The organism is Fibrella musci (genome assembly GCF_041321105.1).
Lineage (GTDB): Bacteria > Bacteroidota > Bacteroidia > Cytophagales > Spirosomataceae > Fibrella > Fibrella musci.
Map to the genome: position 1 here is coordinate 346,030 of NZ_JBGGWD010000006.1, position 57,166 is coordinate 403,195.

At 55.2% G+C, this 57,166-nt stretch carries 52 protein-coding genes (1 of these 52 cut by a window edge); 29 read left to right on the forward strand and 23 right to left on the reverse strand.

Annotated features, from left to right (window positions below):
- Positions 1–30 precede the first annotated feature (30 nt).
- Positions 31–318 carry a YciI family protein gene (locus tag ACAW74_RS20775; RefSeq protein WP_370700152.1) on the reverse strand — a complete coding sequence of 96 codons (288 nt, stop codon included), beginning with the start codon at positions 316–318 and terminating at the stop codon, positions 31–33.
- 321 nt (positions 319–639) lie between these two features.
- On the opposite strand from ACAW74_RS20775, the gene ACAW74_RS20780 reads away from it, so the two are divergent.
- Positions 640–3,129: a T9SS type B sorting domain-containing protein gene (locus ACAW74_RS20780; protein ID WP_370700153.1), complete on the forward strand. Its 2,490-nt coding sequence runs from the start codon at positions 640–642 to the stop codon at positions 3,127–3,129.
- Here the strand turns inward: ACAW74_RS20780 and ACAW74_RS20785 are convergent.
- Positions 3,112–4,593, reverse strand: a complete 1,482-nt coding sequence (locus ACAW74_RS20785) for a pyridoxal phosphate-dependent decarboxylase family protein (protein ID WP_370700154.1) — start codon at positions 4,591–4,593, stop codon at positions 3,112–3,114. The genes ACAW74_RS20780 and ACAW74_RS20785 overlap by 18 nt on opposite strands.
- A 269-nt stretch (positions 4,594–4,862) precedes the next feature.
- Between ACAW74_RS20785 and ACAW74_RS20790 the strand changes: the two genes are divergently transcribed.
- Complete coding sequence (locus ACAW74_RS20790; RefSeq protein WP_370700155.1) at positions 4,863–6,209, forward strand: T9SS type B sorting domain-containing protein; 1,347 nt, start codon at positions 4,863–4,865, stop codon at positions 6,207–6,209.
- A 90-nt stretch (positions 6,210–6,299) separates the two neighbouring features.
- On the opposite strand, the gene ACAW74_RS20795 is transcribed toward ACAW74_RS20790, so the two are convergent.
- The 3 genes from ACAW74_RS20795 to ACAW74_RS20805 form a co-directional block, all read right to left on the reverse strand.
- Entirely contained in the window at positions 6,300–6,809 is a 510-nt protein-coding gene (locus ACAW74_RS20795; protein ID WP_370700156.1) for a hypothetical protein, read from the reverse strand.
- A 14-nt stretch (positions 6,810–6,823) separates the two neighbouring features.
- On the reverse strand, positions 6,824–9,784 hold the full coding sequence (locus ACAW74_RS20800) for a TonB-dependent receptor (protein WP_370700157.1): 2,961 nt from the start codon (positions 9,782–9,784) through the stop codon (positions 6,824–6,826).
- 578 nt (positions 9,785–10,362) lie between these two features.
- Positions 10,363–10,722 (reverse strand): MerR family transcriptional regulator, encoded by a 360-nt coding sequence (locus tag ACAW74_RS20805; protein WP_370700158.1) that lies wholly within the window; start codon positions 10,720–10,722, stop codon positions 10,363–10,365.
- A gap of 194 nt (positions 10,723–10,916) precedes the next feature.
- Here ACAW74_RS20805 and alaS point away from each other — a divergent pair, with 194 nt between their 5' ends.
- On the forward strand, positions 10,917–13,577 hold the full coding sequence (gene alaS, locus ACAW74_RS20810; RefSeq protein ID WP_370700159.1) for an alanine--tRNA ligase: 2,661 nt from the start codon (positions 10,917–10,919) through the stop codon (positions 13,575–13,577).
- 196 nt (positions 13,578–13,773) lie between these two features.
- Positions 13,774–14,634 carry a hypothetical protein gene (locus ACAW74_RS20815; RefSeq protein ID WP_370700160.1) on the forward strand — a complete coding sequence of 287 codons (861 nt, stop codon included), beginning with the start codon at positions 13,774–13,776 and terminating at the stop codon, positions 14,632–14,634.
- A 54-nt stretch (positions 14,635–14,688) separates the two neighbouring features.
- Here ACAW74_RS20815 and ACAW74_RS20820 read toward each other — a convergent pair whose 3' ends face one another.
- Positions 14,689–15,294, reverse strand: coding sequence for a 2,3-bisphosphoglycerate-dependent phosphoglycerate mutase (locus tag ACAW74_RS20820; RefSeq protein ID WP_370700161.1), 606 nt, complete (start codon positions 15,292–15,294; stop codon positions 14,689–14,691).
- A gap of 13 nt (positions 15,295–15,307) precedes the next feature.
- Complete coding sequence (locus ACAW74_RS20825; RefSeq protein ID WP_370700162.1) at positions 15,308–16,642, reverse strand: PQQ-dependent sugar dehydrogenase; 1,335 nt, start codon at positions 16,640–16,642, stop codon at positions 15,308–15,310.
- A gap of 236 nt (positions 16,643–16,878) precedes the next feature.
- Here ACAW74_RS20825 and ACAW74_RS20830 point away from each other — a divergent pair, with 236 nt between their 5' ends.
- The 3 genes from ACAW74_RS20830 to ACAW74_RS20840 all read left to right on the forward strand — a co-directional run bounded on the left by ACAW74_RS20830 (position 16,879) and on the right by ACAW74_RS20840 (position 20,495).
- Positions 16,879–17,571, forward strand: a complete 693-nt coding sequence (locus tag ACAW74_RS20830; protein ID WP_370700163.1) for a lysoplasmalogenase — start codon at positions 16,879–16,881, stop codon at positions 17,569–17,571.
- Positions 17,572–17,908: 337 nt separating this feature from the next.
- The gene (locus ACAW74_RS20835) at positions 17,909–19,357 is read left to right on the forward strand and encodes an MBOAT family O-acyltransferase (RefSeq protein ID WP_370700164.1); all 1,449 of its coding nucleotides are present in this window, start codon (positions 17,909–17,911) and stop codon (positions 19,355–19,357) included.
- A 49-nt stretch (positions 19,358–19,406) separates the two neighbouring features.
- The gene (locus ACAW74_RS20840; RefSeq protein WP_370700165.1) at positions 19,407–20,495 is read left to right on the forward strand and encodes a hypothetical protein; all 1,089 of its coding nucleotides are present in this window, start codon (positions 19,407–19,409) and stop codon (positions 20,493–20,495) included.
- On the opposite strand, the gene ACAW74_RS20845 is transcribed toward ACAW74_RS20840, so the two are convergent.
- Positions 20,440–21,273 (reverse strand): Rossmann-fold NAD(P)-binding domain-containing protein, encoded by an 834-nt coding sequence (locus ACAW74_RS20845; RefSeq protein WP_370700166.1) that lies wholly within the window; start codon positions 21,271–21,273, stop codon positions 20,440–20,442. The two genes, ACAW74_RS20840 and ACAW74_RS20845, sit on opposite strands and share 56 nt — an antisense overlap.
- 160 nt (positions 21,274–21,433) lie before the next feature.
- On the opposite strand from ACAW74_RS20845, the gene ACAW74_RS20850 reads away from it, so the two are divergent.
- From ACAW74_RS20850 to ACAW74_RS20865, 4 genes are all read left to right on the forward strand, one after another.
- Positions 21,434–22,573, forward strand: coding sequence for a sensor histidine kinase (locus tag ACAW74_RS20850; RefSeq protein WP_370700167.1), 1,140 nt, complete (start codon positions 21,434–21,436; stop codon positions 22,571–22,573).
- Entirely contained in the window at positions 22,570–23,292 is a 723-nt protein-coding gene (locus tag ACAW74_RS20855) for a LytR/AlgR family response regulator transcription factor (RefSeq protein WP_370700168.1), read from the forward strand. Before ACAW74_RS20850 ends, ACAW74_RS20855 begins: the two co-directional genes overlap by 4 nt.
- Before the next feature lie 120 nt (positions 23,293–23,412).
- The gene (tatA, locus tag ACAW74_RS20860; protein ID WP_370700169.1) at positions 23,413–23,583 is read left to right on the forward strand and encodes a twin-arginine translocase TatA/TatE family subunit; all 171 of its coding nucleotides are present in this window, start codon (positions 23,413–23,415) and stop codon (positions 23,581–23,583) included.
- A 33-nt stretch (positions 23,584–23,616) separates the two neighbouring features.
- The gene (locus ACAW74_RS20865; protein WP_370700171.1) at positions 23,617–24,369 is read left to right on the forward strand and encodes a dioxygenase family protein; all 753 of its coding nucleotides are present in this window, start codon (positions 23,617–23,619) and stop codon (positions 24,367–24,369) included.
- Positions 24,370–24,372: 3 nt separating this feature from the next.
- Here the strand turns inward: ACAW74_RS20865 and ACAW74_RS20870 are convergent, their stop codons facing one another.
- The gene (locus tag ACAW74_RS20870; protein WP_370700172.1) at positions 24,373–25,161 is read right to left on the reverse strand and encodes a transglutaminase-like domain-containing protein; all 789 of its coding nucleotides are present in this window, start codon (positions 25,159–25,161) and stop codon (positions 24,373–24,375) included.
- A 135-nt stretch (positions 25,162–25,296) separates the two neighbouring features.
- Between ACAW74_RS20870 and ACAW74_RS20875 the strand changes: the two genes are divergently transcribed.
- Positions 25,297–26,757, forward strand: coding sequence for a TonB family protein (locus tag ACAW74_RS20875; protein WP_370700173.1), 1,461 nt, complete (start codon positions 25,297–25,299; stop codon positions 26,755–26,757).
- 37 nt (positions 26,758–26,794) lie between these two features.
- Here the strand turns inward: ACAW74_RS20875 and ACAW74_RS20880 are convergent, their stop codons facing one another.
- On the reverse strand, positions 26,795–27,667 hold the full coding sequence (locus tag ACAW74_RS20880; RefSeq protein ID WP_370700174.1) for a hypothetical protein: 873 nt from the start codon (positions 27,665–27,667) through the stop codon (positions 26,795–26,797).
- On the opposite strand from ACAW74_RS20880, the gene gcvT reads away from it, so the two are divergent.
- The 8 genes from gcvT (at position 27,632) to ACAW74_RS20920 (ending at position 35,526) form a co-directional block, all read left to right on the forward strand.
- Entirely contained in the window at positions 27,632–28,753 is a 1,122-nt protein-coding gene (gene gcvT / locus ACAW74_RS20885; protein WP_370700175.1) for a glycine cleavage system aminomethyltransferase GcvT, read from the forward strand. The genes ACAW74_RS20880 and gcvT overlap by 36 nt on opposite strands.
- 109 nt (positions 28,754–28,862) lie before the next feature.
- The gene (locus ACAW74_RS20890) at positions 28,863–29,573 is read left to right on the forward strand and encodes a 2-phosphosulfolactate phosphatase (RefSeq protein WP_370700176.1); all 711 of its coding nucleotides are present in this window, start codon (positions 28,863–28,865) and stop codon (positions 29,571–29,573) included.
- Between the two features lie 90 nt (positions 29,574–29,663).
- A complete protein-coding gene (locus ACAW74_RS20895) occupies positions 29,664–30,155 on the forward strand; it encodes an NADH-quinone oxidoreductase subunit C (RefSeq protein WP_370700177.1) in 492 nt (163 codons plus the stop codon).
- An 18-nt stretch (positions 30,156–30,173) separates the two neighbouring features.
- Positions 30,174–30,641, forward strand: a complete 468-nt coding sequence (locus ACAW74_RS20900; protein WP_370700178.1) for a GNAT family N-acetyltransferase — start codon at positions 30,174–30,176, stop codon at positions 30,639–30,641.
- A gap of 99 nt (positions 30,642–30,740) precedes the next feature.
- Positions 30,741–31,559 (forward strand): enoyl-CoA hydratase-related protein, encoded by an 819-nt coding sequence (locus ACAW74_RS20905; RefSeq protein WP_370700179.1) that lies wholly within the window; start codon positions 30,741–30,743, stop codon positions 31,557–31,559.
- A 138-nt stretch (positions 31,560–31,697) separates the two neighbouring features.
- Positions 31,698–33,728, forward strand: coding sequence for a DNA mismatch repair endonuclease MutL (gene mutL, locus ACAW74_RS20910; RefSeq protein ID WP_370700180.1), 2,031 nt, complete (start codon positions 31,698–31,700; stop codon positions 33,726–33,728).
- 86 nt (positions 33,729–33,814) lie between these two features.
- Positions 33,815–34,603, forward strand: coding sequence for a rhomboid family intramembrane serine protease (locus tag ACAW74_RS20915; RefSeq protein ID WP_370700181.1), 789 nt, complete (start codon positions 33,815–33,817; stop codon positions 34,601–34,603).
- Between the two features lie 2 nt (positions 34,604–34,605).
- Positions 34,606–35,526 carry a rhomboid family intramembrane serine protease gene (locus ACAW74_RS20920; protein WP_370700182.1) on the forward strand — a complete coding sequence of 307 codons (921 nt, stop codon included), beginning with the start codon at positions 34,606–34,608 and terminating at the stop codon, positions 35,524–35,526.
- 99 nt (positions 35,527–35,625) lie between these two features.
- On the opposite strand, the gene arfB is transcribed toward ACAW74_RS20920, so the two are convergent.
- The 3 genes from arfB to ACAW74_RS20935 form a co-directional block, all read right to left on the reverse strand.
- Positions 35,626–36,033, reverse strand: coding sequence for an alternative ribosome rescue aminoacyl-tRNA hydrolase ArfB (gene arfB / locus ACAW74_RS20925; protein WP_370700183.1), 408 nt, complete (start codon positions 36,031–36,033; stop codon positions 35,626–35,628).
- Positions 36,034–36,176: 143 nt separating this feature from the next.
- On the reverse strand, positions 36,177–37,115 hold the full coding sequence (locus ACAW74_RS20930; protein WP_370700184.1) for a 3-oxoacyl-ACP synthase III family protein: 939 nt from the start codon (positions 37,113–37,115) through the stop codon (positions 36,177–36,179).
- Positions 37,116–37,259: 144 nt separating this feature from the next.
- Complete coding sequence (locus ACAW74_RS20935) at positions 37,260–38,732, reverse strand: thioredoxin-like domain-containing protein (protein ID WP_370700185.1); 1,473 nt, start codon at positions 38,730–38,732, stop codon at positions 37,260–37,262.
- A 78-nt stretch (positions 38,733–38,810) separates the two neighbouring features.
- Between ACAW74_RS20935 and ACAW74_RS20940 the strand changes: the two genes are divergently transcribed.
- Positions 38,811–39,596 carry a YdcF family protein gene (locus ACAW74_RS20940; RefSeq protein ID WP_370700186.1) on the forward strand — a complete coding sequence of 262 codons (786 nt, stop codon included), beginning with the start codon at positions 38,811–38,813 and terminating at the stop codon, positions 39,594–39,596.
- A gap of 117 nt (positions 39,597–39,713) precedes the next feature.
- On the forward strand, positions 39,714–40,256 hold the full coding sequence (locus ACAW74_RS20945; RefSeq protein ID WP_370700187.1) for a hypothetical protein: 543 nt from the start codon (positions 39,714–39,716) through the stop codon (positions 40,254–40,256).
- 98 nt (positions 40,257–40,354) lie between these two features.
- Here ACAW74_RS20945 and ACAW74_RS20950 read toward each other — a convergent pair whose 3' ends face one another.
- Complete coding sequence (locus ACAW74_RS20950; protein ID WP_370700188.1) at positions 40,355–41,683, reverse strand: alpha-L-fucosidase; 1,329 nt, start codon at positions 41,681–41,683, stop codon at positions 40,355–40,357.
- A 128-nt stretch (positions 41,684–41,811) separates the two neighbouring features.
- On the opposite strand from ACAW74_RS20950, the gene ACAW74_RS20955 reads away from it, so the two are divergent.
- Complete coding sequence (locus ACAW74_RS20955; RefSeq protein WP_370700189.1) at positions 41,812–42,348, forward strand: hypothetical protein; 537 nt, start codon at positions 41,812–41,814, stop codon at positions 42,346–42,348.
- A gap of 6 nt (positions 42,349–42,354) precedes the next feature.
- Here ACAW74_RS20955 and ACAW74_RS20960 read toward each other — a convergent pair whose 3' ends face one another.
- Both ACAW74_RS20960 and ACAW74_RS20965 read right to left on the reverse strand, forming a co-directional pair.
- Entirely contained in the window at positions 42,355–43,299 is a 945-nt protein-coding gene (locus ACAW74_RS20960) for a fructosamine kinase family protein (protein ID WP_370700190.1), read from the reverse strand.
- A gap of 44 nt (positions 43,300–43,343) precedes the next feature.
- Positions 43,344–44,441, reverse strand: coding sequence for a mechanosensitive ion channel family protein (locus tag ACAW74_RS20965; RefSeq protein WP_370700191.1), 1,098 nt, complete (start codon positions 44,439–44,441; stop codon positions 43,344–43,346).
- A gap of 182 nt (positions 44,442–44,623) precedes the next feature.
- Here ACAW74_RS20965 and ACAW74_RS20970 point away from each other — a divergent pair, with 182 nt between their 5' ends.
- From ACAW74_RS20970 to ACAW74_RS20980, 3 genes are all read left to right on the forward strand, one after another.
- Positions 44,624–45,352, forward strand: a complete 729-nt coding sequence (locus ACAW74_RS20970) for a MotA/TolQ/ExbB proton channel family protein (RefSeq protein ID WP_370700192.1) — start codon at positions 44,624–44,626, stop codon at positions 45,350–45,352.
- Between the two features lie 83 nt (positions 45,353–45,435).
- The gene (locus ACAW74_RS20975) at positions 45,436–46,389 is read left to right on the forward strand and encodes a nitrilase family protein (protein WP_370700193.1); all 954 of its coding nucleotides are present in this window, start codon (positions 45,436–45,438) and stop codon (positions 46,387–46,389) included.
- A 51-nt stretch (positions 46,390–46,440) separates the two neighbouring features.
- Positions 46,441–46,833, forward strand: coding sequence for an ExbD/TolR family protein (locus ACAW74_RS20980; RefSeq protein WP_370700194.1), 393 nt, complete (start codon positions 46,441–46,443; stop codon positions 46,831–46,833).
- Between the two features lie 76 nt (positions 46,834–46,909).
- Here ACAW74_RS20980 and ACAW74_RS20985 read toward each other — a convergent pair whose 3' ends face one another.
- The 3 genes from ACAW74_RS20985 to ACAW74_RS20995 form a co-directional block, all read right to left on the reverse strand.
- Positions 46,910–48,244, reverse strand: a complete 1,335-nt coding sequence (locus ACAW74_RS20985; protein ID WP_370700195.1) for a putative porin — start codon at positions 48,242–48,244, stop codon at positions 46,910–46,912.
- Between the two features lie 72 nt (positions 48,245–48,316).
- On the reverse strand, positions 48,317–49,735 hold the full coding sequence (locus ACAW74_RS20990; protein ID WP_370700196.1) for an inorganic phosphate transporter: 1,419 nt from the start codon (positions 49,733–49,735) through the stop codon (positions 48,317–48,319).
- 246 nt (positions 49,736–49,981) lie between these two features.
- The gene (locus ACAW74_RS20995) at positions 49,982–50,269 is read right to left on the reverse strand and encodes a YtxH domain-containing protein (protein ID WP_370700197.1); all 288 of its coding nucleotides are present in this window, start codon (positions 50,267–50,269) and stop codon (positions 49,982–49,984) included.
- Positions 50,270–50,441: 172 nt separating this feature from the next.
- Between ACAW74_RS20995 and ACAW74_RS21000 the strand changes: the two genes are divergently transcribed.
- Both ACAW74_RS21000 and ACAW74_RS21005 read left to right on the forward strand, forming a co-directional pair.
- Positions 50,442–51,491, forward strand: coding sequence for an aminopeptidase (locus ACAW74_RS21000; RefSeq protein WP_370700198.1), 1,050 nt, complete (start codon positions 50,442–50,444; stop codon positions 51,489–51,491).
- 13 nt (positions 51,492–51,504) lie between these two features.
- The gene (locus ACAW74_RS21005; RefSeq protein WP_370700199.1) at positions 51,505–52,299 is read left to right on the forward strand and encodes a DUF3108 domain-containing protein; all 795 of its coding nucleotides are present in this window, start codon (positions 51,505–51,507) and stop codon (positions 52,297–52,299) included.
- Between the two features lie 29 nt (positions 52,300–52,328).
- Here ACAW74_RS21005 and ACAW74_RS21010 read toward each other — a convergent pair whose 3' ends face one another.
- The 4 genes from ACAW74_RS21010 to dnaA all read right to left on the reverse strand — a co-directional run bounded on the left by ACAW74_RS21010 (position 52,329) and on the right by dnaA (position 56,570).
- Positions 52,329–53,309 carry a GNAT family N-acetyltransferase gene (locus tag ACAW74_RS21010; protein WP_370700200.1) on the reverse strand — a complete coding sequence of 327 codons (981 nt, stop codon included), beginning with the start codon at positions 53,307–53,309 and terminating at the stop codon, positions 52,329–52,331.
- 4 nt (positions 53,310–53,313) lie between these two features.
- On the reverse strand, positions 53,314–53,898 hold the full coding sequence (locus ACAW74_RS21015) for a hypothetical protein (RefSeq protein ID WP_370700201.1): 585 nt from the start codon (positions 53,896–53,898) through the stop codon (positions 53,314–53,316).
- Complete coding sequence (locus ACAW74_RS21020; protein WP_370700202.1) at positions 53,895–55,031, reverse strand: AAA family ATPase; 1,137 nt, start codon at positions 55,029–55,031, stop codon at positions 53,895–53,897. The genes ACAW74_RS21015 and ACAW74_RS21020 overlap by 4 nt, the downstream gene beginning before the upstream one ends.
- A gap of 129 nt (positions 55,032–55,160) precedes the next feature.
- Positions 55,161–56,570: a chromosomal replication initiator protein DnaA gene (dnaA, locus tag ACAW74_RS21025; RefSeq protein ID WP_370700203.1), complete on the reverse strand. Its 1,410-nt coding sequence runs from the start codon at positions 56,568–56,570 to the stop codon at positions 55,161–55,163.
- Positions 56,571–56,811: 241 nt separating this feature from the next.
- Here dnaA and ACAW74_RS21030 point away from each other — a divergent pair, with 241 nt between their 5' ends.
- Positions 56,812–57,166: the 5' portion of a methylmalonyl-CoA mutase family protein gene (locus tag ACAW74_RS21030; RefSeq protein ID WP_370700204.1), read on the forward strand. 974 nt of this gene lie beyond the right edge of the window; 355 of the gene's 1,329 nt are visible here — the first part of the coding sequence; its start codon is at positions 56,812–56,814; its stop codon lies beyond the right edge, outside the window.

The window sequence follows — 57,166 nt, forward strand, 5'->3', positions numbered from 1 at the left end:
GCAAAATGGCAAGCGGGATGGGAGATGCGGTCAGACGGTGGCCTGCCGAAAAGGCTTGATGTCGATGGTCTCCCAGACTCCCTTTTGGACGTAGGGTTCCCAAGAAAGCCACTCCTGCAACTGCGTTTCGTCGGCAAAATCGAGGAGCATCATGGAGCCGATCATCTGGCCCTCGGGGTTGAGCAGCGCCCCACCCAGAATAAAATGGCCCGCCTCTTTCAGACGCTGGGCGCCGTCGAAGTGCGACGGCCGCGCGGCCATGCGGCGGTTGAGTGCCTCGGCATCAGAATGATCGTAGGCATGAACGACGTAGAGCACAAGGGTACGATTTAGGGATATCGCAATATAAGCGTTTCGGCAACCAGATGCAGTAATGGATTGAACTTTGCAGCAGGCTACTTATCCTGCCAACGGGCTGCCCTTTTGTATCGCTGGCTAGTTATAGGCGGTACTACACACGAATTTGATAGGGCTGTCCGTATCTTATGGTGGGCCACCCTTCCCAAGAAGCTACCACCAATGCGTGTCAGTTGCGCTTATGAACGCATGAATCGTCATCCACACAAGGCCAGTCGTCAGGCTGTTTTCGTGCGTCTTTGTTGCGGATGGCCCTGCTGGTTTTGGGTAGGTTTATGGCTAGTGAGCACAACGTGCAGCGCCAATGGGCAACCCCCGCGCCCGACAGCTCAACTGGCCCGCGTCGCGAGCACGACGCTGGTGATTACGCCGGCACGCCCACTGACCCTCTGCCGGGGCAGCTTTACGCAGATTCAGGCCAGCATTCCCGCTGATTTTACGCCCAACTGGTACTGGACCAAAGACGGCGCCAAATTCAGTCAGGATCGGGAGGTATCAGTTACCGTCAACGAACCCGGTACGTATACGCTCGGTGGCGATTGGGAAAGCGATCCCAACGTGACGGTGAACGGTGTGTTTACGTTGACGATCATTGATTTGCCCGTTACGGCCGTCAAGGCGTCGGCTACGTCGGTATGCGCGGGGCAGTCGTTTACCTTGACTGCTTCGCCCAGTTCGGCCACGAATCAGTACAATTGGGTCGATAGTCAGCATCGGTTCATCGTGGCGGGTCCGGAACTGGCGACCAACAGCCCCGACGCCTATTCGCTAGTGGTCGTGAGCCCGTCGGCCTGTACCTACGTGGCGGCGGCACCCCTCGTGACAGCCTACGCCAGCCAGACAATCACCTTGAAGGCCGACGGACCAACGGCGTTCTGCGAAGGCAACTCAGTGCGGCTAACGCAGGGGGGAGGCGACCTCATCAACCCGGTCTGGACCCGCAACGGGCAGATACTGACCGACCCTTTCTCGCCTACCCTGACGGTGTCCGACGAAGGGACCTATGCCGTGCGGGGCGATGGCGCGGGCTGCATTCAGTTTCCGCCGCCCATCTCCGTAACGGTGGGTGCCCGGCCGTCGGCTCAACTGATGGCCAGTCAGCCGGTCGTGTGCCAGGGGAGTACGTATGAACTGGCTGTGCAGCCTGCCGACCCGGCCAATACCTATGTGTGGCTGAATCAGGCGGGGAAGGTGGTCAACTCGCTCAACGTACCCCGGATTACCGTTGCCGACGAAGCGATCTACAGCCTGCGCATCAGCACGCCAGCAGGGTGTACACTGCTCATCACCAGTGAGCGTCTGGTGCAGTTTGTTCCCTCAACGACGTTGCACATCAACCCTGCGGGATCGCTGAGTATCTGCCAGGGTAATTCAACCACATTGACCGCATCGGGCGGCGACGTGTCGGCCTACTACTGGACCCGGAATGGCACACGGATACCCGGCTCTGATGGGCTAGGGTCGTTTTCGGCAAGCCAATCGGGGGTTTACGCGCTCGATGGGCCCTTCCCGACCTGTGTGACGGCACCCGACAAACCTACCATAGCGGTGACGCCCATCCCCACTACGACGCTGATACCCAGCCAGACCCTGGTGTGCGAGGGCGATGCGTTTCAACTGCTGCCCACGCCCAACCGCCCCGACTACCAGTACCGCTGGACCGACGAAACCGGCAAAGCGGTGTTCGACGGACCCGTACTGTCGACGACCCGGCCGGGCATCTATCGATTGGCCGTCACGACGAGTACACCCTGCACCTTTACCACGACGTCGACGGGGCTGGCGCAGTTCAGACCGACGACGTTGCTGCGAATCAGCCCCGACGCGGTTGTGCAGCTTTGCCAGGGACAAACGGCCAGCCTGACGGCGGCAGTAGGTACGTTGACGGGCTATACCTGGACACGCGACGGCGGCAACGTACCCAACTCGCTGAACGTACCTACGCTGGTTGTGCGTGAAGCCGGGGTGTATTCGCTCACGGGTACGTTCCCGGCCTGTACCCGCTCGCCGGATCTGGTGCAGGTACGTATGACGCCGCCCCCAACGGTAAGTCTGGTCGCTGGTAGTCTCACCCTGTGCGCTGGTCAGCAAACGACCATTACGGCGCAGACCGACGGGGCCAACACGCTCCACTGGCTGCGCGATGGGGTCGATGCCGGCACGGCACAGAGCCAGACGGCCAACGCCAGCACTGCCTTCAGCCTGACGGTCACTGCTCCCACGGGTTGCCAGCAAACAGCCACCTATGCCTTCAATCCACCGGTGTTTTCAATACCCGATTTCAACCTTGGCCAGTCGGAGCCGGTCTGGCAAAACGCGCTGGTACAACCCGGCAACGTACCTGAAAACCCCGGTTACCGCTACCAGTGGCTACCGCCCGCCGGGGTGTCGGACCCAACGGTGGCCCGCCCGCTGCTGAACCCGGCGGTGGCGACCAGCTACACACTGACCATCACCGATGAGCACGGGTGCCAGTTCAGCGATCAGCTGACCCTGACCTTGTTTACGCAACTGCTGACGCCCACAGCCTTTTCGCCCAACGGCGACGGGCAAAACGACACCTGGGCCCCCGTGAATCTCGACCGCTACCCCAATGCGGAGCTGTACGTGTATGACCGCTGGGGCGCGCTGGTTTACGCGGGCCGGTCGGGCGAGGCTCCCTTTGACGGCACCCTACGCGGTGAACCGTTGCCCAATGGCATCTATACGTACCGTATCCGGCTGAATATTCAGCAGATTGAATCAAGGGGTACGTTACGCCTGCTGCGTTAACGGGCCACTTCCGGCCAGGATGGCGGTTGCCCGGCTTTCCAGCCAATCGAGCAGTTCGGTCAGATCGGCTTCTGTCGTGAAGGGATTCATGAGCGACACGCGCAGGTACGTCTGGTTGCGCAGGGTGGTTTGCACGATGTAGAACCGGCCATCGGTGAGCAGATCGGCCCGCAGGCGCTGATTCAGCGTGTTTATCAGTTCACCGGAAAAACTGGTCCCGCCAACGTACCGGAAACAGACGAGGTTGCAGTCGGGCTCGACGGGCAGCTCGAATACGGGCCGCAGTCGAATCAGCCAGGCAAAGGTTTTTCCGAGACTATATAGCGTATCGACGTTGGCCCGAAACAGCTCGTCGCCGTAGAGGCGCATCAGCGTGTAGACCTTCACCGCCGCCATAAATTTGGTGCATTCAAAGGTGCGTTTGCCCGTGTTGAACCAGTCGGCGGTTTCGGTGGTGTGGCTGTCCCAGAGGTATTGCGCCCGTTGCTGAAAGGTGCGGTGGCTGTCGGCGGCGCGTTTGTACACCACCACCGTGGCCAGGGCGGGCACCATCAGCATTTTGTGGTAATCTATCACGACCGAATCGGCTTGTTCGCTGCCCGCCAGCAGGTGCCGGTAAGTCGGCGAAAAAAAGGCCCCGCCACCATGCGCCGCATCGACATGAAACCATAGGTTATGTTGGCGGGCGAAAGTGCCAATCGCTGCCAGATCGTCGTGCGAGCCAGTCGAGGTGGTGCAGCCGCTGCCCACGATGGCAAAGACCGTGAGGCCCGCCGCCGTGGCGTTCAGGTACGTTGTTTCCAGTAAATCGGTGCGGAGTTTGAACTGCTCGTCGACCGGGATTTTCAGGATGCCCATATCGCCTAACCCCATGATTCGCGCCGCCCGATCGATGCAGTAATGGGCCTCGGCCGATACCATGATCGCCAGTTTCTGGCTGCCGTTGCCTTCGTGCCAAACGTCCTGCGGCAGGTTGGCACGCGCCGTCAGCAGGGCCGTGAGGTTTCCCAGCGTACCGCCCGACGTGATGATGCCGCCCGGCCGTTCGTTAGGTACGTACCCAATGTGCCGGGCCGTGTGCTCGATCACGACGCGTTCGATGGCATTGCCCGCCATCCCCATTTCATACACCGCCGAGCCGTTGTTGAGCAACTCGGTTAGCAGGCCGCTCAACGCGGCAGCGGGGGCCACCGGGCTGACCTGATGACCCATATAACGCGGGTGATGCAGCCGGGTAGATCGGGCCATGATGTCGGCAAACAGCGGCGTCGGGTCGTCCAGCAGTGGCTGCTGACTGTCGGCCTGCCAGTGCGCAAACGCGGTATCGGGGTCGTGGTACGGAATCGCCTGCTCGGGTTGGCGCGACAGGGAAGCTTCCAGCTGATCGGCCAGTTGATCGATCAGTGCGTGGCCCATCCGCCGAAAAGCATCGGGCGAATAGGCCTGGGCAAGCGTTGGGTTCATAGCAGGCAGGGCGACAAAGCAGCCTGCTAAGCTACCATTTCTTGAAGCTGAAAAAGAAAACCATCCAGGAAGCCGTTTCGCTGAAGCCGATGCGGTTGGAGTCAGCTAGAGTTCATCTGAATCTCAAATTAATTGCTGTTTACCTGCCTGAGCCACCTACCTGTTGCTGGAGTAAAGGCCATGCGATAAGTTAAGTTAGTCAACTGGCGGATTGGTAACGTTTATTGGCCGTCGCTGGGGCAAATGACCCCATTCGGGCAATGCACGTTATGACTCAACGAATACGGTATGGGCTGTTAGGGCTGGTAGTAAGCGGGTTATTGCTCGTGGCGAATCTGGGACGAGCCGAAACGCCGGTTGTGCCCAAAGCGGCTACCTCGCTGAGTTGCTCCACGACATTGGCCGTTGCCGTAGTCGATAACGCGGCACTCTGCGCTGGCAAGCCGGTAACGCTGAAAGCCCTGGTGCCCGGTGTGCCCTTCGGGAACTGGTACTGGACCCGTAATGGCCAGAAACTGGGTTACGATCAGCAAACCTTTCTGACCGCCGAAACGGCGGGTGTCTATTCCCTTGGCGGCGACTGGGAGCGCGATCTCTGCTTTACGGCCCCGACAGCGCTGACGCTTACGTTGAGCGGAGCCGAATCGCGGACGATTACGCTGATGCCCACGTCGGCCACGGTTTGCGAGGGTGAATCGGTGACTCTCACCGCCGACGCTGGTACGTATACAGGCTACAACTGGACGCGCAACGGCACCAACGTACCCAACTCGCAGAATCGGTCGGTGATGGTGGTGAAAGAGCCAGGTACGTATACGCTTGGCGGCATTGCCTCGACCTGCATTTCTGTCGACAACCAGCCGGTGGTACAGGTGAATCCGCTACCGACGGTGGGTATCGAGCCCAGTAGCCTGACGTTTTGCGAAGGCGACGTTGCCCAGATCAACGTGCAGACCGATGCCGAGAATACCATCCGCTGGCTACAGAACGGCGTCGATTTGGGCGCGGTACGTAGCCTCACGGCCAACACCGCGGCAACCTTCAGCCTCACGGCCACGCGACCCGGTGGGTGCTACAAAGCCATCGATTACGCCTTCGCGCCGACGGTCAGCCCGTTGCCTGTTTTTAAGCTGGCGACCATGCCGCCTGGCGATCTGCCTCTTGGGGTTTCGGCCAGCAACGCCCCCGAGAACCCGGCGTATCGGTACGCGTGGACGCCCACCGAAGGCGTATCGGATCCGACCATTGCCCGGCCCGTTTTTAGTCCGCTGCGGTCCACTTTGTATACGCTCCGGATTACGAATGAAACCGGTTGCCCGTATGCTGATACGCTCTTTGTACCGGTTCGGTATCGGCTCCATTTCCCGACGGCTTTCTCACCCAACGGCGACGGGCAAAACGATACCTGGGCGCCGGTTAATTGGGACGAATACCCCGACGCCGAACTCTGGATTTTTACCCGATCAGGCGAATTGATTTTTTCGACAAAAGCAGGGCAGGCGGCGTTTGACGGTCAACTTAACGGTGAACCCCTACCCGGCGGCGCTTACGCCTACCGCCTCAGCCTGCCCACCCGACAGGCCGAGTGGCGGGGTACGTTGTGGCTGGTGCGCTGAGTCGCAAACAACGTACCTGACTGAAAAGAAACCGCCCCGGATAGGCCTATCCGGGGCGGTTTCTTTATGGGCGAACCACGAGCTAATTCGTCAATTCGATTCGGCGACGGGCGCGGCGTTGGCACCGATGTTGCCACTGGCGACGACGGCATTGCTGGCCATGATCTTCACGCTGGCATTGTAAGTGCTCAGTTTGTCGTAGAAACCGGCTTCGCTGATGGTGAAGTACTTATTGGTCGCAAACGCACCCGTGGCCCCGCTGACGGCGTCGAGCGCTTTCAGAGGTGTGGCTGTGCTGGTTGCTACGGTGCCCTGATAAATCGAGGCGGCGTAGGTGGCGGTGGCCGTCGTATTGTAAAGACCCATCTGCACCAGCGTAGTGGTCGAGTTGTATTTGTAGAACACGATTCGACCGTAGATATTCTTGCTGTCGGCCGACGTAAGGGTGTACGATTTGAAGGTCGACACGGTGCCGCCGCCGGGGGCTACGCTACTGGCGGGCTCGTAGTTTTGCTGTTCGCAGCCGGTAAGCAGCAGGCCCAGCAGGCCAACTAACAGACTCAGAATCGGGAAACTGGTTTTGAGGAGTGTGCGCTTCATGGTATCCGTTGCGGTTAGAGGTTGAGCGTCAGTCGGCCGTAGTAGTACGCGCCGTTTGAGCCTTGCTGATTGTTTGAATAGAGGTAGAAACCCCGGTTTTCGGCGCGCAGCATCTCGGGGTATTGGTCGAGAATGTTGCTACCGCCGATCGAGAGTTTCAGGTTGTTCGAGAGCGCATAGCCTACGCTCAGGTCGAAAACCGTTTGCGGGGCGAACGACTGATCGTAGTAATTGCCTTTGTCGTCGGTCGATATTGATCGCTCCGTTACTGAGCCGAAATAGGTGCCGCGCAGCATCAGATCGAATTTATTGACGTGGTACATCACCGACCCGATCAGTTTGGTGCGGGGCGTGCCCGTTTCGAACTGCCCAATCACGTCGCGGCTCAGATACTTTTCCACGACCTGATCCGGCGTGAGGTTGGCCACGTTCAGGTTGAGCGTCTTGCGAGTCAGGATGGTGTTCTTGCTGAAAATAGTGGCCAGGCTGAACGTGAGGTTGCGGTTGCGACCCATGTTGTGGGTGTAGTTGCCGACGGCCTCTAGCCCCTGCGAGCGCACATTGGCCCCGTTGACGAAAAACTGGGCTTCGCCCCCGCCGATCACCTCATTGTAGTTGTTGCCCACTTCCGAAGCGTTGAAATAGCTGGTGCGGAAAATGCGGTTATCCACGTCGATTTGGTAGGCATCGAGCGTAACCTCGAAGCCCGGCAGTGGCTGGTAGGTGAGCCCCAAGCCGTAGGTACGTGAGTTTTCCTGTTGCAGACCCCGAATGCCCAATACCCGGGCGGCGGTGCTGTTGGTTGGGTACGTGGTCACGTCGAGCGGCTGCGGAATCCCGTTGGCGTCGGGTACGAAGGCTGTGGCCGTGTGCGTGTAGTTCAGTTCCTGCAACGACGGCGCCCGGAAACCGGTAGCAATCGAGCCACGGATCGTCAGGGTTTTGGTGAGCAGGTAGCGGGCGGCCAGTTTACCGATCGAGACCCCGCCAAAGTCGGAGTAGTTTTCGAACCGCACAGCTCCGGCCACCAGAAACTTCCGGGTCAGTTCCAGTTCGGCGTCGAGGTAGGCGGCTATCGTGGTGCGGTATTCGTTACGCTCATTTTTCGGCCCGAAACCGGCAAAGCACTGGCAGTTTGACGACAGCGATTTAACCACCACCTGCTGACCGGCATTTACTGAGATGGGGTTGCCCTTGGCGTCGACAATCGGCTGGCTGCTGGCGTCCTGTAGCGGCTTTCCGTCGGGGCCGACGAGCAGGCCATTCTGCGCCACGGTGAGCGTACCGGCGTCGCCGTAGGTATAGCTCTCATCCTGCCCGCGCATGATCTTGTAATTCTCGACCCGCATTTCGGCCCCGAACGCGATGTTCAGCCCCCCCATGATGTCTTTGAAGTAGCGCGAAAAATCGAGGTTGGTCGAGTTCTGGGTAAACTCGTGCGTACCCAGATACATGTTGACCGGCGAGTTGGAGCCGTACGAAGCGTTCATGGTGTTGACCATGCCCAGCCGCATGCTGTTACTGCCGTAGGTGTTGCTGAAATCGACGCTGAACTCGCCCACCCGGCTCCGAATGCCCGTGGTGTTGGAAATATCCGAGGTGTTGGAGGTCATCTGCGGACGGAAGCCGTTCGGATAGAGCAGGTAGTTGAACCGGTCGGTCTGCGAGGGGCGGCGGTAGTAGCACGAGTAGCCGCGCAGGTATTTGTACGACGCTCCGCCAAAACTGTAAATCGTGGTGGTCGGGTTGATATCATACCCGGCGTTGTAAAACGTGCTGCCCATCGTGATACCCGGCATCCCGGCGTACACCGCGAAATCGGCGCGGCTTAGGCCCCGGGCGGTTAGCAGGCCATCTTCTGTTTGCAGAGCGGCCGTTAGCGCCGTATTGCCCGTCGCCTGCGCGTTGATCAGCTCGGGATTGGTAATGACGGGTTTGCCGAATTTATCGGTGCGCAGGTTGCTCAGGTACGTCTTGTCGTAGATCTCCCAGTCGTTGACGAACGGACGCAGCGTAGGCCGGCGTTGCGTCACCTGACCCGATACGTTGAAGAAGCCTTTGTCGCCAATTTTAAAGCCATAATTGGCGTCGAACTGGTAGTTGAAGCCGTCGGGTTTGCCTGCTTTGGTGAGGTCGCCCGCACTGCCGCCCGAGTTCTGGTAACCGCCGCCCGTCAGGTTGGCCGTGAGTTTGTTGGTGCCTTTTTTCAGGATGATATTCACCACCCCCGCCACGGCATCGGAGCCATACTGCGCTGCGGCCCCGTCGCGCAGAATCTCGACCCGGTCGATAGCCGCCGCCGGGATCGTCATCAGGTCCACGGAGGTCGATGGGCTACCCACCGCCGTGCCCGTAATCAGCAGGGCCGAGGTGTGCCGCCGCTTGCCGTTGATGAGTACCAGAATCTGGTTAGGCGCCATGTTGCGCAACTGCACCGGATCGACGTGCGAGTCGAGGTCGCCGCCTTGTGAGCGTACGGCGTTGAAGCTCGGCGCTACGTAGGCGAGCATCTGCGCCAGATCGATCTGCGGCAGGTTGCCCATAATGTCCTTGATCGAAATCACGTCGACTGGTACGGGCGTTTCCAGCGTGGTTCGCCCCACGTTTCGTGTGCCCGTTACGACGAGTTCGTTGAACAGGCTCACTTCATCGTCGAGCGACACCGAAATTGTGGTGTTGGCTCCCACCGGCACTTCCTTCGATTTGAAGCCGATGAAGCTCACAATCAGCACATCGGTTGGGCTGGCTTCCAGCGAAAACTCGCCAAGGTTATTGGTGATGGCGCCTTTGCGCGAATTGCCCTTGATCAGGACGTTGACGCCTTGCAACGGCTCTGCCTGAGCACCCGTTACCACTTCGCCCGTAATACGTTTGGCTTGTGCCAGTGACGGTATAATGGGCAGGAGCAACAGCAAGACGACAAGCAGGACAAAAACCGAAATAACAGTACGATCAGGTTGTATACGTTTCATCATCAGACGAATATGTGTGTAAGAAGTCGACAAGATTGCGTACAGATACAGTATGCAGATGGCCAAAAAGCAAAGGGCCATTGCCAGAGGGTCGGCACGGATATGGTGCCGGCAAAGCAGTCAGTAGCGTGATTACGAAAGGGAAGCAGGCATAGACAAGTCGATTTTTGTTTGGGTTAGTACAACATTGGGTAAGCATCGATCAACTAGAACGCAAAAGGCAAAGCCATGCCTGACAGCCGGTTCGACGGCTTACGCAGGAGACAGGATGAGTGGCTAAAGGATGCGACAGACTACCCCCGAAACGGGCAATAGCAGTCGGCGGGACCCGAATTCATCAGCGCGCTAAACGAAGGCTAGCGGTAGGCTGAGAATGTGTGTGATTTGTTGTACTTGATCAAATATACCAACGATTATATCGCTGTCAAGAGCGAATGCAGAATATTATGTTACTTTATTGATATAATTAAAAATAAAATAGTTTTTTGTCAATTTTGAGTAGAAATTACTTGTAAATCAGCCGGTTCAAGCCTGTAAGGGCTGGGCGCCCCCGTTCAAGACCTTACAGGTTTTGCAGTGCCTTACTGATCGAGTTTTTCGCGCAGGTCGACCATAAATTCCCGGATTTCGCGGAGGCGGTCGAGTAGCTTTTGACTCTCGTGTTGGGCCGTTTGTTTCTTGTTGATGTATTCTCGCGCTCCCTGTAATTTGAATCCCCGATTCTCGACCAGATCCAGGATTTCGCGCAGGTGGTCGATCTCGGCTTTGGTGTAAATACGGTCGCCGGAACGGTTCTTTTTGGGGCTGAGCGTCGGGAATTCCTTCTCGTAATAGCGCAGCTTCGATATGTTCACGTTAAACATATCGGCCACTTCCCGAACGCTGTAGTACCGCTTTTCGCCCGTATCCATGCTGGTGGTTGGTGAGTTGTTGTTAGTCATTAGTTGCCTTGTGACCAATACCCTCCCGCGAAAATAGCGTAATTTTGCGGGACCCGGAGGGGGGGAGAAACGTTTGACGTTCATAGTTTAAAGTTTGACGTTAGGTGTCCAAACGATGAAATGGCACAACATTTAACGGTAAACGACAAACGTAAAACGCCACAAAAAGCCCCCTTCAAAGGCTTTTTGTGTCTATGACTTCTTCCGAAATACGCCGCCAGTTTCTGGACTTCTTCCGCAGCAAAGGGCATTTGATTGTGCCGTCGGCTCCGTTGGTTGCCAAAAATGACCCCACCCTGATGTTCAATAACTCGGGGATGGCTCAGTTTAAAGACTTCTTCCTGGGTAATGGAACGCCTCCGGCCCCCCGCGTAGCCGATACGCAGAAATGCCTGCGTGTGTCGGGTAAGCACAACGACCTCGAAGATGTCGGGTTCGATACCTACCACCACACCATGTTCGAGATGCTCGGCAACTGGTCGTTTGGTGATTACTTCAAAAAAGAAGCACTCGAATGGTCGTGGGAACTGCTCACGGGCGTCTACAAGCTGCCGAAAGACCGCATCTACGTGTCGGTGTTCAAAGGCGACGAAGCAGACGGTGTACCCTTCGATCAGGAAGCATGGGACATCTGGAAAGGCATTCTCGGTAGCGAAGACCACATCATTCTTGGTAATAAGAAGGACAACTTCTGGGAAATGGGCGCCACCGGCCCCTGCGGTCCCTGCTCAGAGATCCACATCGATTTGCGCGCGCCCGAGGAAGTGGCGAAACAGTCGGGTAAAGAGCTGGTCAACGCCGATCACCCACAGGTTGTCGAGATCTGGAACAACGTATTTATGCAGTTCAACCGGAAGGCCGACGGCTCGCTGGAAGGACTACCCGCCCGCCACGTCGATACGGGCATGGGTTTCGAGCGGCTTTGCATGGCCATTCAGGGCAAGCAGAGCAATTACGATACCGACGTGTTCTCGGGCACGATCAACCTGATCGAGCAACTGTCGGGACGTACCTACACGGGGCAAATGGATAAATCGGACGTGGCCATGCGCGTTATCGCCGACCACATCCGGGCCGTGAGTTTTGCTATCGCCGACGGGCTGGTGCCGAGCAACGCCAAGGCTGGGTACGTGATTCGCCGGATTCTGCGCCGCGCCATCCGCTACGGCTATTCGTACCTGGGTTTCATGGAGCCGTTTATGACCAAGCTGGTGCCCCTGCTGGCCGATCAGTTTGCCGACGTGTTCCCCGAACTAAAAGCGCAGCAGGAGTTCGTCGCCACCGTGATTCGGGAAGAAGAAATCGCCTTCCTGCGCACGCTGGGCACCGGTCTGACGCGCCTGGATCAGATCATCGGGCAACTGACGGGCGAAGGCAAAACCGAAATCCCCGGCGAGACGGTGTTCGAACTGAACGATACCTTCGGTTTCCCCGCTGACTTGACGGCCCTGATTGCCCGCGAGCAGCACCTGCAAATTGATGAAGAAGGGTTCAAAGCCGCTCTGGCGCAGCAGAAAGCCCGGTCGCGCAAAGACGCGGCCTCGTCGGCTGGCGACTGGGTTGAGTTGCAGGATATTGATAAAGTCGAGTTTGTAGGTTACGACGAAACCGAAGCCTACGCCCAGATCGTGAAGTACCGCCGCATGCAGAATAAGCAGGGCACGCAGGTGCAAATTGTGCTCGACCGCACGCCGTTTTATGCTGAATCGGGTGGGCAGATTGGCGATACAGGTACGTTGGAATTGTTCCAGGAAAACACGCCCAAAGCCACACTGACGGTGCTGGATACGCGGAAAGAAAACGACCTGAGCATTCACCTCGTAGCCGACCGCCCTGACCTTGATGAGCTGTTACAGTCGGCCGATCTGGTGTTTGCCAAAATCGACACGCACCGTCGTGAACTGACCGAAGACAACCACTCGGCCACGCACCTGTTGCACTCGGCCCTGCGCGAAGTGTTGGGAACGCACGTGGCACAGAAAGGGTCATACGTGGGGCCCGATGCGCTTCGCTTCGACTTTAGTCACTTCGGCAAAATGACCGACGAGGAAATAGGCCGCGTCGAAACCATCGTCAACGAGAAAATCCGGCAGAATATCCCGCTCGATGAGAAACGGAACGTACCCATCGAGCAAGCGCGGGCGATGGGGGCGACGGCCCTGTTCGGCGAGAAATACGGCGATTTCGTCCGTGTCATCACCTTCGACCCCAACTACTCGGTCGAGCTTTGCGGCGGTACCCACGTACCTGCTACGGGTCAGATCGGCCTGTTCAAGCTGACGTCGGAAGGGTCGGTATCGACGGGCGTGCGGCGGATCGAAGCCAAAACGTCGGAAGGCGCGCTGGCCCTGCTGAATAAGCAGGAAGCCACCCTTAACGCGTTGAAAGACCTGCTGAAAGCGCCGAAAGATGTGATGAAAGCGGTGCAGTCGCTCATCGACGAGCGCAACGCGCTTCAGAAAAAAGTGGAGGCACTGGAGAACGAGAAGGTACAACAACTGAAAGAGCAACTGCTCGCCAAAGTCGAAGCCGTAAATGGACACAGCGTGGTCGTCGAGCGGGTGAACGTACCCAGCGCCGAAGCCCTGAAACAGCTGGCCTATGACCTGAAAGCCAAGGTCGATAACCTCGCTCTGGTGCTGGGTGCCGACATCAACGGCAAACCCCAACTCGCCGTAATGCTGCCCGATAGCCTCATCAGCGGCCGTGGCCTCAACGCCGGGCAGGTGGTGAAAGATCTCGCCAAAAACATCAAAGGCGGGGGTGGTGGTCAACCCTTCTTCGCCACAGCCGGCGGCTCCGATGCCTCCGGCCTCGACGCCGCCCTGGCCCAGGGACGCGAGTTGCTGGGGTAAGGATTTTACCCTGTTTCCCCAAACCGATAAGGTCTCGAATAAACCACCTTATCGGTCTGTTTCGCGAAAAGGCCCTTTACCTGGAAGCCACGTTCAGGTAAAGGGCTTTTTCGCGAAACAGGGGCTCTGATAGGTAGAGTTGGTTTATTACAAACCTTTGTCTGTTCAGTGAGTTAGTGCAAAAACAGCAACCGCCATGCGAGCAATACTACGAACGGTTTTCTTACTGATCTGGAGTGCTTTCCTGCTTGGCTGCGGGACTGACTACTCGATTTTGTCCGACAAAGTGCCCCCGCAACAGAAACCACAACCCGAAAAAGAACCGGAGAAAACGCTGAAGGGCTATCGCATCAAACGAATCGTATACGAAGGCGATTGGGCTGCAGGAGCTACTACCGAGTTTACGTACGGCAGCAACGGAAAAGTAAATCAGGCTACTTACGTTGGGCAGGATGTTGGACGGGGTGCACCGAAAGGATTATTTGTCTACAACGCCGGTAACCAGCTTTTAACCTATACCTATCGCTATCCGTATGTTGATAGCCAGGGTATGTCGGGTGAGCGTACGGCTTTCAGCTATCGTCCTCAAAGCAGCGGTTCGGGTGGGACAACGGTAGAGATTCTTTCTGCACAAACTGATTTCATGAAGTCAGATGGTACGTATCAGTTACTAAAGCATACCACATCAACACTGGTCAACGGTCTGGTCAGCACGGTACGGACCGAAGCCACCACCGCGGGGTCGGCAGCTACAATCGATCAGTACACGATTGAGTCCGGAAATTTAACGGCCATAAGAGCAGTCAGTGGGCCAGATCAGATCGAAAACTTTACGTTCGACGATAAACCCAATCCGTTTTACGGCCTGTTTGGCCCCGATGTTACGCCTGTGCGTCGCTACAGCCGCAACAACGTTACTGAAGCTACGGTCAGGTATTCTAGCGGTAGCGTACGAACGTACACGATCAGTTATACCTACAACGAGCACGGATTGCCGATCACAGCGCAAACCTCCAATACCTCGTCGCGCATACTGTTCGAGTACGAAGCTTACTAACGGTTAACACGTCAACCAGGTACGTTCAGTTTGTTGGACAGGATGCAACCAGGCTTACCTCTCCAACAAACTGAACGTACCTGACTGGGTATCGACATTGTATTGGCGGGGCACGCCCGTCGCCAGTTCAATTTGCTCAATGCCTTTCGGGGTGATGCCTTCCAGCCTCATCAGTAATGCCCGTAGGCTGTTCCCGTGAGCCACGACCAGCACATTCTTACCGGCTTGCAGCTGAGGTAAAATTGTTGACTCGAAGTAAGGAACCACCCGATGATACGTATCGGCGAGGCTCTCGCCGCCGGGTGGCTGATCGGCATAACCCCGCCGCCACCGGAAGAGTTGATCGGCCCCAAAACGCTCAGCGACATCCAGCTTATTCAAGCCCTGTAATTGCCCATACATGCGCTCGTTTAGGGCCTCGCTCCGTTCCACCGGGAGATCTGTCTGGCCGGTTGTCTGCAAAATAATCGACATGGTTTCGATAGCCCGCCGGAGTACCGACGTGAACCCGATCTGAAAGCGATCGGATTTAAGCAGGATTCCGGCCTGCTGGGCCTCATGCCTGCCCAGATCAGTCAATGGGGTATCGATGGTGCCCGTAAACCGGTTCTCTACGTTATACTGCGATTGACCGTGGCGGACGATGACGAGTAGTGCCATACTAGCGAATGGCTTACTGCGCCGCTATCCGCCAGATGCGGTTACTCGAATCGTCGGTGACGAGCAGGGAGCCATCGGGCATGGTGAATGCACCTACCGGACGGCCATACACATCCTGTCCATCGTTTTTGGCGACGAATCCCGTCAGGAAATCTTCGGGTTGGCCGGGTTTACCATTTGCGAATGGAACAAAGACAACCTTATAACCCGAGAGGCTAGACCGGTTCCAGGAGCCGTGCTGGGCCACGAAGGCACCATTATGGTACTTGGCCGGAAACTTGGTCTGGTCGTAAAACGTGAGGCCAAGCGAGGCGGTGTGCGCCCCCAGCGGTACGTCGGGCACAATCGCCTTTTTAACCGATGAGGGGCTTTCACCCGCCCGGCGCGGATCTTCGATTTGCCCGTAGTAGCTAAACGGCCAGCCGTAAAAACCGCCTTCCTGCACACTCGTCAGGTAGTCGGGTACCAGGCCGTCACCCAGTTCATCGCGTTCGTTGACGGCCGCGTAAAGTTTGTTGGTGCCCGGCTGCCAGTCGATCCCCACGGGGTTGCGCAGCCCACTGGCGTAAACTCGTTCGCCCGACCCATCAGGGTTAATTTCCAGGATGTTTGCCCGGCGCATCTCATGTTCGATACCGTGCTCGCCCACGTTGCTGCCCGATCCGACCGACACGTAAATCTTCTTACCGCCGGGGCCAGCCAGCAGGTTGCGGGTCCAGTGGTTGTTGTAGCCGCCGGCGGGCAGTTTCAGGATGGTATCGGGTTTGCTACCCGCCGCCAGTTTCACCGCGCCCGGTGTATAAGGAAAACGCAGCAGAGCGTCGGTATTGGCCACATAGAAATGGTTGCCCATCACCAGCATGCCGAAAGGCTGGTTGAGGCCTGTCAGAAATACCGATCGCTGATCGGGCTTGCCGTCGCCGTTGGTGTCGCGCAGTAGTGTGATGCGGTTGGCGCTGGCGTCGAATCGTTGCGAACTGGCCTGCCCAATTACTGTTGCCGCTGTTTTCTTAATGCCTTTCTTCTCAGTGTTGGATTCTGATACGAACACGTCGCCGTTGGGAGCGATGTAGACCCAACGTGGATTGATTAGGTCACGGGCATATTCGGTGACCGTAAAGCCAGCCGGCGCAACAGGTACCTGCCCGTCGGGCCAGCCAATCACCTTGCTGAATGTCATTGCCGATTTGGTAGCGTAGGGCGCGGGCAGTTCGAGCGGACCAATGGCTGTCTCGACGGTGGTCGGACTGGTGTTGGTGCTCTTATCGCTATTGTCTTCTTTTTTCTGCGAACAGGCCGCCAGCAGACAAAGGCCTAGCAATAAGGATAGTTTGTTATGGGTAATCATAAATCGTTGAGTGTAAGACGTAAACTGTGCAGGCGATTGGTTGCCTGCCAGAGGAGATAACCCGCCCGCCGGTAGTTTGGTTATGTGCCAGCCTTTCGCCGAAACCAGTCGCTGCCAGATTGGCCAGCCATTTGGTCCAGGAAAGCGTACTTCGAGCCGCTACAAACGCTTAATTGGTTTCTGACCGGCAGCTCGCCCCTGGCTTCAGAAGCAGCCCTAATATTCTTTTCCCTGGTATGAATTCTATCTACTCCACACAAACCGACCGACGTACCTATCTTTTTCCCGCCCTGTTCATCACCATTACGGTACTTGAAATCCTAGGCGATATGCAGGGTGTCCGCTGGCTACACTATGGCTGCAAGCCGCTCATTATGGCCTCATTGCTGGGCTACAGCCAACTGGGTACGTCCCGTCGGCCATCGGCGTGGCTGGGTGTCGGGATGGTTTTTGCTCTGCTGGGTGACGTCTTTCTGATGATCCGGGAAGTAGATCTGTTTGCGATTGGATTGGGGGCTTTTCTGGTGATGCAGCTGTGTTACAGTATGGCGTTTTGGCAGTCGATTCGTCGGCCAACAATCCGGTTTGTTCGCCTGCGTTGGCAACAGGCAATACCGTTCGCCCTTTATCTCATAGGGTTTCTGGTTGTGCTCTACCCCGCTTTTTCGGGTAACGCTGACCGGCAACTGCTCTGGTGGCCGGTAGTTGTTTACGCCCTTTGCCTCTGCACCATGGGCTTTCTGGCCAGTCAGCGTGGAAAGAGGGCCGGCGCTGGCTGGGTGACGATCGGCGCTTTGCTCTTTATATTGTCTGACTCGGCCATAGCAGTCAACAAATTTATGGTGCCTATACCCGGCGCTCCGCTACTCGTCATGAGTACCTATGCGGCGGCTCAATACCTGATCGTACTTGGTATGCTGCGGTCATAAACGCACCCGATCCAAGTATATTTAATCTACGTCTGCTATAGAATTAATTACGTAAGAGGCTTACTAACAACCTCATACAGACTCCTTCAGGCCTGACTGCGTCCGTTGACACAGTTCAGTTTAGCGAACGTACATTTCCTCGGCTATATTTGTCGATGCTTCTGTACCGTAGCCAGCCAATTATGCGCTAAAAGGCTTGCTTTGTTGCGCTTTTTAGGACAGCATCGTTCGTTACGTGTGTCGAAGCCACTCAACGCTAATCCCGCTTTTATATACCTCTTTGATGGGTCTGTAAACGCAGATAAAAAAGTGGCAGGGACCAACTACCCGTAATTGCATGCTGTTTAATTCGCTCCATTTTTTACTTTTTTTCACGCTCGTAACCCTGCTGTTTTTCAGTTTGTCGGGGCGGAAGCGCGTGGGGCTCTTATTGCTGGCGAGCTGCTATTTCTACGCGGCTTACATTCCGGCCTACTTGCTCATTCTGTTTCTGGTCATCGCGATCGACTATCAGGCGGGGCTCTGGATCGAGGCCTCCGAAGGAAAAAAACGACGAAACTGGCTGATTGGTAGCCTGGTGGCCAATGTGGCACTGCTGGCCTTTTTCAAGTACTACGATTTTGCCAACGATAACATCACGTACCTGCTCGAACGGATTGGGTATGTGAATCCCCTGCCGTCGCTGTCGTTGCTGGCACCGGGAATTGTGCTGCCCATTGGCCTATCATTTCACACATTCCAGTCGATGAGTTACACCATTGAGGTGTATCGGGGCAACCAGAAGGCCGAACGGAGCCTGGCCCATTATGCGCTGTATGTGCTGTTTTATCCGCAACTGGTGGCGGGGCCCATCGAACGGCCGCAGAACGTGTTGCCTCAATTGCATGACCTGCCCGGATTTAACTGGGCGCGGGTGCGGTCGGGGTTACTGATGATGGCCGGGGGCATGTTCAAAAAAGTGGTCATTGCCGACCGGCTGGCACTGCTTGTTGATCCGGCGTTTGCGCATGTCGATAACTCCAACGGCACCTCACTATTGATTGCCGCCGTCGCTTATTCGATTCAGATCTATTGCGACTTCTCGGGCTACTCCGACATTGCTATTGGGGCGGGGCGTGTTATGGGGGTGCGCATGATGGAAAACTTCCGGACGCCCTATCTGGCTACGTCGGTTACCGACTTCTGGCGGCGCTGGCATATTTCGCTGTCGACCTGGTTTCGGGATTATGTCTACATCCCGCTGGGTGGCAACCGGAAGTCGCCTGCCCGAACGTACCTGAACACACTTACTATTTTTGGCTTGAGTGGCCTTTGGCACGGTGCTAGCTGGAAGTTTGTCTTCTGGGGTCTGTTGCACGGGTTTATGCTCATTATTGAACAGAGTTGGCGGCGGTATCGGCGCGACAAACAAGCTCGACTGGCCAACGTACCCGAGGCGGAATACGCGCTGCAAGGTGCCCCGATGACATTTATTGCTCCGATTCTGACGTTTGCCTTCGTTACGCTGGCCTGGATCTTCTTCAGAGCCAATTCGTTTGCTGATGCCGGGCTGATTATCAGGAAGATCGCCACGGATCATCAGGAGCCAATTCAGGTGGCATTGAGCCAGACTGAGTTATTGTTTGCCGGTGGACTTGTGTTGTTGCTGCGCTTCGAGCCCTACTGGATTCAACTCGTAGACAAAGTGACTACGCGCGTATTCTGGATTGCCTTTCCGTTGTTGGCCGCGGTCTGTTATTTCTTCGGCGTCTTTACCAGCAATCAGTTTATTTATTTCCAATTCTGATTTGTCGATGCTTTTACAAATCAGTTAGTAACCTGCCTCTTTCGTCATTATGCGTTCATTTGCCTTACGTTGGATTGGTATCAGTATCGTCTCACTAATCGTTATGGTGAGCTTCACCCCGTCGTGGGAACGGGCGCTGGCGCGGCGCGGTTGGATCGCCGATCAATACCAGTTTGGTGATTTATACAACATGACCAATGTGGCGCGGTTTAAGGAGCAGGGGTTCCATGTGACCGATCAGCTTGACTCGGCCGATCTGCCCGACATTAAACAGGCGGGTGTGCACCTATACACCATTGGCGATAGCTTCACTGACATCGATACATCTTTTTACCCGGCGGAGAAAAATGTGCATGTCTGGATCGGCAACGGGCGGCAGACGATCAAACTTGATTCGACCAAACGGAATATTCTGGTTATCCAAATCATCGAACGGGTGTTGCAGGAGCGATTCCTCGATCAGTCGTGGCAACTGTATACCACCAACGCACTGGTTGATTCGAGCCGTGTTAAGCCGCCCGTGGCCAAGCCCACAAGCTGGGTTAGTAACCTGCTAAACACCCGGTTTGGCTCCGATCTGAACAGCCGCTTGGAGTTCATGCTGTTCAACAACAAGCTGGCGTTGAAAGCGAAGGAATGTAAGGCCGGGTTTATGCTCGACTGGTTTGATCGCACCTCCGGCGCCCGTTTGTCGGCCAATAAACAGCATGCGTTTTATGACTCTGAAGTTGACACCACCAAGGTGCTCAGTTCGTTTCGCCACATTAAGGAACAGGATATCAATGCGGTGGTAAAACGCCTGAACTACGTGACAGCCTATTATCGGAAACTAGGCTTCCAGGAAGTGTATCTCACATTAATTCCGAACAAGTCGACTGTATTGGCACCAACATTGGGCGTGTACAATCACCAGATTGAGCGGATCGAGCGCCATCCTGATCTGCAACCCACCGTAATCAGCACGATCAACACGATTCGGCAACACCCCAATTGGTACCACCTCGGCGATGGCCACTGGACCAGAGAGGGCCGCCGTTATTGGATGGGCATCGTCAATAACCTGGTCAGAACGACTCCCTGCCTTATGGCTGATATGGGAACGACAGCGGGTCAGGATAAACAAACGGGTAGGCAGTAGCCCGCGTCAGTTTGTCGCCGTTGATGCGCTTGAACGGCAGCGGTTTTTCGGGCGTAACGAACATAGGTGCTGCATAGCCAAACGCGGCGCAGCTCTGTCGATAAACGGCCTCGCGGGTTGGGTGCTGCGGGGCGACGGCGTTGAACGTACCCACGATCCTTTTCTCGATCACGGCCGACAGAAGCCCCACGGCATCGACCTGATGCAGGTAGTTGACTGGCAACGTACCTGAGTCGACGGTGCGCCCGGCAACGTACTTACCCGGAATGCGCGCGCCACCCATCAGCCCTGCACAGCGAACTACCGTGACGGCGCGTTCGGGGGCCAACGCGAGCCAGTATTGCTCGGCTGTTGCCAGAGCTGGCGCTGCCGACTGAACGGGCGATTGCACATCTTCTTCATACACATCGCGGTTCAGTTCAGGGTAGACAGACGTTGAACTGACGTAGATAACATGCCGAATACGCGACGAACGAACAGCCTCGGCCAGCAAACGCATTTGCTCGGGGTGGTGCTGATCGCCAAATTGCCCGGCGCGGGGCGGTACGTTCACCACCAGCACATCCGCGTCTAGTAGCGTCGCCAGGTTGCCGTCGGGGGCGGGTGAGAGCCGCAGTTCGACCGCGTTGATGCCTTTCTGGCGTAACAAGGCAGCCTTTTCGGGCGTAGTCGTACTACCTAAAATCGAATAGCCGAGTGTCAGCAAGCGCTCAGCAAGAGGCAGTCCCAGCCAGCCGAGCCCAATAATACTGCAGGTACGTGTCGAAGCGTTAGCCATGAACTTAGTCGCGAAAAAATCGGATGAAGTAAAGAACTCAACTTGTAAAAACGGACTCTTTTCAGCCCCAAGCCCCATTTACCGGCAATTTCGGGCTCTTTGCCTCGATTGTGCGCATAGGCCTGCCGTGTGGCGTAACTTTTCGCCTTCATTGCCTCGTATGAACCGCCGTATTGCCCTGTTCCTGATCCACCTGCTGGGATGCCTGCTCTTTCTGTCGCTGCCGTATCTGTTTGCCGACAATGGGTTTGCCAAACTGGCTGAATTACCGACCAACCCCCACGAACGGCGCAATCTGCTGTCGTATGGGCTGACGGTCGCCTTCTTCTATGCCAATTACTATTACCTGATTCCCCGGCTTTTTGTCGAACGCCATTACGGGCTTTACGCCGTAAGCGTGGTGGGCTCGTTTCTCCTGATTCAGACGGCGCTGTCGGTGGTAAATCAGGGAGGCGGATTACCGCAACCTGTTGACGCGCCTGCCGGTGAAACAAGATTCCCTCCGCCGCCACCTCATGGCCATACTGGCAGCCCGCCCTTTCCCAACGATGGTCGGCCTGTTCCACCGCCCGGCTCCGCTGCCCCATTGCCCAATGGTCGGCCACACCCACCGGGGCTTCCGCCCGAAATCAGTCAGACGTTTTTCCTCTTTCTGGCAGGCTTGCTACTGTCGTTGGCTATCCGGATCAACAACCGCTGGCGCGAAACGGAGCGTGAACGCATCCGAACCGAACTGCTTTACCTGAAGGCGCAGATCAACCCGCATTTCCTGTTCAATACGCTCAACAGTATTTATTCGCTGGCGATTGAGCAGTCGCCGTCGACGGCCGACGCTGTGGTGCAGCTGTCGTCGTTTCTGCGCTACGTCATTACCGAAGGGCGGCAGGATCGCGTGGCGCTGAGCCACGAACTGGCTTATATCGGCCACTACATCGCCCTGCAACGGCTTCGGATGGTCGATACAGTGCAGGTTTCATACAAGGCCCCGACGGCCGTCAACGGCTACCAGATTGCGCCGCTGCTGTTGATTTCGTTCATCGAAAATGCCTTCAAATACGGCGTCAGCCCGCAGGAACCATCGCGTATCGACATTAGGATCGAGGTCGTTACGGGCGGGCAGCTACACCTGAAGGTTTCGAATCAGAAAGTACGCGTGGCCGACCCGACGGCCGTGGGCAGCGGCATTGGCCTGAGCAACACCAAAGCCCGCCTGCAACTGCTCTACCCCGGCCGCCACGAGTTGGTGATTCGTGATGAACCCGATACGTTTGCTGTCGAACTTGACATCAGCCTGTTATGATCCGTGCGATTGCGCTCGACGACGAACCGCTTGCCCTGCGTGTGCTGACCCATTTTTGTGGGCAAACCCCGTTCATTGATCTGCGGAAGACCTTTACCCGCACCGATGAAGCACAGCGCTATCTGGTTGGCGAAGGGGCCGAATTGCTCTTCTTGGACATCAACATGCCGTTTATGATCGGTACGGATTTTTACCGGACAATTCAGGCCGAAACGGGCACGGCGCCGATGGTCATTTTCACCACCGCCTACGCCGAATACGCCGTCGAAGGGTTTACGCTCAACGCCGTCGATTACCTGCTCAAGCCGTTTACGTTCGAGCGGTTTACGCAGGCCGTAACCAAGGCCAATGACTATTATCACTGGCAGCAACGTACCCAGACCAACGTACCTAGCCAACCCGCCGATGAGTACCTCTTCGTTCGGGCCGATTATACGGTCTATAAGGTGGCGCTGACCGATATTGTGCTGATCGAGGGGCTAGACGATTACCTCAAAATTTACCTCGCTTCGGAGCCTCGCCCCATTGTGGCCCGGATGACCATGAAAGCCTTACTCGACAAGCTGCCCGACAGCCAGTTTGTCCGGGTGCATCGTTCGTTTATTGTGCCGTTCAGCCGAATTGAGGGCATTCGGAATAAAACCATCCGGCTGGCCGGGCGTGACATTCCGGTTGGTGCCAGCTACGAAGCGGCGCTGATGAGCCGTTTCCGGGCCTGACCGGCCATTTACCGACACAATCCGTTTGTTTACCGCTAAGTGAGCGTGCCCTGCAACGGTGGGGGGCAAGGGCTGCGTTATAGGTGTATATACACGAAAAACTGGTTAACGCACCCGCTTATGTTTGGTCTGGGCACTTCCGAAATCATGCTTATCCTGGCAGTTATGCTGCTCTTTTTTGGTTCGAAAAAACTGCCTGATCTGGCGCGTGGGCTTGGGAAAAGCATCCGCGAGTTCAAAGACGCTACGCAGAACATTCAGTCAACGATCAACGACGCAACCATCCGGTAAACACCCTCATTTCAGCTGTCAACTTAACTCTTTATGGAACGTAACGAATTTTTAAAGCGCGGTTTCGGTAGCCTGATCGGCCTCGCCGCTGTAGCCCCCGCCATTGTTGCCTGCAAAGACACGTCGTCGGTCGATCCGGTAACTACCACCACGGGCAGTTCCACTTCCGGTGGCTCCACCAACGGTAGCTCGGCCAGCAATTGCACGGTAACACCTTCCGAAACCGAAGGGCCGTTTCCGACTAAATTACCGGCCAATTTTGTTCGGAAAGACATCCGCGATGGCCGCACCGGCATCGTCACGACGATGAACATCACCGTCAAAAATACCAACGCCAGTTGTGCTGCGCTGGCGGGTGCGCTGGTCGACGTATGGCACTGCGACAAAGACGGCTACTACTCGGAATACGGCGGCACCGGCATGCAAAGTGTCAACTTCCAGAGCGTAGATTTCCTGCGCGGCCGCCAGACCACCGACGCCAACGGGCTGGTAAGCTTCACCACGATCTTCCCCGGCTGGTACTCGGGGCGAGCGCCACACGTTCACGTGCACATCTACAATGCATCGGGCAAATCGCTGCTGGTAACCCAGATTGCCTTCCCCTACGACGTGACCAACACAGTCTACACGACGGCCTCGTCGCAGGGCTACACCAAAGGGGCACAGGATACACTCAACGAGCGCGACAATGTCTTCAGCGATGGCTTCACCACCGAGCTTGCCACGCTGTCGGGCAGTGTATCAGCGGGGTATACGCTGACCCACACCATCGTGGTTAGCGCATAGACGCTACACGGCCGTATCGACCCAAACACTCATATTCTGGAGCGTAGCCGGGCCAAACTGGGTCACAAAGGCCACATCCGCCGCATCGCGACCATAGGCAACCGTAATCCGGTTGCCTTTTGGCGTTGTTTGGGTGGCATCAAACGTAAACCACCGCCCATCTACGTAGGCCTCGAACCAGGCGTGGAGGTCCATCGGTTTCAGCTCATGCAGGTAGCCCACTACCATCCGGGCTGGGATGTTCAGGCTGCGGCAAAGCGAAATGCCGAGGTGGGTAAAATCGCGGCAAACGCCAATGCGTTTTTGCAATGTTTCCAGAGCTGAGGTTGTGGCGTCGCTGGTGCCGTACTGGTACGTCAGGTTGGTGTTGATCCAGTGGCGAATGGCTTCGGCCTGATCGTAACCCGGTTCCACACCCTCGATAATCGAACTGGCCTGCTGACCAATCTCGGGCTGATCGGCGGGGCAGTAGCGGCTGGGCAGCAAGAAGTGCAGCACGTCGTCGGGCAGATCCTGCACCAGTGTGAGTGGCGCCCCCGCCAGTACGTCAATGGCATCGTCGGTCTGCACGACCGTCTGGGTACGTACCTGAAGCGGCCCGGCGGGGGCCATCAGGCGTTGGCATAGGTTACCATACAGGTCCGTAAATTCGGTGACGGGTACCGGCGGCACGATGGTGTATTCTTCGCTGATGACCCACTGCCCCGCCCCCGACCGCGGGCGTAACATCAGGACCATAGGCGTTTCAGCCTCTACATCGAACTGTAAATCGCAGCCAGCCGATAGTTTCATAGCGTTTTTTGGGGAGTGAATGGAACGAACCACATCAAAGGTAACAACTGTGGTCAACTTGATGTAACCGAAAAATGTTAGCGTCTGTAGCCTTATTTAGTATATTGGGCTACAAAAAACGAATTCCGACTAGCCATGTGGTTGCGTTACACCTCATCAATCTGCCTAATCTTACTTTTTGCCGGTGCACTCTCGCTGAACGCGTGGGCGCAAGAGCCTATTTATCAGTCGTTTGAAATCGACTCGGTAGCTATGCCGCGGGGTGGCCCACCGATGCTCAATCTATTTTTGAAAACGCACCTCAATAAGCCATTCATGGCGCGCGTTGCCAACGCGACGGGGCGGGTTACGATCAAAGGCGTTGTTGAAACCGACGGTCGCCTTTCCGACGTGCAAATCCTGCGCGGCCTGCGCCCCGATTGCGATCAGGAAGCCATTCGGGTGATGCGCCACGCCAACTTCTGGCGTCCGGCACTAAAAAACGGCAAACCAGTCCGGCAGGCGGTGACGTACCCGGTTACGTTTCAGGCCAATGCGCCCGTCTATTACGCCCAGGGTAACTCGATACTCTATTACAAAGACACTGGCGAATCGGCCGACCCCGCTACTGCCGAGCGAGTGATCCTTGTCCCCATCGATACAACCACCGGCCTTCCCACCGGCGATCTGCGCATCTGTAAAGTCAATAAGGGTGTACCCGGTAAGGAGTTAGGCCGCTTTCCGTTTGAGCGCATTTACTCCGAATCGGAAGACATGGACTCGACGATTAGGATTGGGCACAAACAGCCCGACGGTGACTGGATCGGCACGATCTACACGCTGCGACTGGATGGGAGTCTGCTGAAAACCGAATCGGCCGACCGGAATGACAGCCCGACCATCCACTATCATCGGAATGGACAGGTGGCTTTTCAGGAAGACAATACGACGAGGAGCCGCGTGTCATATTTTCCCAGCGGACTAATAAAACAAACGCAGCAGTGGGTTGCCTATGACCCGAAGGATAAGATGATGGGCGCGTATCGGGTCGACATGGAGTGGGATAGCACCGGTCGGCAACTGGTGAAAGATGGAAACGGCCACTCGATCAATCATAAGTGGGTGGCTTCCTCGCAGGATAAGAACGAACAAACCCTGCTGACCGAAGAGGGCGATTACCTGGATGGCTTTCAGCATGGTGTCTGGAAAGGACATACGGCCGACGGCGCTTACCAGTACGAAGAGCGTTACGAGCAGGGCAAGTGCCTGGGTGGGGTGACTACCATCAACGGAGAAACTACGACCTATAAGGAAGCCATAAAGAACCCTGAATTTGTGGGTGGATTACCCAAAATGTATGAGTTTCTGGCGCAAAATATAACGTACCCAGTCGACGCGCAGCGAGCGAAGATTACGGGTAAAGTGTTCATCGGATTCACCGTCTGTACGGACGGGTCGCTATGCGATTTCAAGCTACTGCGGGGCGTGCACAGGTCGTTAGACCAGGAAGCATTGCGGGTCGCCAAGCGCATGAACATGAAATGGAAACCAGGTAGCCTGCGGGGTAAACCCGTCCGCGTAAAATACAACCTGCCCGTTTCGTTTCTGATGGAATAAGGTGTGGGGACCAGATAGGTGCTCCTATCACACACGATCACTGTGGCGTGATTCGGTACTTGTAGATAGGGCCCTTCGTACCACCAACCTGTACCTCGCCATGTCCACGCCCTGCTTTGCTATCGATCGTAAAGCGAACATAAAGGATATCGACCGGGTAAAGCGTATAAGGCTGCTGTTGACTATGGTCACTGACCAACTGGGTTTTAGGACCCGCACTCAACGTAACCGCTGCACCTTCCCGTTCGACCAATGCTCGTGTATGTGGCGTTTTATACTGGAAACCCAGGTTCCCGATAAACTCAATAGAGCCGTCAACATTGTAATCGGCGACTGGAGACACATAGTTCGTTTGTTCGTCGGGCGCTCCTGGTCCATACAGGAACAACTCTAATGGCTTCACAGTTTGAGCATCTGCGTCGTAAAGAATCTGACTGGATAAGGTCATCGACTGGCCATTGATAGAAAAAGGAATCTCCAGCCTGATCGTGGCTGACTGTCCTCTGCTTGCTTCTTCCCGCACGTCATGACGGCTAAGTGTGTCGGTAGCGTGGGGGGATAAAGCGGGCCCGCGGTCAGAATGGTTCTGGTTAACAGCCAATGGCGCAGCGCTTTTGGCCTGAAATGGGGCCATCGTCAGCAGAAATAGTACTGGCAGCATAAGCGCTGGTTTGCATAAAGGACCGTTGAGCACGACTAGGAGAGGTTTGGTAGACGGATGTGATAACCTGAATAAGTATGTTTTACTCAAAATAACGGCACTTGAGGTATCTGTATTTTTATGAAGAGACCATTTGCCTTGTTTTTGTTTACGTAAACTCAGCATCCATCCTCGCGCCGTTTCGCGTACTTTTGCGGCATCAAAACCGTCAACATGTCGCTGAAAACCGTTCCGCTCGACGCCGTTCATCGGGCGTTGGGAGCCAAGATTGTTCCCTTCGCGGGCTACGAAATGCCCGTTCGTTACACCTCTGATCTCGACGAACACAACACCGTCCGCAACGCCGTCGGTATCTTCGACGTCTCGCACATGGGCGAGTTCATCCTGAAAGGCGAGGGTGCGCTCGACCTCATTCAGCGCGTGTCGGCCAACGACGCGAGCGCGCTCTACGATGGCAAGGTGCAGTATTCATACCTGCCCAACGATCGTGGCGGGGCCGTCGACGACCTGCTCGTGTACCGGATTTCGGCCACCGAATACATGCTCGTGGTTAACGCCTCGAACATCGAAAAAGACTGGAACTGGATCAGCCAGTACGCTGCCGAGTATGACCGGCCCGGCGCCCCGCTGGAGATGGTCAACGTTTCCGACGACATGTGTCTTTTCGCCGTGCAGGGGCCGTTGGCCGCCAAGGCCCTGCAACCCCTGACCAACGCCCTGCTCGACTCGATGAGCTACTACACCTTCGAGAAAACCGATTTTGCCGGGATGGCCAACGTGATCGTATCGGCAACGGGCTACACGGGAGCAGGTGGCTTTGAAATCTACGTATCCAATCATCAGGCCGAAGCCGTCTGGAACGCCATTCTGGAAGCGGGTAAGCCCTACGGCATCAAGCCCATCGGCCTTGGCGCGCGCGATACCCTCCGCCTTGAAGCCGGTTTCTGCCTCTATGGCAACGACATCACCGACGACATCTCGCCGCTCGAAGCCGGGCTGGGCTGGGTTACCAAATTTACCACTGGGTCGGGACCGCACGATTTCGTGAATGCTCCCGCCCTGAAAGCACAGAAAGAGGCTGGTCTGACGCGCAAACTGGTTGGTTTTTCGATGATCGACCGGGGTATTCCGCGCAGTCATTACGAACTCTGCACCGCCGACGGAACGGTGGTGGGCGAGGTCACCTCCGGCACGCAGTCGCCGACGCTGGGCAAGGGCATTGGCATGGGCTACGTACCCACTGACCTGAGTAAACCCGGCACCGAAATCTTCGTGAAAGTTCGCGACAAACTCCTGAAAGCCGAAGTCGTCAAAATGCCATTTATTAAGAAATAAAAACGGGAACGCAAAGGCGCGAAGGTTGACGCGAAGGGCGCAAAGCTTTTTGACTAAATCCTTTGCGTTCTTCGCGTTAACCTTCGCGCCTTTGCGTTAAAAACTATTTATGAATAACCTTGACGTTTGCTTAACGCCTGATTTACTGCATCTTCACACCGTTGATAACACCATTGTCGTGGTGGCTGATGTGTTCCGGGCGACGAGCTGCATGGTAACGGCCTTTGCCTATGGCGTAGGCAGCATTATTCCCGTCGCTACGGTCGATGAGTGCCGCGACCTGCAACAGCGGGGCTATCTGGCCGCCGCCGAACGCAACGCCCGCACCGTCGAAGGCTTCGACCTCGATAACTCGCCGTTCAGCTATATGGACGAGCGGTTGCAGGGTGCCGACATTGCCATGACCACCACCAACGGCACGCTCGCCATCACCAAGTCGCGGTCGGCGGTGAAAGTGCTGGTCGGGTCGTTCCTGAATCTGGAAGCCGTGGCCCGTTACCTACGTACCCAGCCTTACGACGTGCTCGTGCTGTGTGCAGGCTGGAAAGGGCGCGTGAACCTCGAAGATACCCTCTTCGCCGGGGCCCTCGCCGACCGGCTTCGCGACGAATACGCGCTGAACGAAGACGGTGCTCTGATGGCCCATCGCCTCTACGTCGACGGCAAAGACAACCTGATCAACTACTTGGCCAATGCCTCGCACATCCGGCGGTTGCAGCGGCTGGGTATCCAGAAAGACATTGCCTACTGCCTACAACACGATCTGTACGACGTCGTGCCCGTCCTTCGCGGCAGCTCACTCGTGCGGATGGATGTGTAAAAAGCGGTTTACTGTTTTCTGTTCGCTGTCTTCTGTTTACAGGCGGAACTAACAGTGAACAGAAAACAGTGAACAGAAAACAGTGAACAGATGACGTTTTCCGAACTCCATACGTACCTGGCCGAACGCTTCGCGGTCGAGGCTGTCACGGCCAATTTTCAGCCCTATCTGACCGTGCAGGCTGATGAACTGGTGGCGCTGTGCCAGTTTCTGCGGAACGACGAACGCCTGTTCTTCGACCTGCTCGCCTGCGTAACGGCCATCGATAACGGGCCCGAGAAGAACACGATGGAAGTCGTTTACAACTTGACGTCGATCCCGTACGGACACGACCTGATGCTGAAGCTGACCGTTCCGCGTCAGAATCCGGCGGATGCGCACGGCCTGCCCAACGTACCCAGCCTGTCGGGCGTGTGGCGCACTGCCGACTGGCATGAGCGCGAAGCCTTCGATCTGGTCGGTATTCATTTCACGGGCCACCCCGACCTGCGCCGTATTCTGCTCCCAACTGACTGGGAAGGGCACCCGCTCCGCACCGACTATCAGGAGCCCGACCGGTACCACGGTATTTCGACCAAATAATGACTGCCCCTTATCGCCATGACGCTGCTACGGACCACATCGGACCATGCCGATTTTCAAACGCTCGTTGGGGCGCTCGACACGTACCTGACGTCGGTCAACGGAAGCGACGACGCCTACTACCGGCAGTTTAACAAAATCGACGCGCTCAGGTACGTGGTCGTGGCTTATGTGGATGACCCCGCTGTAACGGGGCAGGCTGTACCTGTGGGGTGCGGGGCCTTTAAACCCTTCGACGACCAAGCTACCGAAATCAAGCGGATGTACGTCGACCCGGCTTATCGCGGGCAGGGTATCGCCAGAGCCATCCTGGCCGAGTTGGAAGGATGGAGCCGGGAGATTGGGTACGTTGCCTGTGTACTCGAGACGAGCATCAAACTACCCGAGGCCGTTCAGCTTTATACCCGGTGGGGTTACGAACGCACACCCAACTACGGCCAATACATCGGCATGCCCGATAGCCTCTGCTTTCGGAAAAGCTTATGAATGCACGATGAACAATGTACGATGTACAATGCACGGTGCGCCCATGTGATGCTGCTCATTGTACATCGTGCATTGTACATTGTTCATTAACCAACCCTTATGCTCTACACGTCTGACCAGGTTGCTGATTTGCTTACGCGCCCGCTGCGGCATTTGCTGGTTGACGAGCGCGACCATGTACTCACGCTGACCCTCAACCGGCCGGAGAAAAAGAACGCCCTCAACCCCACGCTGCTCAACGAACTGGCCTTTGCGCTGGCCTATGCCCACCATACGCCCACGGTATGGGTGGTGGTACTCGCGGCGGCGGGCGATACCTTCTGCGCGGGCATGGACCTGAAAGCCCTACAGGCTGGCGACACCGGCGACGATACCGTGCCGCTGCCCGCCGGGCCGGTGCGGCTGGGCGAACTGATGGCGGGGCTGCATAAACCCAGCATCGTGCGCGTGCAGGGCAGCGTTTATGCCGGTGGGTTCCTGCTGGTCGGTGGCGCTACCTACGCCGTCGCGGCCGAGTCGGCGGTGTTTGCCTTGCCGGAAGTGAAGCGCGGCCTGTTTCCGTTTCAGGTACTGGCTATCCTGCTCGATCTCATGCCCGCCCGCAAGGCGCTCGATTTGTGCCTGCGCGGACAGTCCCTGAGCGCGGCCGAGGCATTGGCTGCCGGACTGGTAACACATACCGCGCCTGCGGCAGAAATTGACCAGACGGTAGCCGCCCTCGTGGCTGAGCTGACGGCCGTTTCACCCACCGCCCTGCGGTTTGGTCTGAGGGCATACGAGCAGCTTAAAAACTTGCCGCAGAGCCAGCAGCAGGCTTTTCTGCACGATCAGTTTGGGCAAATTCAGCAAACCGACGACGCCCGTGAAGGCATGGCCGCTTTCCTCGAAAAACGCGCGCCAAACTGGCGAAATCAGTAGGTTTGCAGGCCACTATTTTGGGCTTTTTGCTGTTAGGTCAGTAGTCATTGGCGTCGCTCCATCCGCGTCTGGAAACTACACCGTTTGTTTCGGCTGAAGTTGTTACGGATGAAGGGCCAACGACGAAGAACCTTTCTTATGCAGAATATCATTCAACTCCTACCCGATTCGATTGCCAACCAGATTGCTGCTGGTGAGGTGGTGCAACGCCCGGCGTCGGTGGTGAAGGAGTTGCTGGAAAACGCCGTCGACGCGGGGGCAAAATCGGTGCAACTAGTGGTGCGTGATGCCGGCCGAACGTTGGTGCAGGTCATCGACGACGGCAAAGGCATGACCGAGACCGACGCCCGGATGAGTTTTGAACGCCACGCAACCTCTAAAATTCGTACCTCCGACGATCTGTTCAAGATTCGGACAATGGGCTTCCGGGGCGAAGCGCTGGCGTCGATCGCCGCCGTGGCGCAGGTGGAAATGCGCACCCGTCGCGCCGACGATGAGCTGGGTACGTTGGTGCGCATCGAAGGGTCGGAAATAAAAGCGCAGGAGGTTGTATCGTGCCTGCCGGGTACGAATCTGCTCGTTAAAAACCTGTTCTTCAACGTACCGGCACGGCGTAATTTTCTGAAGTCCAATTCCGTCGAGATGCGCCACATCATCGACGAGTTTCAGCGCATCGCACTGGCCAACCCGGAAGTGGCGTTTTCGCTTTTTCACAACGATCAGGAGGTGTTTAATCTGCCCGCGGGCAAGCTGAGCCGCCGCATCGTGGATATGTTTGGCAAGGCGTACCGCGAACAATTGGCTTCTTGCGACGAAGAGACGCCCTATGTATCGGTGCACGGCTACATCGGCAAGCCCGAATCGGCCCGCAAAACGCGCAACGAACAGTACTTCTTCGTTAACAATCGCTATATCAAGCACAATTACCTCCATCATGCCGTGGTGGGGGCCTACGAAGGGATGATTCCCGAAGGACACCACCCGTTTTACGTGCTGTTCATCGAAATCGACCCGTCGCATATCGACATCAACATTCACCCCACCAAAACCGAGATCAAGTTCGACGACGAACGGTCGGTGTACGCCATCGTGATGGCTGCCGTCAGGAAGGCGATGGGGGTGTATAACCTGTCGCCGTCGCTCAATTTCGAGTCGGACGTTAATTTCCTGAATCGGGGCGGGCGCGATGCGCTATCGATTGCGGCGGCTCAGGCGGCCAGTGCGCCCAAGCCCGTTACGCCTTCGTGGGCTAAACCTGCCAGTCAGGCGGCCCCGGCCGCCGATACTCCGCGCAGCAGCCCCACACCGCCCCCGGCCGAGATATACCGGAAGTCGGCGCCCCAAAACTGGCAGGCGTTATTTGAAGGGGCAGGCGCTACGGCCAAAGCCAAACCAAAGCCCGACAAACCGCTGACCCACGACGTCAGCTGGATTGAACCCAGCTCGGAGCCAATGCCCCGGCCGATGGCGACACCCGCTGTTTCTGGCCAAAATGAAAGCCAACCGCCCGTTTCTGACGTAGGTACGGATGTGGTAACGAAGATGGGCAGCCGGGCCAATCAGCTGGGTGCCGACGTACCTGGCCAGGCGGTTCCCGACGACGTAGAAACCGCTGTGATTCAGGTGAAGAATCGTTACCTGCTGACGACCGTCAAGTCGGGTGTGTTGCTTATCGATCAGCGTGGGGCATACGAACGTATCCTGTACGATCAGTTTCATTCGGCGCTGACCAAACGCAGCGGGTCGTCGCAACAGTTGCTGTTTCCCAAAACCGTGACGGTGTCGCCGGTCGATTTTCAGCTGGCGCTCGACGTGCGGGAGGAACTGGAAAGCGTTGGCTTTCAATTCGACGAGACCGGCCCCAATACCTTTCTGATTCGCGGCGTACCGGTGCAGATCGGTGAAGAGCGCGAAGAAGAGTTGTTTGCCAATTTACTGGCGCAACTGCGGGAAGACACGGGACGGCTGAAACTGGACCGGCTTGAAGCACTGGCCCGGTCGCTGGCGCGTCGGTCGGCGAGCCGCCATCTGAAACCGATGACGCAGGCCGAACGACGGGCGCTCGTCGATCAACTATTTGGATCGGCTAGCCCCAGTTACACGCCGGGTGGCGAGGCCATCACCACGGTATTGACATTGGATAAATTAGCTGAATTATTTAAACCGTAATGAGTTAGGTACGTTGAGGCTACGGCTTCGATACGTATTGCCTCTTACTAGTGACCCGCCGAAGTACCGGCTTTGGCATACAACTTATGTTTTCGTTTACTCCTGCCGTTCGCACGCTGTTGCTGGTTAACGTACTGGTCTATTTTCTAACCTCGTCGGTGCGCGAAGAGGTGATTGATCAGTTTGCGCTACATTCTCTATTATCGCAACAGTTCAACATTATTCAGCTCATTACCCACATGTTCATGCATGGCAACTTTAGCCATCTATTCAGTAACATGCTGGGGTTACTGGTCTTCGGGCCGCTGCTCGAACGGACGTGGGGTGCGAGCCGTTTCCTAACTTTTTACCTGCTCACAGGCCTTGGCGCAGCGGCTCTCTACCTCGCTGTGAACTATTATGAGACTGCCGGACTGGTGCAGGCGTTCGAAACTTATCGGGCCAACCCAACCAACGGTGAGTTTATCGGGTTTATCAATGGGTACGCTTCTTCGATCTACGATAACATCGAGCCGTTTATTCAGAAATTCGATGCTGACCCGGAAAATCCGGCGTATATTGAGGGGGGGCGCAAGATTTTAACCGCTTATGTAGCCACGCAGGTCAACACACCGATGGTGGGGGCGTCGGGGGCAATTTTCGGGGTGTTAATGGCGTTTGGCCTATTGTTCCCCAATACACAATTGTTCCTGTTGTTCCCTCCTATTCCGATTAAAGCCAAGTATCTCGTAGGAGCCTATGCCCTCTGGGAGATTTACACGGGCGTTTATCGGGCGCAGGCCGACGGGGTGGCCCATTTTGCGCACATTGGTGGTATGCTCTTCGCTTATATCATCATTAAGGTCTGGGAATCTCAACGAAAAACATTCTACTAACAATGAGCGGACTACTAGATGATTTCAAGTCCGAATTCAACAAGCCCAACAATACGCTGGTGCAGTTGATTTTGATTAACACGGTCATTTTCCTGGCTGTGATTCTGGTGCTGGTAGTCTCGAAACTGACCAACCACACCGAATACTACCAGTGGACTCTTGACCAGCTCATGATGCCCTGGCAACCGGGTGCGCTGCTGCGCAAACCGTGGACCGTACTGACCTATTCCTTCACGCATTACGATCCGTTCCATATTCTGTGGAACATGGTCTTTTTATACTGGTTTGGTCGCCTTATTGAGGAATACCTCGGCAGCCGTCGGCTGGTTGGGTTGTATATCATGGGCGCGCTGGGCGGTGGGCTTTGCTATTTCGTAGCGTACAACCTAGTGCCATATTTCAACAATCAGGTAGGCGGGCAGGTGCTGCTCGGTGCGTCGGGTGCGGCGTTGTCGGTAGCGGTCGGTGCGGCCACGTTGCTGCCCAACTACACGTTCCACCTGCTCTTCATCGGGCCGGTACGTATCAAATACATCGTGCTGTTTTTCGTCGTCCTGTCGTTCTTCAACTCGGTCGGTAACAACGCCGGCGGTAACCTCGCGCACATTGGCGGGGCACTCGTCGGATTTGTGTACATCAAGCTGCTGCAAAACGGTAGCGACATGGGCCGCCCGGTTTATTGGGTGATGGACATCTGGAGCAACCTGTTCCGTACCAAACCGCCCGTAAAGGTGTCGCAACGCCAGCGTAGCGCGCAAACAACGCCCAGCGCCTATGCTGCGGCGGGGAGTTCAGCAACGCACGTGGGTATTCCCGATCAGGACGAAGTCGACGCGATTCTGGATAAGATTGGCCGGTCAGGCTACGAAAGCCTCACTCGCGAAGAGAAGCAGAAGCTATTTCGGGCCAGCCAGAAGTCATAATCTCGTAGAGATGCAATCCCTTGCGTCTCAAACGCGCCATCATTTTGTAGAAAAATGGCTGACACGGAGGAGACGCAAGGGATTGCGTCTCTACAACAATCAATCATCAATGCGCCGGCGTGAGGCTTTGACCTCGCTCCGGCGTTTTTTTTGATCGAGCCGCTGAGCAATCATACCGGCGCTGGGCTTGGTGGCTTTGCGCGGCTTGGGTACTTCGAACGCCTTGGCGATTAACCGATCGAACTTCTTGATAACCTTTTCGCGATTAGCGAGCTGGGTACGTTCGGTCTGGTGGGTCAGAACCAGTTCGCCCTCGGTCGTGAGTTTGTTTGCCAGTTTGTCGAGCAGAAGAGTACGTTGCTCGTCGGTTAGCAAGGCTGACTCGCGCACGTTGAAGCGAAGTTCGGCCTTAGTGGCCACTTTGTTAACGTTCTGCCCGCCCGCACCGCCACTGCGCGCAAACTGGAAGCGAAGATCAGAATGTAAGCTGCGAGGATCGAAAGGCATGGCTTTTTGGGAACCGCAGCGGCGGACCGTGCAGATAAAGGGGATTTTAGGGATGAACGCGGGTTTTTGGGTGGCTTTAGACTAACAGGTTTAAAATCCACGATCATTACCAAAATCCACGTCATCCGCGTGCCATCCCAAAATTATACCTCTACCAGCATCGCGCCGTAGGAATAGCCGCCGCCAAAGACCGTGACGACGATGCGCTCACCGGGCTGGAATGAATCCCAGCGCTCTGACAAGGCGATGGCGCAACCGGCACAACCCGTATTGCCAAGGTATTGAATGTTTGAAATAAGTTTTTCTTCCGGCAGCCCCAGCGTCTGCATCACATTCCGGCTAATGCGCAGGTTGGCCTGGTGAGGCAGCACATAATCGACATCGGCCGCCGTAAGGCCAAATTTGGCCAAAATCTGGAGACTGGCTTTGGGCATATAAATGCAGGCGTTCTGGAAAACGTCGCGGCCATAGGGCATAATCACGCCCCGTTCCAGCGGCTGCAATACAACCGCTTCAACGGCTTTACCTGCATGGGCAGCGCCACCAGTGAGCAGGCCTTTGATGGTCAGGTCACGGTCCGACTGCCGCTCGCGGGTGATGAGCAACGCCGCCGCCCCGTCGCCCCACAGGTGGCCCGACACCGTATCGTCTTCGTTGTAATAGCCGGTGTTGTGCTCCGACACGACCACCAGCGCCCGGGTGGCTTTGTTCAACGCGAAATAGCCTTCTACGATCTCGATGGCATTGAGAAGCGACGAGCAGGCCGACGATACCGAGACTGTCGGGATATCGGCGATGTTCAGGTGGTTCTGCACCACGTGAGCCAGCGTCACGATGGTGTCGTGCGGGGTATACGTCGCGCCTACAATCAGATCAACGGTGCTTAAATCAGCTTTGGCCATGAGGTGGTTGACCACCTCGATCGACATGGTATTGGTGTTTTCGCCCGGTGCGGCTTTCCGGCGTTCACTAATACCTGTTCGGGTAGTAATCCATTCGTCTGATAGCCCGTTGAGCCGGGTAAAATGATCGTTACCAACTACTTGAGCAGGCAAATAGTGGCTAACTGCGTGAATAAACATGAGCCGATTTAACTTGGCCTACAAAGCCAACAACTGAATTGAAAGCGAAAGTTAAAGGCTTCTAAGAAAACGTGGTATGTATAATGAGTATTGTACTATAATGACTGAGTAAAATACCACCAATCCGATTAAGTGGTCCAAATGTTACCGGCCACTTACCTTTGGTTTAGGCGTCGGCTTCGTGGTGGCAGTGGCGGCGGGCGCTTTGTTGGCAGCCTGCTTCCGGCTGAACTCAATGAAGTTACCGATGTCTTCAGCCGGAAGCGCGCGGGCAATGATTTTCCGGTTCTTGTCAAGTACGTAAACAGTCGGAGTGCTGTATACGTCGTACTGACGGCGGAAGTCGATGCGTTGACTGTGATCGTAGCCGTTGACCCAGTTGGTCAGCTTAAACTCGCGGATGAACTTCTTCCAGTCTTCAGCCGAGTCTTCGATGGCCACCGCCACAACCTTCACGCCCTTACCGGCGGGCGAATCGGTAAACTGCTTCACCTTAGGGGTGGCTTCGCGGCAATGCCCGCAGTGGGGCGCGTAGAAGAACATCACCGTGTAGTCGGCTCCGGTGGTTGCCTGTGCCAGATTGATGGGCCGGGCGAGCGTATCGCTCACAACGGGCATCTGAAATGATTTACCCACCTGCAACGGCTTCAGAATCGCGACGCGCTCGGTCAAGGTTTTGCGCGTGCTCGAATCGAGGTTGTCAAACTGCCCTTTGAGCCAGTAATTTTCGACCAGGTGAATAAACAGGCCGTCGGTACCCAGCACTTTGGGGCGCTCATACTGGCTGGTTAGGTACCAGATCAGGTAATTGCGCATGTCTTTGCTGGGGCCGGCCCGCTTGATGAGCATGTCAGCCTCCTTGGTCAACGAGTCGACCTGCTGGAACGTCAGCTCTTTGATGTAGCGATCGATACGGGGCTGCAACAGCGAGGTACGTAGCATGCGATCGTCGGTCAGGTCGAAGTTATCCCAGAAATGATTTTTGTAGTAATTGAACTGCCAGAGCGAATCGGGGCGGCCGTTGGCGGCTTTGGGCGGCGTAGGTACGTCGGGGTCGGCCGAGGCGAGCAGGATTTTGCTGGTCAGGAGTTTAGGGTTTTTGGCCAGAAAGTCTTTCCGGTAGGCGGCCGCTTCAGTTTGCAGGGCTTTCATCTGCTGCGCCGTCACCTCTGATTTGGGCAGCTTATCGAGCTTTCCCATCTGGTCGAAAATGCTTTTGAGCTTATGCTGATACCCATAAAAGGCTGCATTTTCGACCGAACCATCCGTTTTCATGCTACCAATCAGGTCGGTGGTATCGGTTTCGAAACCAAACTGCTGCTCAGCGAGCATAAGGTCAAAGTAGCGGCCTTTGGGCAGAACCACCAAATAGAGGCCTTCGGGAAGCTTCTTGCGGCTCTGGAAGACGAAGTTGCCGCTGGCATCGACGCGGGCCGTATCTTTCGGCACGTAGTGGGTCGCATCATACTGGTAATGCGCCAACACAACGGTGGTATCTTTCAGGCCCCGAATGCGTCCGGCGATCCGATGACCTTCGGGTGATTGGGCGGAGGCCAGCAGAGATACCAACCCCAGACTTAGCCCCAACATCAACGTGCAGTAGTTACGTAAGTTCATAGCACAAAGTTAACGGATATTGGGCGCTGTATATTGAAGAGTACCCTCCGTAAGTGACCACTCGTCAATATTCATTCCATGTTTTACGTTCTCTCCAAATCAATTGGTTATTTTCTGACGCCGGCGGGGTGGTTGCTGGGTACGTTGGTGGGGGCGTGGCTACTGCCCCGGTACCGTCGGCGGCTCGTGGGTACGTCGCTGTTATTGTTTTGGGTATTGGGAAACAGCTATTTGGTCTATAATCAATTGGCCCCGCGCTGGGAGGTAAACCCCACCCAACCGTTACCCCAACCCGTTCAGGGCCAACCGGTCGTTGCCGTGGTATTGACGGGGGGAATGATCAACACCAAACTGCCGGTTACGCCCGCTCGCCCGCTGTTGGGGCAACAGGCCGACCGACTGGGGCAGGCGCTGTATCTGTATAAAACCGGGCGGGCACAGAAGATTCTGATTAGTGGAGGCGAGAGCGGCCTGTTTTTCTACGGAACCAGCGCCGTGCAGGAAGGGCAGGCGGCCATGCAGTTTCTGCACCTGGCGGGCATCCCCACCCGGGATCTGCTCTGGGAAACCCGCTCCCGCAATACGCAGGAAAACGCGCTCTTTTCGGCTCGGTTGCTTCGGCAGCATTACAAAACGAGCCAATGCGTTGTGGTTACGTCGGCGTTTCATATGCGACGGGCGCTGGCTTGCTTTGCGCGGGAAGGCATTACGGCCACGCCCTTTGCCGGGTCGTACATGCAACAGCCGGGGCAACTGGTGCTGGCCGACGTGCTGGTGCCCCATGAACAGGCCTTTGCCGATGCCATGCATCTAATTAAAGAATTGGTTGGGTACGTTACCTACGCCGCCATGGGGTACGTTTGATTCTGTGCAGAGTGGGGCAACTCAAAGCCGCTTAATTACAAAATTGCTTCAAAACACACGATTTAGACAATTTGACGCATTTTTGCCGTTGTCTGATCGACTAAAAACTACGTGAATATGATCGCCTCGAAACGTCCAATTCTTGTTTTTCTGCTGACCAATGCCATTGCCCTCTCGCTCGTTTTTGCGTTGGTGGTAAGCTGTAAGAAAACCGATGACCCTGGTACTGGTGGCTCCGACAACCTGACCACGATACAGGGTAACTGGCGCCTAACCGCCATCAACATTAATCCTGGTTACACGGATCCAAGAGTCCCTTTTCCAGTAACCGAATTGGTTAGTGGTCTAACGCTGCTGGAACCTAACTGTGCTACCACCACAACGCTGTCGTTCAATAACGGCACTGTCACCAATAATTCAGCCTCTATATCGTCCTGCACAAGTGCTACGTTGACTAAGCAGCTGATAAACAGCTTTTTTGCGGCGTCGACGTCCTACACTGAAGATGCCAACCAGCTAACCGTTCGGGGGCCTCAAACGGTTACGTACAGCAAAGCCGTTACGACTAGCACGGCTACGCTGGTGACTAACCTAAGCGTCAATCCAGGTGGTCAGCCAACACCTACGTCGTATACGATAACCATGGCGCGGCAGCAATAAAACGCGTAGTAAACAATACGTGGTGCGTAATGAACACGAGCTATGTTTTCCCGAACTCTGGCTGTTCATCACGCACCACGTATTGTTTATCACTCGTTCTATTCCGTTTCCAACTCGACAATGGTGTCTATGGCGTTGGCGGCGGGAGCGGTGGGCATGGTCAGCAACACGCCGTCGGCGGTTTGGCTCACTTTCACGGCCTGCTTGCTCCCAAAAAGTCGGGCTGATTTAACCCGAGTTGGCAGGGTAGGTAGCGTCAATTGGGCGTCGTTCCAGTCGAGGATGTGCACGAAGACGCGCTTGCCGTTAGCCGTCGTGACGCCCCACGGCCGAGGGCCAACCGGACCGCCGCGCGTGCCGTAGACGGTCTCGCCAAACTGCTGCGTCCATTTGCCTACCTCGGCCAGCGCGTTGACAAACTCCGGCTGGATTTTGCCGTTGGGCATCGGGCCCACGTTGAGCAGGAAATTGGCGTTGCGCCCGGCGGCTTTCACCAGATACCGAACCAGTTCCCTGGGCGATTTGTAGTGATTGTCTCTCAGGTTGAAGCCCCAGGCACCGTTGAGCGTTTCGCAGGTTTCGAGGGGTAACTGACTCACCTCATTAGTGTTGTAACCGAAGGTGTTCTGGCCCGGCAGGTCGCGCTCAAACATCTGGAAATCTTCACCTTCGAACGGGGCCACGTGGTGATTGTTGCCAATCAGGGCGGCGGGTTGCAGCTTGTGAATGAGGTCGTAGGTACGTCGTAACTGCCAGTCGACTTTGGTATCGCGGGTGCTTTTGTTCATCTCGTCTTTGGCCTGATCCCACCAGCCATCAAACCAGATACCGGCAATGGGGCCATAATCGCCGCTGAGTAGCTCGGTCAGTTGGGCGTCCATGTAGCGCAGGTACGTGTCGAAATTGCCTTTTTCGGGTCGGCCCGTCCAGGAGCCACCAGTTTTGCCACGGGGAAAGTAGTCGGGATGGTGCCAGTCGAGGTGCGAGTGGTAGAAAAACAGTTTGATTCCCTGTGCTTTGCATTCGTCGGCCAGCATTTTCAGTACGTCCTTTTTGTAGGGTGTGGCGTCGACGATGTTGTAGGGGCTCACTTTGGAATGCCACATGGCAAACCCGTCGTGGTGCTTGCTGGTGATGGTGATGTAGCGCATCCCGGCGTTTTTGGCCATGCTCACCCAAGCTTTGGCATCGAACTGCGTCGGGTTGAAAAAGGTAGGCAGCTTCTCGTAGTCTTTGATGGGAATGTGCTGGTCGTTCATGACCCATTCGCCATCGCCGAGCTGACTGTAGACGCCCCAGTGAATGAAGAGGCCGAATTTGTCGTTCTGAAAGGCTTTGCGGGCGGCGAGGTTGTCGGCGGTAGGTTGGTAGGACTGGGCGGTGGCCGTCAGCGACCACAGGCTTAAAAGAACAAGTAACGTGCGCATAGTAAAGGGATTGACTTTGCGCTGAAAAGCCGCCTCGCCTGTCGACTTACTTTTAACGCCCCATCAGCGGTTACTTTTCAAAACATATAAAGTCTATATAGAAACCTTTACTTATTTATTTCAACGATATGGTAACACGAATGCTTTCGGTACTGGTTGGTTTGAGTCTGGTTTTCGTCATGGGTTGTAAAAAGACTGACGAACCGGGATCGGGAACCGTCAACACGACCCCTACGTCGCTGGTTGGCAACTGGAAAGTCACGGCCTTCACGATGGACCCCGCCTGGCCCAAAGTCGTGAACGGATCACCCGAACGATTTACCGATTACCTCCAATACCTCAAGCGCGTTAACGAAACCTGCCTGACCGACATAACCTGGACGTTTGCGCAGGATTCTCGGTTGTCGACTAACAAGGATAACCTGCCTACCTGCGGCGTCAACGGTCCAAACTCTACGTTCATTGTCGATTATCTGGTCGACCCGAACGGAACGTACAAGGAGTCGCCTAACCAAGTGGAGCTTATTGGAACCGGCAACCTGACCAGTATGACGGTCGGAAAAACGTTTGCGCCGGGTAATCTGGTCACGCTTCAGTGGAAAGACCAGGACCTCAGCAATCAGGGTATCCAGACGACCTACACGATGACGCTGACGAAGCAGTAATCGCGCTTAGAACCGGTTTAACACTCGTTCGACGCCGGGAACGTACCCAGCCCCAAACAGGTTGACATGCACCAACAGGGGATACAGGTTGTAAATGGCGATGCGGTCAGCAAAGTCCGGCTCGAGTGGAAAGAGCGCGTCGTAGGCCTCGTAGAAGCGGGCGTCAAATCCGCCAAACAAGTGAGTAAACGCCAACTCGGCCTCCCGAAAGCCATAATACACCGCCGGATCGACCAGCGCGGGCTGTTCGTCTTCGGTTAGCAGCACGTTGCCCGTCCAGAGGTCGCCGTGCAACAGGGCGGGTCGTTCGGGTGGCAGCAGGTCGGGCAGGCGGTCGCGGAGCCGAAACAACGCTTCGTAGGTACGTTTGTCGAGCAGGCCGTTGTAAAGTGCCTGACCGGCTTGGGGTAGCAGGCGCTGCTCAAAAAAGAAGGTGTGGCCGTTTTCGGTGAGCGCGTTGCGCTGCGGCAATGAGCCAATGTAATTGTCGTGGTCGAGACCAAAGAGCGGCTGTGTGTGGGCGTGTAGCTCGGCCAGTTGCTGCCCCAACTGCGTCCAGTAGAGCGTGGTCGCGTTGCGCAGACCGGCCCCATCCTGCCCCGATTCAATAAATTCCAGAATCAGATAGGCCTTATCGCCCTGCTGACCATACCCGACCAGGTTCGGTACGCGCACGGTGTGCGTCTGGCGCAGGCGGTCGAGCCCTTCAGCTTCGGCGGCAAAGAGATCGCGCCCCTCGGCCGACTGCCCATCGGGCGTCTGACGACCCAGGTCGCCGTTTCGGGCATGATTCCACTTTACGAAGAAGGTGCCTTCCGACGAAAACACCCGCGCCGCCGTGTTGATGTCGCCGCCGCTCAGAAACTGCGTATCGAGCACTTCCACGGATTGCCCGAGGTGCTGGTACAGGATGGTTTCGAAAAAATCGGCTTGCTCGTTACCCCAAAACATAACTTAGGTTTGACCGTACTGCATGAAGATGGACGTTTACGCTCCTAGGCCAGCCCGGCACCGCTCTGGATACGTACCTGGGGCAGGCTCTGTGGGTGTTCGTCGCGTAGGTACGTGATGAGGGCTTCTCGCAAGTGACAGCGCAGGTCAAAAGCCGATGGGGCATCGTTGGCCGACACTAGTACCCGCAACACAATGCCGGTGGGGGTAGTGTCGGTGATCTGCACCACAAATACCTGTTCGTTCCAGAGGGGGTCGGCTTCGGCAATCTGCTTCGCTTTGTCACGCACTTTGTCAATTGGGGTATTGTAGTCCAGGTAGAGCAGAATGGCCCCGGTAATGCTGGCGTCGGAGCGGGTCCAGTTCTGGAAGGGGTTTTCCACGAAATAGGTAATCGGCAAGATGAGCCGTCGTCGGTCCCAGAGCCGAACCACCACGTTGGTCAGGTTGATTTCTTCCACGCGCCCCCACTCATTTTCGACTACCACGGCATCGTCCAGCCGGATTTGCTGCGTAAAAGCAATCTGAATGCCCGCCAGCAGATTGCCGAGCGATTTCTGGGCCGCAAAACCTACTACCACCGATACAATACCTGCCGAAGTGAGCACGCTGGCACCAAGCTTGCGGCTTCCCTGAAAATTGAGCAGCAGTAAAGAAAAACTAACCAGCACCAGAATCGTTGAGATAATGCGCCGTATAAACTGCACCTGCGTCACAAACTTGCGCTGCGAGAGGTTGGTATCGCTGCTGATGTCGTAACTACGCACCATCAGCAGTTCGCCCAGTTTCAGCAGCCGCAACGCCAGCCAGGTGCTGGTGAGCAGAAACAGTACCTCGGCCGCTTTATCGGCTACGGGGTGCCGCCGCAGAAACCGTTCGGGCTGAATGTTGGTGCCGGTGAGAAAAAACAGCGAAGGCAACCAGAAATAAAAGGCCGTTCTGACGTACCGGCGCAGCAAGACCAAAACCTGATTATTCTTGCGTTGGGCAATTAGCCGGATAATCTGCGTGAGCACAAACGTGGTCGCCAACCCCGCAATAACGGAGATGATCAGTAAGATCCAGCCCGATAGATCGCGGTTGGGTACGTACCCAAACCAGCGAATAACGGCGCGTATCCAGACATCGATTTGTTGTTGCATGAGGTAAAGGTGAGAAATTTATGGTCGTTGGTGGTCCTTTGGCTTCGCTGTCTTCCGGTCGCTAACTCATTTTTCCAACCCGTCCAACGGGGGCTTTGTTATCTTTGGCATACGATTCAATCCGACTTACACGTTCTGATTGCTGATTGTTTTCCACTAAACGCTTCCGTTATCTTCTGTCTATGACCATCCTGCTTCAGGTTCCAACCACTTCGGCCTCAGCGGTGGCCGATTCGACCACCAACGCTGCCAACGGAGCCGCTACCGTTACACAAAGCCTGGGTTTATTTGATCTGGTAGCGAAAGGGGGATGGGTTATGGTCCCGATTGCCTTCCTGTTTTTCGCCACACTATACCTCATTATCGAACGCCTGATCCTGATTCGGAAGCAAAGCCACATCGATGAAGGCTTTGTCGACAACGTCAAGGACATGCTCCTGCAAGGAAATATCAAATCGGCGGAGTCGTTTTGCAAAAATCAGCGCAACGCCGTTGGTCGCGTATTTGAAAAAGCCGTTGGCCGGGTGGGGGTTGCCTCGAATAAAGAAATCGAAGGTACCATCGAGACCGTCGGGCAGATCGAGCTTTCGCGCATGGAGCGAAATCTGGGCTATCTGGGGGTCATCGCCGGTATTGCACCGATGCTCGGCTTTATCGGTACGATCTCCGGGATCATCCGCATTTTCTACGACATTTCGTTGTCCGACAACATCAGCGTGGGAATCATCGCCGGTGGTTTGTACGAAAAAATGATCACGTCGGGCGGTGGTCTGATCGTAGGGGTTATCGCTTACACCGGCTATCACCTGCTCAACATGAGCATCGAGCGGTTTACACTCAAGCTGGAAATGGCGGCGTTCGACTTCATGGAAGTGCTGCAAAAACCAACGGAGACCGCACGCGTTCGGTAAACCCAATCTTTGGAGGAAGGTCAGCGTTTGCAGGTCGGATTGTCACATCACGGCTTTGAGCGCGGTTCTATTCCGAACGACACATGGATAAGCTGAAAGTATCGACCGCCCAGTTTGAACACCGTAGCGGCGACAAGAAATACAACCTGTCGGTCATTAACCGGTTGGCTGAAAAGGCATCGAAAGAAGGCTCGCAGGTAATCGCGTTTCATGAGTGTTCCATTACCGGCTACACTTTTGCCCGGCAGTTAAGCAAGCGGCAACTGCTTGATCTCTCGGAGGTTATTCCCGGTGGTGAAAGTATCGAGGCGCTGACGGACATTGCTAAACGGCACAACATTGCCGTGCTGGCGGGGCTGTTTGAGAAAGACGACACCGATAAAATCTACAAGGCGTATGTCTGCGTGGATAAAAACGGGCTGGTGGCCAAATACCGCAAGCTTCATCCGTTTATCAACCCGCACATCACGCCCGGCGACAGCTACTGCGTGTTTGATCTCTACGGCTGGAAATGCGGCATTCTGATCTGTTACGACAACAACGTGATCGAAAACGTGCGGGCGACTAAACTGCTTGGCGCCCAGCTCATTTTTATGCCGCACGTAACCATGTGTACGCCTTCGACCCGGCCGGGGGCGGGGTTTGTGGAACCCTCACTTTGGGAAAACCGCGAAGCCGACCCTACCTCGCTACGGCTCGAATTTGATGGAATGAAAGGCCGCGACTGGCTCATGAAATGGCTCCCGGCCCGCGCCTACGATAACGCTATCTACGCTGTATTTTCCAACCCGATCGGGATGGACGATGATCAGCTGAAGAACGGTTGTTCGATGATTATCGACCCGTTTGGCGATATTCTGGCCGAGTGCCGCACCTTCGACGACAGTTTTGTAACGGCTACGCTGATACCGCAGAAATTGATTCAGGCAGGTGGACACCGGTACATCAAAGCCCGCCGGCCAGACCTGTACCGGGATATTATCGGCAAAGAACACCGGCCCGAACAAAGGGTGGTGTGGCTCGATGCCAACGAATAGCACTGAACCGGCTGCCAGTTAACGAGGCGCAGCCATTGACTCTAGTTACCCATGAAACTCCGCCGGAAACGCAAATTTGCCGCCGAGGTAGCCACGTCGTCGCTGAACGACATTATGTTCTTCCTGCTGCTGTTCTTCCTGATCATCTCGACGGTAGCCAACCCCAACGTGATCAAGCTGTTGCTGCCCAAAGCGTCGTCGTCGCAACAATTGAGCAAGAAGCAGGTAACGCTGTCGGTGGATGCCAACAAGCAGTATTTCATCGATAAACAACCCGTTTCAGGCGAGAACCTCGAAGAAGAGCTCAAGACGATCATGACGGGCATCGATGAACCCACCATCGTGGTCCGGTTCGACAAAACGCTCTCCGTGCAGGATCTGGTCGATGTGCTACAAACCGGCGCCAAGCTCAATATCAAAATGGTGATGGCGACGTCGAAATAAAGAGTGCGGGCCGCGTACTACAAAGAATGAATGGATGACACTAGATTGTGCCTGCGTCAACCATTCACTCTTTAAATTAAAATCGATACTGCGTCCGGATCGTCAGGAGGTTGTCAGGTACGTCCTGCGTGTAGCCGGTCAGGCGCGACGATTCATTGATGGGTACGTCGTACCAGAAAACGATCTTGAGGTTTTCGTTCATGTAATATAGATACCCAAACCCGATGGTATCGTAGCGCAGGTCGGCCCAGCTAAACTTGTTGTCGATCTGCTGACCTGAAACCTGCTTGTTGGGATCGTACCAATCGTATTTAACTACAAGCTGGTGTTTCAGGCTGCCGAGGTGCTGAAGGTAGTAGAAGTAAGCGCCATTGAACCGACGCACATACAACGGCGCCGCGCCCGGTGCCGACACCGGATTGGGAATAACGCCCGGTGTTTCGGTGCTGGCCTGCGTACTGGTTTGCCAGCCGCCAACGTACTCAGCCCTAAACTCGGTAAATCCTTTGCGATTGGGAATACGCAGTTGCAGATCGGCCCCGTAATACTGGCGGGGCAAAAACTGCCGCCCTACCACCGCCGACGTATCGCGCACGAACAGCGGCGCCGTGGATTCTACACTGGCCATCCGAAACGAGTTATTGGTGTAGCGGGCGATGCCCCCGAAATACCCCGACACACTTGCCGCCAGCGTTGTGCCTGCTTTGTTGAGGCGCAGGGGTTTGAGCGCCAGCCGCGTGATGACGTCTTTACGCGTGTCGTAGTCGGATACGCTGGCCAGACCGGGGCCATTGAAGAGGCCAATATCCAGTTTGAACTGTCGTAGCGGATGACCTGGTACGCGCGGCTCGAAACTGATCATAGCCCCCAGGTCACGTTCGGTGCGCATCAGCAATTGCGACATACGTCCCCGTTCCGGCGATTCGCGGTCACCCGAGCCGTAGTTGACCTCGAAGCCAAACGGACGGGCAAACAAACCCGCCGTTAAGTGGAAGAGATTGAAACGGTTGTCGTAAAGACGGCCCCAGAAGTCGCGCGTTTGCATGCCCCGTTCGGTGCCATCGAACTGGAAGACAAACAGTACTTTGGGTTGCCCCTCGGGCGTGTAGCGGGCGTAATCGAGCCGGAGCCGCCCCCGCCGCACACTGAACCGGTCATCGACCCCCGCCGGAAAGTCGCCGCCATTGAAGCTGCGTTGTCCTTCGGTCTGACCGAGTTGGAACTGTGGCTGAATGTATCCCGAAATGTTCAGGAACTCATAACGCCGCAACAGGCCAATTAGCCGCTGTGTGGTGTCGATCTGGCTTTCGGTTAGTCCACCACGTTGCTGGGCCGCAACGTACCCAGCCGTCAGCAGCCAGCACCAGCCCGTGAGCAGGTACAAACAGGTACGTTTCCTCGACAAAGTCATAGTGAATCAGATAAAGAGGTACCTGTACGCAGCCAGAGAGCTTGCTCGGGATGGTTCAGGTACGTTAAGCGATTAACCCAGCAGCCAGCGAAACAGCATGAATAGCGTAGCCGAGATCAGGATGGCCATCGGGAGCGTGAGCACCCAGGCGAGCAGAATGCTCTGGATCGTTTTGGCCTGTAGGTTTTTAATCCCTTTGCTGGCCACCATCGACCCGGCAATGCCCGACGACAGCGCGTGCGTGGTACTCACCGGCAGCGTAAACCACGATGCCAGCCCGATGGTCGTGGCCGCCACGAGCTCGGCCGAAGCGCCTTGTGCGTAGGTAAGGTGCGATTTGCCAATCTTTTCGCCCACCGTGACGACGATCCGTTTCCAGCCGACCATCGTGCCGAAGCCCAGCGAGAGTGATATCGCCAGAATGACCCAGAAAGGGGCGTGGTCGGTAAAGCGGCGAATGCCTTTTTCTTCTTTGACCGCTGTAGCCTGCAAGGCTTCTTTATCGGCCTCACTCAGCTTTACATCTTCGCTGGCAATCAGTTTTTTGCTGTTGCTGCTGATAGTCAGCAGGGCTTTCCGAATCAGGAGGGCGTCTTTCTGCTCGAAGTGATTGGCTTCGACCACCGGCGTCAGGTTGGCGATGCTGGTGTTGATCTTCTGGAAGCGCTCCAGATCGCTATCCGAGAGTTGGCTCGTGTCGATCCGGGCGATAATCTGCTGCACCGTGGCCAGATCGGGCTTCAACTCGGCAATGTCAATTTTGTTGTTGATGGCGAAGAAAGCGGGCAGCACGCCAATCAGGATGAGCATTACCAGCCCGATGCCTTTCTGGCCGTCGTTCCGGCCGTGGAAGAAGCTAACCAGCGTGCAGGTGGTGATGAGCAAACCCCGAATCCACATCGGCGGCTGCTCGCCCGGCACCGGTTCGTCGAAAATCTGTTTCCGCACCTGCTTATTGAGGGCCCGGCGCAACATGAACATCAGCACTACCGCCAGGCTGAACCCGACCAGTGGCGACAGAAACAGGGCCATGAAAATCTCTTTAGCCTTGTCCCAGTTGACGGCCGCCACCCCCGTAGTGTTCTCGGGCAGGAGCGCGTAGCCTAACCCTACGCCCAGGATAGCGCCAATGAGTGTGTGCGAGCTGGAAGCAGGCAGGCCAAAGTACCAGGTACCGAAGTTCCAGATAATGGCCGAGAAGAGGAGCGCCAGCACCATCGCGATGCTGTGATACACATTCTGATCGATGAGTAACTCGACGGGGAGCAGGTTGACGATACTCATCCCTACGCCAACCCCCCCGGTAATTACACCGATAAAATTGACGATGCCCGACCAGACTACGGCCTGCGTAGGTTGAAGCGAATTGGTGTAAATGACGGTGGCAACGGCGTTGGCGGTGTCGTGAAAGCCGTTAATGAATTCAAATGCGAGGGCTGCTAAAAAGCAGAAGGCAAGCAGGATAAAAACGCCGGTTTCTAAGCCGAACATACTGACTAGTAATTAGTTAACAGATATATTGGTGTACTTTCACCGCAAAGTTCAGGGGAATAGTTGGGCTATAAAATCACGAAGCGTTAAGAAATTGTTATGTTGTTAACATTAGGGTAATATTTAGATAACAGTCTGCCGCCCCCTGTCAATAGGCCTGAGTACTAGTACGCAGCCCGGAAAAAGGCCCCTGCCACGTACCCAACGGGTAGCGCAGCAGGGGCCTTATCATGCATTCGAGCAAATCTAGGCGGGCTGATCGGCGTCGGGCTTTTTGCCCAGTACATCGTCGATGGCTTGTTCGGCGTTGGGGAAACTGGCCTTGAATACCTCGGCGAGTTGTGCCCTGAGTTTATCGAAATACTCAGGTGCATTGTCCATGGCGGTTTCCGCTTCAGCCTTCAGTTCCGACCCTTTTGCTTTCAGGTCGGTCATCATTTTTTCGCCCTCTTCGGTTTGCAGGTATTTGTTAAGGGCAACTCCGGCGGCGGCTCCCAGAATGAACGTGGCTAAGTGTTTGGCGTTGACGGACATAGTGTGTTACTAGTTAGTTGAACACGAACGTAGGCCTTTCGGGGCAAAGTCGCAATGGCTAACTGCGGCGTTACCGCCTACAGCGAGTAATTAGGCCACTTAGTGGCATAAAAGTTATTGAATCACTTCTTTGCGACCTTTGCGCCGAACCCAGGTTGTGGGTAGTGTGTCCATGAAACGTATCCTCAAACGAATTGGCCTGATCATACTCGTTGCCCTGCTGGGCCTGGGTATCTGGCAGCACGAACTCATCAGCTACGGTTATATGCAGGCCAAGGGGCAGCTGCACATCATGCTCAACACCCGCCCCGTAGCTGAGTTGCTGGCCGATCCTGCCATACCAGATTCGGCCAAGGCAAAAATCCGGCTGATTGGGGAAATCAAACAGTTTGCGCAGGATTCGCTTGGCCTCGACCCGTCGGAGAACTTCACCACCTTTCACGATCAGGAAGGCAAACCGCTGATGTGGATGCTGGTGGGGGCGGATCGTTACGCTTTAACGCCGGTTCAATTCCGTATTCCGCTGCTTGGCACCTTTGCGTATAGGGGCTTTTTCGACAAAACCCGACTTTTGGAAGCCGATAGTCTGCTGCGGAAACAGGGCTACGACACGCGCATCAGCGGCATAGCGGCTTACTCGACGCTCGGTTTTTTCAAAGACCCGATCCTGTCAAGTATGCTAAGCCGCAACGAAGGTGATCTGGCCCAGTTGATCATCCATGAGCTGACTCACGGCACATTATTCATAAAAGATAACCTGGAGTACAACGAAAACCTCGCTGATTTCGTAGGTGACTACGGAGCCAAGCGATTCATGGCCTACAAGTACGGCGATACGTCGGCCGTCTACCGCGATTATCAGGCCGGGCTGGCTTTTTGGGAACGGTATACGCAGCACGTGGTGCGGGGAAGTCAGGTACTCGACAAGATTTATAGGGCATTTAAACCGACAACGCCTGTCGCTGTCAAAGAAGCTATGAAATGGAAAACCATCGAGCAAATCGTGACGGCCGCCGACACCATCACTGACGAGCGATCGGCCAACCGTTTGCCGCAAAAACGGGTCTCTATACGTAGCAAACTGCCTAACAACGCTTATTTTGTTAGTTATTTAACGTATCGAAAACAGCAGAACCGCTTCAAAACAGAGTTTGTTACTCAATTTGACAGCGACTTTCCGCGTTATTTACGACACCTGAAACAAACCTATCCTTCGCTGTAACGGACTGATTGCCATGAAAAAAACAGGAATCATTCTGAGTCTTTCCGCCTTGTTACTGGTCGTTGTCGCGTTTACGACGGCCCATACGTACCGCCGTGTAGTAAATACAAGTTTCGGACCGGGCGAACATATCGAGTATCGGGTCCATTACGGGTTCATCAATGCCGCCGAAGCCGTTGTCGATGTGGCGCCGGCGCTATACAACGTCAACAGCAGGCCCTGCTATCAGGTTAATGTGTTCGGCCGCACGACCGGCGCGTTTGACCTTGTCACGCGGGTACGCGACACCTGGCGTTCCTACATCGACACATCGGCCATTCTGCCGCAGAAGTTCTACACCAACATTCAGGAGAACAAGTACCGGAAGGAGGAAAACATGACCTTCAACCACAGTGCCAATACGGTAAAAGCCGAGGAGCGCACCGAGAAAGACCTGTTCAAAGTGCCTGATAACGTGCACGATGTGGTGAGTAGCTATTATTTCCTGCGCACCATCGATTTCAACCGCCTGCCCGTCGGATCGACGATCGAAGTACCAGCGTTCTACGACGACACCGTTTACAACATGAAGGTGCGGTATCGGGGCAAGGAGCGCATCAAGACCAAGTTTGGCAAGATTAACTCCATCAAGCTAAGCCCGATTATGGCCACGAACGGTTTCTTCAAAGGGGAAGACGCGCTGTTGGTCTGGGTGTCCGACGATGGTAACAAAGTGCCGCTGAAAGTAGAAGTTGAGTTGGCCATCGGCTCGCTGGAAATGGATATCCGAAGCTATGGCGGCCTGAAACAGCCCATGCGCTTTAATTGATCAGCCTAAACCTTATAGGATTTGAAAACCTATAAGGTTTGATAGCGTCTGACGATGCGCCGGATCCACTTCTCGATCGCCGTCAGCCGGTTCCAGCTTAGCTGAAGGTAAGGGACAGGTATAGCACCAAAACTTTCATAGAACTGTACGACGCCCGGTTTTTCGGGACTTTCAAAATCAAACAAGCCGGTTTGGCCCAACCGGCTTGTTGCGTGTTGGATGGCTTCGTCGAGCAAGAGCGTACGGGCATTGAGGCGGCGCCCATCGGCATTGGCGGCGTTGAAGAGGTAGATGACACGTCTATGCCCCTCCGCAAAGAAGGCCCCCGCCACAGGTACGTTCGCCACGCAGGCATAGCGCAACGTACCCAGGCCACGCGCCTGCAAGGCCGTAACCAATTGGGTGAACAGCGGATAGGCCCACTCGCCAACGCCAATCTCATCGGCGTGATTGCTCCGAAACAGCGTCAGCAACGGCTGCACGTCGGACGACTCGACGACCTGCCAGCCTGGCGTTTGGGCTGCGCGGCGGTGGGCGCGGCGCAGATTCATCCGGCGGTCGCGGGTGTAGGGTGGTGCCGCGCTGTCGAGGGTGAGCACGTGCGTCTGTAGAAGCCGCTGTTGCACATAGCCAGGTACGTTGGACAGCGGATTGGTCAGTGCCAAGCAAAGGCGACTGGCGTACCGATAACGCTTCAGTAAGACTTCCAGAAAAGGGGCCGGGTCGACGGGCTGTGCTGAAAAAATCGCCAGAAACTGACAGAACAAGGGTTGATAGACCACCCAATGGCCCCAACGGCGGCGGAGCGGCACGGGCAGCACGGCCGTGTAGCCTCCCTCGTTATCTGTGGCTACCAACCCTTCCCAGCGCCAGCGAGGCCCGTCAGGTACGTTTGTGACGGCGTCGAGGTACCAGCTATGCCCATAGAGCAGCGCGTTATGCGCCCCGGCTACGCACCGATCCCACTCAGGTACGTTGATTTGGTCGCGTTTCAGGAAGACAAGGGCCATCGGGTCAGGCCGAGAAAGCTTCCAGAAAAGCTTTCACTTGATGATGAAACTCTTTAAAGCTTTCGGAGCGTTGTTCCAGCCAGTCTACATCGAAGTTGGCTAAAATAGTACTTGCAATTTCAGCTTGTTTCGGAGCCTTTTTAGTTTCACCGTATACGGATCGTTTGCATTCAAGCCGAGGAATTGTTTCTAAGGTTTCATTCTTAGTTGCCGTTGGATTATCAGTGTGTCTTTTGATATACAATAACCAATGTTCAATACACTGGATTGGAATCATAAAAACTACGCGCTTTAAATGAGTTGCACACGAATTTCTGTGTGAGTCCTTTAATTTTTCGATTCTGACCTTGTCTGTCGTATCAGCATCGCGACCAACAACAAGTATATCTAGTCCATACCGTGCAAAACCTTGACGGGCTGCATCGGCAATGGAGTCATCGACTTCTTTTGCATTGCTTGCTTTGATTCGCCAGCCAAAATTTTCTTCTTCTAGAAACGTTTCTGGAAAACAAGTTGCGAAATATTTTTGGAGGAATGTTTTGTGAGCAAGGTCTTCGCAGAGAAGGCCATACATGATAAGCTTACTCATCGGGGTATACCGCCAATTAATCCAACTTTCCAGGCTTGCCCTAATCCATTCAAATACTGCGGAGGGTCGATTCCTAATCGCTCACTTTCGGCTGTTTCTGGCTCAATTATATCTTTTTGTAGGTTTTTGACGTGCGTCGCCCCCTCATCATCTTTATCAAAGATAAAAACTGATTCAGGCATGTCTTTGAACATATCAACCACAATTGGGCTGTGAGTAGTCATGATAACTTGAATGTCTTTCTCTTCCGCTAGCGAAAAAATGAGGTTAATGATTTCCTCAATCCTGCGAGGGTGAATCCCTTTCTCTGGTTCTTCGAGTAAAAGCAGCTTTGGAGGAGTAGGTTGATGAATAATACATAAAAGTGCTAGAAAGTACAATGTTCCTTCTGAAAGCTCATCTGCCCAATAAGTTATTTCTTGATTGTTATTTGTTAGGCCTACTATTTTGAGTGCTTCACGACTATGTAAATTACTTTTATTGTCATCATTATATGAATTATCCAAAGATATTTCATTGAATTCTGGTATGCAGCTCGATAAATCTTTTTCGATTTTACTGATTACTTTACTTCTATATTTACTCAACATCAAGTCCAGAAAATTAATAATATTTGATCCGTCAGAATTGATATTTTCTTCTAACTTGCCAATGACTCCCGGTTGAGATATCGTTTTCGGTTCAAGCCTATACACAATAACATTTTTAAATAATCTTGCCATCTCAGTAGAGTACTTTCCCTCATATATCTTTGATTCCCCTGAATGATATCCTTCTAAGTAATCATCTATATCAAATTCTGGTTTTAATGACCATTTATATTTATATTCCGGAATTGTGTTGGTCTGAATATTAATTAGCAATTCTAAATTCTCGTCTTTTTTATATATTAATTTTTTGGGCTTGTTGTTATAATACTTGTAGAAATTTTCAGCAGATTTGTTTCGATTTTTGTCTTCTTTTATAGAATTTACTGTCTCAATGTTTTGAAAATACTCTGATATGTATTCCAATGCTTTTAAGAAATTACTTTTTCCTGAATTGTTTGGACCAATTAGTAAATTAACCTCTTGTAAGTCGAGCGTTACGTCTTTTAGGCTTTTGAAGTTCTGGATGGAGACGCGCTTGAGCATGGCGAACGAGAGTCAGTTTGCGCAATAGTACGGTTTTTTATCGTAGAGCGCGTCAGATTGCCACGTGGCGATCTGACTAAAGTGAAACATCAAACAACATCAAACGCGAAACGACAAACTTTAAACGTCTTACTTGAAATACGCTTTCAGCTTGGCGATTTCTTCCTTGGTGTCAGGCTTTTCCTTCAACAGATCATTGACGATCTGAATGGCGTGGATGACGGTGCTGTGGTCGCGCCCGCCGAAATGGTAGCCAATCGACTTCAGCGACAGCTCGGTAAGCTCTTTAGCCAGATACATCGCCACCTGCCGTGGGTAGACCACCTCGCGTTTGCGGCTCTTGGCCTTCAGATCAGCAATGGAGATGTTGTAGAAGTCGGCGACGAGCTCCTGTACCGTGTCGATGTTGATCTCTTTCTCATCGTTCTGCACGATGTTGCGGAGCGTCATTTTGGCCAGATCCAGGTCGATTTCGCGGCGGTTGAGCGAGGCCTGCGCCATCAGCGACACCACCACGCCTTCCAGCTCACGCACGTTGGTGTTGATGCTGTGCGCCAGGTATTCGATCACGCTGTCGTCGATGTAGACGCCCTCGGCTTGCAGCTTCTTCTGGATAATGGCAATGCGCGTTTCCAGATCGGGCGTTTGCAGGTCGGTGGTGAGCCCCCATTTGAAGCGCGACAGCAGCCGGTCGTCGAGGCCGTCGAGGGCGCGCGGGGGCCGGTCCGATGTCATGATGATCTGCTTGCCCGACTGATGGAGGTGGTTGAAGATGTGGAAAAAGATGTCCTGCGTTTTTTCTTTCTTCTGCAAAAACTGCACGTCGTCGATCACCAGCACGTCGACCTGCATGTAGAACTGGCTGAAGTCACGCATCGAATCGCTTTTGATGGCGTTCAGAAATTGGTTTGTGAACTTCTCCGACGTCACGTACAGGACAAACTTATCCTGATTGGTATTCTTGATGTAGTTGCCGATAGCCTGCACCAGATGCGTTTTGCCCAGCCCCACGCCGCCATAAATCATCAGCGGGTTGAACGAGGTCACGCCGGGCCGGGCGGCTACGGCGTAGCCCGCGTTGCGCGCCAGCCGGTTGCAGTCGCCTTCTACGTAGTTGTCGAAGGTGTAAGTGGGGTTGAGGTACGAATCGAGTGTGAGTGAGTCGAGGTCTTTGAGCTGAAACGGCGACCGCAGAATATCGGGGCTGACGTTGTCGGGTTTAGCCGATTGCGGGCTCTTGGTGGTGGGCATGTTCACCGCAATGGGACGGTTCTTTTCGTCGCCCTGATCCACCACAATCGAGTATTCGAGTTGCCCATCGCGCCCGATAGCGGCGTCGAGGGCCTTCCGGATGGCGTGTACGAAGTTTTCTTCGAGCCATTCGTAAAAGAACACGCTGGGTACCTGAATGGTGAGCACCTTCCCATACAGATGCAACGGCACAATAGGCTCGAACCAGGTTTTATAGCTGGCTTCGGGCACAATTTCCTGGATAACGCGCAGGCAGTTGGCCCAGACTAGCTGAACCTCGCGTTGCATAGGGCCGGGCGATGGGAAGGGATTCACTGAATAACTAACGTCAAGACGGAGGTACGGCTGTCAAAAAGGGAGACAAAAGTAAGAAAGTAAGTTAGACGTTGGACATTGAATTTATAGAACGAAGGCGGATTGTACATCGCCGATTTTAATAGATTTTTGACTGACGAAAGCTTAGGCGCTGCCCGGCTCCAACCGGCCAACCGCAGAACTACTTAGTCGCGCTAAACCTGATCAACAAACGATGCTACCTACTTTTTCGACCGTTACCTACGCCGACTGGCTGGCGCAGGTGCAAAAAGACCTGAAAGACCCCGATGCCTACGAAACGCTTCGCTGGGCTACGCCAGAAGGGTTCACGGTCGAACCCTACTACACGGCCGAGCACGTGGGTACGTTGCCTTTAGCGGACATACAGGCAGCGCAACGTACCCAGCCGGGTTGGTTCAACGCGCCGGCCTACACAATCAACGCCGCAGACGTACGGGCGCAGAATGGGGTATTGCGCGAGGCCATAGCCAATGGAGCCGACGCGCTGCTGCTACACGTACCGGCCGACATCAATCTGTCGCTCCTGCTGAATGGCATCAAACTAAGCG

Excerpts from the sequence above, each read along its gene's own strand:
- ACAW74_RS20785 (WP_370700154.1), bottom strand. The coding sequence starts at position 4,593 with ATGAACCCAACGCTTGCCCAGGCCTATTCGCCCGATGCTTTTCGGCGG.
- ACAW74_RS20790 (WP_370700155.1), top strand. The coding sequence starts at position 4,863 with ATGACTCAACGAATACGGTATGGGCTGTTAGGGCTGGTAGTAAGCGGG.
- ACAW74_RS20795 (WP_370700156.1), bottom strand. The coding sequence starts at position 6,809 with ATGAAGCGCACACTCCTCAAAACCAGTTTCCCGATTCTGAGTCTGTTA.
- ACAW74_RS20800 (WP_370700157.1), bottom strand. The coding sequence starts at position 9,784 with ATGATGAAACGTATACAACCTGATCGTACTGTTATTTCGGTTTTTGTC.
- ACAW74_RS20805 (WP_370700158.1), bottom strand. The coding sequence starts at position 10,722 with ATGACTAACAACAACTCACCAACCACCAGCATGGATACGGGCGAAAAG.
- alaS (WP_370700159.1), top strand. The coding sequence starts at position 10,917 with ATGACTTCTTCCGAAATACGCCGCCAGTTTCTGGACTTCTTCCGCAGC.
- ACAW74_RS20815 (WP_370700160.1), top strand. The coding sequence starts at position 13,774 with ATGCGAGCAATACTACGAACGGTTTTCTTACTGATCTGGAGTGCTTTC.
- ACAW74_RS20820 (WP_370700161.1), bottom strand. The coding sequence starts at position 15,294 with ATGGCACTACTCGTCATCGTCCGCCACGGTCAATCGCAGTATAACGTA.
- ACAW74_RS20825 (WP_370700162.1), bottom strand. The coding sequence starts at position 16,642 with ATGATTACCCATAACAAACTATCCTTATTGCTAGGCCTTTGTCTGCTG.
- ACAW74_RS20830 (WP_370700163.1), top strand. The coding sequence starts at position 16,879 with ATGAATTCTATCTACTCCACACAAACCGACCGACGTACCTATCTTTTT.
- ACAW74_RS20835 (WP_370700164.1), top strand. The coding sequence starts at position 17,909 with ATGCTGTTTAATTCGCTCCATTTTTTACTTTTTTTCACGCTCGTAACC.
- ACAW74_RS20840 (WP_370700165.1), top strand. The coding sequence starts at position 19,407 with ATGCGTTCATTTGCCTTACGTTGGATTGGTATCAGTATCGTCTCACTA.
- ACAW74_RS20845 (WP_370700166.1), bottom strand. The coding sequence starts at position 21,273 with ATGGCTAACGCTTCGACACGTACCTGCAGTATTATTGGGCTCGGCTGG.
- ACAW74_RS20850 (WP_370700167.1), top strand. The coding sequence starts at position 21,434 with ATGAACCGCCGTATTGCCCTGTTCCTGATCCACCTGCTGGGATGCCTG.
- ACAW74_RS20855 (WP_370700168.1), top strand. The coding sequence starts at position 22,570 with ATGATCCGTGCGATTGCGCTCGACGACGAACCGCTTGCCCTGCGTGTG.
- tatA (WP_370700169.1), top strand. The coding sequence starts at position 23,413 with ATGTTTGGTCTGGGCACTTCCGAAATCATGCTTATCCTGGCAGTTATG.
- ACAW74_RS20865 (WP_370700171.1), top strand. The coding sequence starts at position 23,617 with ATGGAACGTAACGAATTTTTAAAGCGCGGTTTCGGTAGCCTGATCGGC.
- ACAW74_RS20870 (WP_370700172.1), bottom strand. The coding sequence starts at position 25,161 with ATGAAACTATCGGCTGGCTGCGATTTACAGTTCGATGTAGAGGCTGAA.
- ACAW74_RS20875 (WP_370700173.1), top strand. The coding sequence starts at position 25,297 with ATGTGGTTGCGTTACACCTCATCAATCTGCCTAATCTTACTTTTTGCC.
- gcvT (WP_370700175.1), top strand. The coding sequence starts at position 27,632 with ATGTCGCTGAAAACCGTTCCGCTCGACGCCGTTCATCGGGCGTTGGGA.
- ACAW74_RS20880 (WP_370700174.1), bottom strand. The coding sequence starts at position 27,667 with ATGAACGGCGTCGAGCGGAACGGTTTTCAGCGACATGTTGACGGTTTT.
- ACAW74_RS20890 (WP_370700176.1), top strand. The coding sequence starts at position 28,863 with ATGAATAACCTTGACGTTTGCTTAACGCCTGATTTACTGCATCTTCAC.
- ACAW74_RS20895 (WP_370700177.1), top strand. The coding sequence starts at position 29,664 with ATGACGTTTTCCGAACTCCATACGTACCTGGCCGAACGCTTCGCGGTC.
- ACAW74_RS20900 (WP_370700178.1), top strand. The coding sequence starts at position 30,174 with ATGACGCTGCTACGGACCACATCGGACCATGCCGATTTTCAAACGCTC.
- ACAW74_RS20905 (WP_370700179.1), top strand. The coding sequence starts at position 30,741 with ATGCTCTACACGTCTGACCAGGTTGCTGATTTGCTTACGCGCCCGCTG.
- mutL (WP_370700180.1), top strand. The coding sequence starts at position 31,698 with ATGCAGAATATCATTCAACTCCTACCCGATTCGATTGCCAACCAGATT.
- ACAW74_RS20915 (WP_370700181.1), top strand. The coding sequence starts at position 33,815 with ATGTTTTCGTTTACTCCTGCCGTTCGCACGCTGTTGCTGGTTAACGTA.
- ACAW74_RS20920 (WP_370700182.1), top strand. The coding sequence starts at position 34,606 with ATGAGCGGACTACTAGATGATTTCAAGTCCGAATTCAACAAGCCCAAC.
- arfB (WP_370700183.1), bottom strand. The coding sequence starts at position 36,033 with ATGCCTTTCGATCCTCGCAGCTTACATTCTGATCTTCGCTTCCAGTTT.
- ACAW74_RS20930 (WP_370700184.1), bottom strand. The coding sequence starts at position 37,115 with ATGTTTATTCACGCAGTTAGCCACTATTTGCCTGCTCAAGTAGTTGGT.
- ACAW74_RS20935 (WP_370700185.1), bottom strand. The coding sequence starts at position 38,732 with ATGAACTTACGTAACTACTGCACGTTGATGTTGGGGCTAAGTCTGGGG.
- ACAW74_RS20940 (WP_370700186.1), top strand. The coding sequence starts at position 38,811 with ATGTTTTACGTTCTCTCCAAATCAATTGGTTATTTTCTGACGCCGGCG.
- ACAW74_RS20945 (WP_370700187.1), top strand. The coding sequence starts at position 39,714 with ATGATCGCCTCGAAACGTCCAATTCTTGTTTTTCTGCTGACCAATGCC.
- ACAW74_RS20950 (WP_370700188.1), bottom strand. The coding sequence starts at position 41,683 with ATGCGCACGTTACTTGTTCTTTTAAGCCTGTGGTCGCTGACGGCCACC.
- ACAW74_RS20955 (WP_370700189.1), top strand. The coding sequence starts at position 41,812 with ATGGTAACACGAATGCTTTCGGTACTGGTTGGTTTGAGTCTGGTTTTC.
- ACAW74_RS20960 (WP_370700190.1), bottom strand. The coding sequence starts at position 43,299 with ATGTTTTGGGGTAACGAGCAAGCCGATTTTTTCGAAACCATCCTGTAC.
- ACAW74_RS20965 (WP_370700191.1), bottom strand. The coding sequence starts at position 44,441 with ATGCAACAACAAATCGATGTCTGGATACGCGCCGTTATTCGCTGGTTT.
- ACAW74_RS20970 (WP_370700192.1), top strand. The coding sequence starts at position 44,624 with ATGACCATCCTGCTTCAGGTTCCAACCACTTCGGCCTCAGCGGTGGCC.
- ACAW74_RS20975 (WP_370700193.1), top strand. The coding sequence starts at position 45,436 with ATGGATAAGCTGAAAGTATCGACCGCCCAGTTTGAACACCGTAGCGGC.
- ACAW74_RS20980 (WP_370700194.1), top strand. The coding sequence starts at position 46,441 with ATGAAACTCCGCCGGAAACGCAAATTTGCCGCCGAGGTAGCCACGTCG.
- ACAW74_RS20985 (WP_370700195.1), bottom strand. The coding sequence starts at position 48,244 with ATGACTTTGTCGAGGAAACGTACCTGTTTGTACCTGCTCACGGGCTGG.
- ACAW74_RS20990 (WP_370700196.1), bottom strand. The coding sequence starts at position 49,735 with ATGTTCGGCTTAGAAACCGGCGTTTTTATCCTGCTTGCCTTCTGCTTT.
- ACAW74_RS20995 (WP_370700197.1), bottom strand. The coding sequence starts at position 50,269 with ATGTCCGTCAACGCCAAACACTTAGCCACGTTCATTCTGGGAGCCGCC.
- ACAW74_RS21000 (WP_370700198.1), top strand. The coding sequence starts at position 50,442 with ATGAAACGTATCCTCAAACGAATTGGCCTGATCATACTCGTTGCCCTG.
- ACAW74_RS21005 (WP_370700199.1), top strand. The coding sequence starts at position 51,505 with ATGAAAAAAACAGGAATCATTCTGAGTCTTTCCGCCTTGTTACTGGTC.
- ACAW74_RS21010 (WP_370700200.1), bottom strand. The coding sequence starts at position 53,309 with ATGGCCCTTGTCTTCCTGAAACGCGACCAAATCAACGTACCTGAGTGG.
- ACAW74_RS21015 (WP_370700201.1), bottom strand. The coding sequence starts at position 53,898 with ATGAGTAAGCTTATCATGTATGGCCTTCTCTGCGAAGACCTTGCTCAC.
- ACAW74_RS21020 (WP_370700202.1), bottom strand. The coding sequence starts at position 55,031 with ATGCTCAAGCGCGTCTCCATCCAGAACTTCAAAAGCCTAAAAGACGTA.
- dnaA (WP_370700203.1), bottom strand. The coding sequence starts at position 56,570 with ATGCAACGCGAGGTTCAGCTAGTCTGGGCCAACTGCCTGCGCGTTATC.